Source organism: Pseudomonas sp. MIACH (assembly GCF_001269925.1).
In the GTDB taxonomy this organism is placed as follows: Bacteria; Pseudomonadota; Gammaproteobacteria; order Pseudomonadales; family Pseudomonadaceae; genus Aquipseudomonas.
The window spans coordinates 1-41482 of record NZ_LHVO01000025.1; the positions used below are offsets into that span (position 1 = coordinate 1).

Genomic DNA, 41482 nt, shown 5'->3' on the forward strand with positions numbered 1-41482 from the left:
TCTTTAGCGTAATCCTGACAGCCCCGCAAGGCGATCAATCCTTGGTCGCCGGCATCGGTGATGCCGATAATTCGTTGAGCATGCGCTGGGTCAAGTTGGGCTCGACGGGCTGCATGAACCACGCCGACGGTGCCGGGGGGGGTAGACACGTTGCAGCCACTGGCTGTGTCCGTGGTGTCGAGAAGGACTGACAGCCGCACATCAGCAGTAGCAAGGCGGTCACGCAATAGAGCCTGATTACGTCTGGCATCGGAAAGTTCTCGGGTGTGCTGTTGATCGGAAACGGCGAGTTGTTGCTCTGTGGCTAGGCGCTTGTCCTGTTCGGTCTGCTGCTGGCGGAGCGCGGCCTGGGTCAGATTGTTTAGATCGTCAGCCTGCAGCGCGGCCTGGCTCGCAAGCTTTCCAGCGTAACGCCACGCTTGCACCTGCCAGGCCGCGCCGAACGCAATGCTCATCGCGATCAGCAAGGCTGCCAGTTTCTGTGTTGTGGTCAGCATTACTCATCCTCCCAATCGGGTAGGTCGACGGTCTGCCCCGCCAGATGGTGAGTGCAGTCCTCAAGAAACTGAATGCGCCCACCAGTCACGAACGAATGGCAAACCCTCGGGCCATCCGACCAGGTGTATCGGACCAGAATGCTTGGCGTGAACGTCGGTGCCTCCAAGTTCCCATTCCACCCCCACCGTGGACCAACACCTGCGCCGTGCGAAATGCCATGAGCTAGGCCACAACCTGGACACTCAAAATAAAGACGATCCTCCTCGGCTTGGGCCAGGCATCGGGAAACTTTCCGTAATGCCGTCATGACAGTGCTCCACCCGCCAAGCGGTACTGCTGGATCAGATCATCAAGCCGGTGTTCACGTTGTCCATACCCTGCACCAGGCAGGCTTGCCCAAATATTCCGGCACTTTGCGATTGCGCTTTCGACCCGGCCCGCATGCACGTCCGGTAGCGCGCGGCATTCGCGGATGTGCTGCAGAGCCAACAGGTCCTGGCTGATCGGGCTGAAGTCAGGCAGGGCCAACAGCGTTCGGTAATACGGCCAATCCTTCAGCATCTGCTGGTATCGGCCCGAGGCATTAGATGTCAGGCCCTTGCTGTTGATGGCCTTCGAGCGGCGCCCCTTTGCGAAGGGGTGATCACTGAAATCTGTGAAGACCTCAGGCTTTCTGTCGATGCCCGTCACGATGACGTCGTAGCCATCCAGGGCAGTGGCCGGCGATGTGCTGGTCCCCTCGGACCAAGCGAGCATGTCGAGGAAGGCTAACGCATTGTGGCTACCTGCTTGTGTGATCGATAGTCGTGCCATAGCCTTTTCTCCAGACGAAAAAAACCCGCACAACGGCGGGTATTAGAGTTAATAGCCAACTCGGTAGGCTTAAGCGGATAAGTTGCTGCACTCAAACGAGTGAGGCAGACGCTCTCGGTGATTAGAAGTTCGGCCCCGTTATTATTTGACAGCCTTTGCAATGGGGCACATCGCTATCATCTGCGTCAAATTTCGCCACGAAGGAGCGCGTAAATGGTGCAAAGGCCCGCCAAAACTACCAATCGCCACGGATGGGTTTGGGTCTATAAAAGAATTAGACGCCTTGGATTCTCTCGATTTACTGCTTGTTACAGAGCGAGTCTTTACGCTCTCAGAGGAGACACCGGAACTTTCAGGTTCAAAAATGGCTGGGAAAAATTCCGCTTCCGCCGCAAACCATGAGTTGCGGCGGGCTTATAGGTTTACCTGGCCAGCTATGGGAAAGTCGACGGTGCCGTAAAGGTGTCACCAGCAAACCGGCCACCTGCCGCGAAAGCGGCATCCCATAGCGCCTTGTCGAGGGCGTCGACGTCAGCATAGTTTCGCCCCGACACCGTCAGATCCTCGCAGTAGCCGCGATAGAAGATGTCCGAGGGGCACTGATTGGTCAGCGCGGAACCAGATCCACCGTTACCGAAAATAATGCTCCCGGCCGCTGCCGCCACCGTATCACCGCTACCCGCAGACGCTCGCATCGAGGAGTACCGGTTAGCCACGGCGTTGGCCCCGCCGACGACGTTGTAAAGCCCGGAAGCCTTGCCGGTGTTACCGGCGCCACTCATGTACCCCAGGAAGTTGCCGCCGCTACCGATCTCCATGTACCGGTGACCGGTTGCCAGTGCTGCACGTGTCCGGTGAGCCCATACCGAGAAATAGAACAGGTGGGTCTTGTTCGCGATGATGTAGTCGCGGATCGCAGCTGCGACATTGATCTGTGAGCCATGACCGCTCACCGTGTTGTTGACCTGGCTGTAAATGGCGTGCAGGCCCTTCTTGGGCGTCCGCTCAAACAGCGCGTCAGCTGCGACCGCGTTGCTGCTGAATACCCCCGCCAAACTGCTCTCGGTACCCGCACCGAGCACCGCTGCCGCTTCGGCGTAAGCGATATTGGGGATAACAGCGCCCGCTGCCGGCACTCCGCTCACACCACCTAAGCTATGCCCCAAGTCGAACAGATACAGCGACCCCGCACTCAGCAACGCATCGGAACGCAGAATGGGCAACGTCGTATCGGTGAAGGTGATGCCATCCAGTACGGTTTTTTGTCCGGCCATTACCAGGACCTCCGGTTAATTTCATAGGCAATGCGACGAGCGATGTGCCCGTTGCTGATGGTGGTGTTGTGAATGATGTCCAGCCGCAGTGAACGCGGAACCACGCCCTTGGCCACATCGTCGAGATCGTCGGCGCTGCCGTCGTTGAACTGCATCAGCCACTCGCGGATCTTGATCACGCGATCGCCGTACTCGGCGGTGGCCCAATCTTCCAGCGCAACACAGTTGTTGTAGGTGGCGGTACCGATCCCCTCCCCCGTCGACGTGCCCGGTGTCGGGTTGCCGCCCAGCGGCGGCGTGATGATCAGGTAGTGCTTCTCAACAGTTTTCTGCACCCCCACCATCGCCCGGATGTCGGCCTTGATCTGCTCGATGTTGTCGAGATTGTTGCGGCCCATCCAGATGATCTCGGTGTAAAACCCGTTACCGGGAACGTCGGGCACAAACGGCGACTTGGGCGCGCTATATCGGGCGTCTCCGGCAGCATCCCGAGCAAACGTGTAAACGTCCGACGAGTCCCCAGTCTCACTGTGCGTGCACGTCAGCGTGCCGTGGATGCCACCCAACGTACCTGTCAACGCGAAGGTCCCCGAATTGGTCGCAGGCGTGGACAGCAGCAAGGTGCTCAGGGCTGTAACCGTCACCGAACCCGAGGCCGGGATCTGGTTGTCCGTGACGGTCAGCAGTGCGGTACCAGCGCCGAAACGTGCGGCGATCTGGCGAGACGTTTGGCCGCCAATGCCGCCATTCACAATGGTCCGCGCACTGATCAGTGGCGCAAGTTGCTCCCGCCAGGTGACTTGGCTGCTATTGGCTGTCAGAGAATCTCCTACACAAAGCAGATCGTGCACCGGCTTGAGGTATTCAATCCCTGTGACATCGGGGATATGAATATCAAAGTTACCCACCGTTTTGCCGGCGGTGGTGATGCCCAGGGCAATGCGGCCAACCGCATCGACGACAGCCCAGACATAGCCGGACTCTGGACTCAGTTGAACAGCAATGAAGCCCGACAGATCGACCCCTAGCGCTTTGCGAGGGACGGCACCGGTGCCGAGCAAGAACTTACCGGTAACGGTCCCGTCCACTCGAAGAGCCAGCCCAATCCGGCCCAGGGTATCGATCACCGCCCAGGCATATCCCGACTGGGGGTCCAACGCCTTGGCGATGAATCCGTCGAGGTCGAGTTTCAGCGTGTTGCGATCGACAGTGCCGTCGCGCAGCATGAACTTGCCCACGAGTGAACCATCTACCCGGCAACCCAGCGCCATGCGCCCAACCGAATCGACCAGCGCCCAGGTGTAACCGGACTCTACGGCCAATCGAACAAAGCGCAGCTCCAAGCCATTGAACGTGCCGCTTTCAACCGCAGAGGTGCGCACGTCTATCTCTGCGATGTAACCCACTGACGGATCATCGGAGACATGCCTGGCCTCCATGGCACTGACCCGCACATAAAGACTGCGCGATATGTCTGGCGAGGTGGGCTCGACATAAAACGACTGGCCGTCGACTGTCGCCAGAAGACCTGCCGCGACAGTGGCATGCACTTTCCCATCGACCATATCGCGGTTGAGGCGATCAATTTCCGCATTGATCATATCTACAGGATCACTGGTACCGATGCCCTGCAGCAGCGGCGCTCGGTACCCCGCATAGCCGATCTGAATATCGATGCGGGCCGCTGTGGTGTAGAAGAACACCCGCGCACTGGCATCGGCATGCATGGGGTTGGCCAGGACAACGGTCGCCGCCGCATCGGAAAACAGCGGCGCCAACGTCTCACTCCCGGAGACAAGCACCCTCACCGTTGCTCCAGGCAATAGCACGCCGTCTTCAGCCCTTGCGGCAAAGAATTGAATAGGTTGCATGATGAGTCTCTATCAGGTGTTGAAGGTGATCGCCGGGGCGAAGTTGAGTTGACTGCGCACACTGCTCCAGGTGTCGTACGCTGCAGCGCAGAGGTAATACGTGGTGTCAGCTGTCAGTCCCGTGACCTGCCCGGTGCGCGATACGCCTTGATAGCCGACCGTCCCTGCAGTTGCCGGATCAAAGTCCTCCTCTGTCGAATACACAAACACATAACCAGCCGCGTCTGCAGCTGCACTGGCCGCGCAACTGACATCCGCGGTGGTGGTGCCAGTGACCGTGGCGGCGGTTCCCGTAACGGACGCCGGCGCCGTATTGGTGACCAACAACGACACCAACTGTGCCTGGCCTGCAGCGTTGCGCTCGATGACCTCCACCCTATAGCTGCGAATGAGCGCGCCATCCACCAGCGCATCCTCACGCTGGTACGTGAATGCCGTGCTGGTGGTCGCCACCTCTCGCAGCAGGGCATTGCTGCCCGCGTGACGAACACGTACCAAGCGATCCTCAGCACGAGCTCCGGCCACCCAGCTTACGGTGAAGTACGGCGCCTCGAAGGCACCGACCAGAGCAAGGTTTTGCGCGGTATCAGGCGCGACCCGGGCGGGCGATAACGTGACGCTGTAGGCCGTGACATCCGCCAGATCCTCAAGCGCTCGACCGAACACGTTAAATGAGCGGAACTTGACCCAGACAGTCTTGCCGACCTGGTCAGACGTGTAGCTGTACTTCCAGACGGTGTCATCCAACCGCACAAACGGTGAACCGACCGAGTGACTGGAGATGGCCGTGCTCAGACGTCCGCGTCTGAGATAGCTCAGCTCATAGCCTCCGACGCCGGTGAGCACCGCGTCGCGGTAACTCAGCAGCTCGCCGGCCACCCAACACAGCGTGGCGCCACTGTCCGCCTCTGCAGTAGTGGCGGCTGCCAGTTCGGTCGCCGCTGCCAGTTGCACGGACATGATATTGACCGTGTCAGGATCGCTTCCAGCGGCCAGCGCCGTCGTCAGTTGTCCCATGCGCGCCCTGCCGTAAATCGTCTCCGCTAACCGGTAGCTGTCGCCATCAGCGCTGATCCAGATCTCACAACCGCCCCAGGCTTCACCCGCGCCGGCAACACCGCCCCAGATCTGCAATGTGCCGGCGGGCAGCAAGCTCTCGGGTGGATTGAACATGATGGGCGCCAGGACAGGTCCAGGCGCGACGTTTTGATTGCCCTGATAACCGCTTTTGCTCTGCACGGGATAGTTGGGTGCGCTGCCGACGCCCAGCAACGCATCCTCGGCCACGATCGCCAACTTACCCAGTTCGTCCTCCTCAACCGAAATCAGCCGGACCAGGCGCTGGTGCAGGTTCAACCCTGGCTCAGTGATCGTCACCAGGTCCATAGGCTCGAGGAGCACGTGCTGCCAGCCGAGGGAGAACTCATATTCATTGCGCACATACAGCTTGCGCTGCACCAACAGCTGCGCCGCATGGGCGCCGATGGCGATGTTGCAGATCTCGTACGCTTTGATGGTGTCCATCGGTTTGGAGCCAAACTGCTCAATGGCAGCCTGATCAGGCGCACGCACCACGTCGGTGTTGTACTCATGCTCGCGATCAAGGATTTCCAGCGACACTTCGTTGTAGCTGTCGGCCTGGCTCTTGATTTTGAGCGAGACCGGAGGCTCACCGTCCTCTGAAAGAAAGTCGTCATCGGTCAGATCCGCCACCGGCGTGATGTTCGGAAACCACGTCACGCCATTGCCAGTGACAGCCTGATCGCCGTAGGGAATTACCTTGAGTTGACCAGCAGACCACACCATCTCGCTGTTGGTCAGTTGCAACCAACGCGTAATAGCCTCATTCGCCGGCGCCTGCTCGTCGAGCACCGGACTCAAGAGTAAGTTTTCCGCCAAGCAATAGTTGCGGTAGTTCGACATATCCGCGACCCACGCCGGGGTAAAACCAATGCCGTCCAACGGATCGAGCAACAACCCGGGCAAGAAGTCACCCGGGTTGGCATCCGGCAGCCCGGGCACCTGATAACGTCCGTCCACCTCAAACGTATGATTCTGGACGCCGGCGTTGTCGTTGAGCAGGTACCTGCTGGAAAACACGTAGGCCGTGTCAGCGTAGGCAATCGCTTCGGCCGGGTGGCGAGTTTGAAGAAAACCCCACACGGTCTGATCATGAGTGCCATTGGCATAGTTCAAGCCAATCTGCGCCAGTGAGGAAAACACCTCTTTGTCACGAAATACGCGGTGAATCGCACCCAGTGGGCCACGCCCGACGGCCAAAATGATAGCCGCGTAGTAGGTGTAGGTCGTGTCTTTTTGGGTGGCTCCGCCGCCGCCTTTACCCCCCGACTTTTTCGTCGTGGTTTTGGCGACCGCTTCAAAGTCACTGTAATAAATGAGGTTAGGGCTGATGCGATTACGGCCGGCGATCCAGGCGATCGGCTTGCCACTGGCACTGCTCTGGATCTGTAGCGCGTTGATACGTGTCGCACTGTTGGAAATCGTACTACTGCTGCCCCCCATCGCTGACTCCATATCGGTTAAGTGTGTAATAACGCACGGTGTGGCTGGAGAGCCGCTCCTCGCGCATGTCTGCAAACTCGACGCCGATGTCCCGATAGGCGTGAATGATGCGGTGCTCATCGACCACCACCGCGCCGTGGCTGAAGGTCCGGCCGAATTTCCAGACCGCGACATCGCCACGCTGCGGGACATCGATCTGCCGGCCGTACAGCTCCAGCCAACCCAGGTAGCGTTCCTCGCTGCGGTGCAGGTGCCAGTCCTGGGCATACGCCCCGGGATCGATCCAGGGAATCAACCCGGCGGCGTGATACACCTCAATCAGCAACCAGGCACAATCGACGCCAAGGCCGAGCAGGTGCTGCCGGTGCTGGTACGGCGTGCGCAACCAGCGTTCGGCCTGGGCAACAACGGCATCACGCTGCAGCACTTCGAACGGGCTCATACCGATGTCTCCGCGACGGGAATGAACGGCATACCCCGGTACCGCGCTCGGTTGCCGAATTTGTTGGTGCAGGCATCCAGCGTCCGTGGGCAACCCGGGTAAATCAGAAACTGATCACCCGCCACTGGCACGCCTGGCAGCCCCAGGATCATCGTCACGGCACCATCTGCCGTGAATCGGCGCACGGTCCTTGTCACACCTGCATTGGCACCGTTCACAAACCGAATCACGCCCTGGTCGAACCAGCCCTGGGTGGCGGGCACATTGGAGTTCACGCGCAGGGCCGTGCTGCCACCCTGGACCACACCCACGGTTTCAAACAGGGCGCGATTCACCCCGCAATCGGCGCTGTACACCGTGCGCAGGCAGGAGGGCTGATAGACACCCCGGGGCACCTTGGTATCGAGCAGCTCGATCGGCGACTTTACTGTCACCGTCGCCTGCTCGCGGTCGGCAGGATCCACCTCGGCGACCCGCCCGATAAAACGTGTGACCGTGCCCACCACGGGCGATCGCCAGTCCGCCATGAACGCTCGAACAAGGTTCAGCGTGGCCCCGTCAAAACCGCCGCCGGCAATGAATGGCAGCAAGGGCTCGCCGAACACGGTGTCGTCCATGCCGGCGGTAAAGGTCACGTTCAACGTGTCGACCTCAATCCCGCGCACCGCCCGCACGCCGGTGCGCTTGATCAGGGGGCCGCTGGCCGAGTAGTTCTGGCCCGCATAGAAGACCTGCAAACCCGCATCGGTGTAACGCAGCACCTGGCCGCTGGCCAGGGCAATCGTGTACAGATCCGCCATGACGAAACGGCGCGCCGTGGCCAGAAAGGCTTTCAGTTCGGGTGTGGCATCGATCATGGTTTGATACTCGTGAACGCGATGTTTTTAAGTTCCCAGATCGCGCGATAAGGCTGAGCTCCGTCCAGCGAGTCCGCATCAAAAGCACAGCGAAAATAAAACGCCCCACTCCACACCAGCGCCGCATTGATGGGCGGGGCCACCGTAAAGGTGATGCGCCCCAGCTCATCCACAGTGAAGGCTGAAGTAGGAGCACCACTGACAGTGACGACGTCCACATTGACGACGCCGTACACCGGCTCGACCCAGTCGCCTATCTCCCGGGAAAGCTGAAATGTTCGCGTGGTGCCGTCCCCGGTGCCGAAACGCTGAAGCGTTACCAGGTGATCGCTACGATCAAAGAACAGGAACTCGCCAAATTGCCCTTTGCGCTGATTGAAGAACTCAATCAGCCTCGACCATTCATCCAACCCGGGGCGCTTGCGCACGGCGTTGTAGCTCAGTTGGAAAGACCACAGCGGCGCCGGGTAGTACGCCGTTGTCCGGCGTCGACCACTGGCAGCTTTCTGCACACCAGTACTCCACTCAGGCGCCTTTTTTGAAAGCAGGGTTTGCCCGGGCAAGCGCGGCAGAACGCCTTCAACCGCCGCGCCCATATCGGGGTAACTGGCGATCCAGCGCGCCGGCCAAAAAGGTCCTAACGACATCTCGCCCCCTAAGTTTTGATGGCGCCGTTGCGCCGCATTTTTTGCATTTCTTCGGCCAGCACCCGGGCGCCACGCCGAATATCCGCAGGTGACATCCGGCCGCTGCTGTCGTGGTAGTGATAGCTGTTACCGGCCCCTCCCAACTGCCCCTCTCCACTGGCTGCCTGGCGGATGACGTTGGCGTATTGCTTGGGCAGCACCATTTCCTGCTCGTGGAGTTGCGTCACGGGATTGGTACCGGCAGGGATGTCATAGCCGCCCTCGGCCGAGGCGACGTTTTTCACCAAGCCAAATACGAATGCGCCGGCAGCCACTGCAGCCGCCGCGCCGAGGATCGGTCCAATGATCGGAATGGCCGACATGGCTGCAAAGGCACCGGCCATGGCTTGCCAGGCGCTGGCAATGATGTTTTTGATTGTGGCTGCGCCCCAGATCGCTACGGACATAGCCGCACCGCCTGCCTCTGCAGCCGTTCGAACGCCAACACCCACAACCGTCGCACCGGTTTTAGCCGTCTCACCGAACATCCAGGCCATCAACGGCTTGGTGACCATGTTCTCAACGAACGCGGTGCCGATGCTGGTGAAGATCCCGCGCAACAGGCCCTGAGTGCTCATGGTGCCGCTGATGATTCCAGTAAGCCCGCTAGACCAACTGGTACGTAGACTGTCGACCATGCCCGTCCAGTTGCTCTGCGACTCGAAGGTTTGCTGCCTGCCAATCACTGCCATGCTGTTGCGATGGGTTTGTTCCAGCGCCAGGATCTGCTGCTGGACTTGCTGCAGGGCGACCGGGTTGCGGTCAGGATCCTGCTCCAGCAGCGCTTTACGCTCGGCCAATGCCTGAGCTTCGATCGCATACCGTTGCTTTTCGAACTCGGCCTGGGCCTGCAGCAGCTGGCCTTGGGTGATCAGGTTGGCTTGCAGATCCAGCTGGGCCATCTGTTCGGCATGGGCAACATCGGTAAGCCGCGCCTGTTGATCGGCAGCCAACTGCTGCTGTTTCATGTTGGTGATTTGCTGCTGCTTTTCGCGCTCGACGGCGACCACCTCTGCCGCAGCCTTGCGGTATTCCTGGCTGTCCTGACCATAGAGATGCCGGCTGCGCTCCAGGGTCTGCTGAGCGATCTGCAGACGCGCGTCCATGTTGTTGCGGTACTGCTGGGCCTGGGCTTGCAGGTCGGCAAAGGCTTGGCCTTCGTCCTGCCGGCGCAAGGCATTCAATGACGCCAGGTAATTGCGCTGAACGCTCAACCGTTCGGCCGCGCTCAAATCCGTACGTTTGAGAATGCCCTGCCAGTACTGCATTTCCTGCTGCTGGGAGAACTGCAGGAAGGTGCCCTGCTCAGCCTGCTGCTGGGCGTGAGCAACCTTCTGCGCGTCCAATACTTCTGCCCACTCACTGACCCGTGACTTGGTCTTCGCCGGCGCGCTCACCGGGTCATCCGCTTTTTTAGGAGGCGTCGTGGACTCAACCACTTTTTTCCGATGCTCGACCGCTGCAGCGTATGCCTGCTCCAGCTTGGTCAACCGGGCGACTTCAACGCCGTAAGCGGTCGGACTTGTCCTGCCCTGCTGTGGTGCTTTGGTCAGAGCTGTATTGCCGGTCGCGGCCATCTCGGCCACTTTGCGCCGCTGCTCTTCGATGCGAGCGGAACGGGATCGCATACCCGCGTCGACTTCTTCCAGCTTGTTGGACACCAACTGCATGTTTTCCAGCAGCAGGCGCTCTTCGACCAGCGTGGCTTCCAGCTGGGCCTTGCCACCCCCACCGCGCGGACCGGCGATGACGGTCCCTAACATCGCTTCGTATCGCGCGACGTTCGCCGCTACCTCATCAACGGTAAGACCTACGCCGGTCATGCCTTTCAGCAGATTGTTGAACCAACTGGCGGTTTCAGACAGACGCTTATTCAGGCTGATGAAGACAGGCTCAAGAATGGTACCGATGGTGACCTGCAGCTGGTTGCTTTTGGAGTCGAGCTCGGCCTGGCTCCCAGTCAATCCATCGGCCGCCTTGGCAGCATTACCGACCTGGGCCTCGGTCTCTTTCATGATGCCGTTGTATTCGGCCGTGATCTTTTGCGAGTCCGACAACTTGTCACGACTGGTGCCGATGCTCTTGGCATACTCGTCCCACATTTTGGCGACGTTTTTCGTAACACCGGCGTTATCCACCAGCACCGAGTTTTCGTTTTTCAAGCCCTCGGTGGCCGACACCACAGCTTCCGACATGCTGAGATTGGCCTGCCGGTTGAACGCTGCAGCGTCTTTTAGGCGGTTGATCACCGCCACCGCCTGGTCAACGTTGTAGCCACGGCTGAGCAGGTTTTGCAGTGCTTTGGCCGCGTCACCGACGCTGAGCAAGCCGTCAGAGGCGAGCTTGTTGGCCTCATCCATGGCCCGGCCAATACCGACACCGGCGTGATTGGCCACCGCTTCCAGACCACGGTAAGCAGCCTCCTGTTGGATCGCCGCGTCCTTGCTATCGCTAACTATCTGGCCCAGCTTGAAAGCACCCAGACCAAACACACCCGCAATGCCAGCCGCCACACCACCGAGGCCCGAGCGCATGATGGTGCTGACGCCGGAGAACGCCTCATTCACTGCCGGACCAAAACGAGCGAGCCGGGTTTGACTGCCGACCATCTCGGTACTGATCGCTCTCAGTTCGCGACTAAATGTCGTCCGTGCGTCTCGCATGTTGCGTTCGATACTTTCAACTGCGCGATCAAAACCTTGAGTACCGGCAGTGAATTGATAAGCAATATTCCTTTCCATACCGCTACCTCATTGAAACACCGAGGGCCAAAGAAACGGGAAACAAAACCAAATAATAAGCACTCTCAAAAAGAGTCAACATTCAGCAACATCGCCAAATGATTTTTTTTAAACTTCTAACAACCAGGCATGCCTAACTCACATGCAAGATGAAAATTTGCATATTTAAACGATACAGAGAGTTATCTCAGGAAATACTATGCCGGCATTTACAGACAAACTTAAACACATGCACAACCAAGACGTAAGGGCGCTTTTTGAATTCGCAGGCGACCTATTCTCCGGAAGAATAGCCGCAGTATCAGAAGACTACGTTCTAGTTGAGATTGAGCGTAACGGGAAGACTGTCCTGTTACACAAACATATTAGCGCCGTTAGCTTTATCACCGGTACTGAACTCGTAGGCTAACAATTATTACTCCTAGAAAAGTTGTCTAGAGCGCTCCGGAGATGTTCAGGTAATTCATCACGCAGATCTGCAGCAATACCTGTAATGGTTTCTGCAAGATAGGGCGCATCTGTGAGATCTCGATCAGGTTTGTAGCCCATATAGCCAGCGACTAAAACATGAACCGGCGGATGACTACGCCAGTAATCAGTCATATGCCCCACCATCACCATGTCCCAGTCACGCCGCAGCGTAACCGGGCTTTGGCCTGTACTTGCGATCAGGTGAGCGTAGAGTTGGCCCCAGTCGAAGGGGCCAGCGCTTCCCCCGGTTCGGGCTCAATGACCTCCAGGCCCGAAGCGCTCATGACCGCATCCAACGCGTCACGCATGTTGCGAAGATCCAGCAGCGCTGCCACCTCTGCGCGCTCGATGTCGGGGTAGTTACGACGCAATGCCGCGTGCGTGGCATCGATCACCGTCGCGATACTGTCCCGGTCCATGTTGCCGGCCATCACCGCGTTGATCCGCTCCAGCAGCTGCTCCAGATCCCCCAGCGCCAGGGGTGGGATGACGAGCGTTTTCCCTGGAAACGGGAACGAAACGCCGGGAATATTCACGACCGTCATTCGTTGGCACTCCAGTAGCACACCTCGCCGAACTCATCCGCGTAGCCGGTGAATTCAAAGTCCGGGATGGTGTAGTCGTCCTGTTTGGTGGCGATCCCGAGCTTGTTGCTGACAAAGTTCGGCACGCGCACGTATACAGTCTTGCCCTTGTATTTCAGGACCAGCTCGCCCTGGAACACCGGCATGTCACCCATGGGCAGGTTTTTCACCGACAGGCTTTTACCCGTCGTAACGGTGTAGCGGTAATCAATGAACACCGACTTGGCCACGTCTGCAGCGGCAAATGCATATTCCCCCGTGGCAGCATCAAAGGTGTACTGCCCCGCGATCGGCGCGCTCAGTACCCGTACGTAAGGGATCGCACCGGCGCCCCGTACCCCAAGATCACCCGAGAGCGTCCCGCCCGCCGGAGGCTCCACGGTGATGGTGGCCCCTGCAGGCACCGCTGTGGGCTCCGTGGAGTGATGGACTAACACCTGGCCGGTGGTCAGGGTCTGCCCGAACACCAGTTGATTCCACTGCAGCAGGCTGATCTGGGCGGACTTGGCCTTGCCCGTCAGCTTGCCCTGGCCCCGGGCCGCGTCGACTGCAAACTGCTCGCTGCCGAACAATTCCTTGGAATCAAACGACAGGTCTACCGATGCTTCTTGCATGATGCCCAGCAGGATGGGGGTCGGCGCGGAAATGGCATTGCCATAGGCGTCCATCAGCGGTGTGGCGTAAAACAACCCGCTGCCGAATGCGATTTGCATAATGTGTTCCTCAGTAAAAGGTAGGTCCGGCCGTCAGGTCGCCGGTGTTGCACAGGTAGGTGAAGCGGTAACGCACCATGCAGTTGCCGGCGGTGTTGTCGCCTTCGTCCTCGATCCAGTCGATATAGAAGCGCTGCACCCGATCCGCCTCCTCAAAGGCGCCCTCTGCCATCAGGACCGCATGCACGGCAACCTTGACCAAGTCAGCCACCTGATCCCAGGCAGCACCTGTGACCGTGTCCTCCCGGGCAATGATTTCCACCGTCAGCTCGAACTGGTTGCGATCCACTGCAGCGCTTTCACGCTCGCAGGTTTCAAGGTCAGGGCGCAGCACGATCGCGGGCGTCATGTCCCGTTTGATCGCCTCAGTACGACTGCGATACACCCGGTCTGCCGCCAACGTACCGGCGGCCAGAATCAGCGCCTGCGCCTTTGCGACAATGCGTTCTTGAATCGAGGGCATGAGGGTTAAACCTTGGTGAGGGAGGCCAGGCTAAAGGCGCCGTCATCAATCATCCGGCGGTCGCGGACGCGAAAATTCACACCGGCGACAGTGATCAGTTTGGGATTGTCGATGCCCAGGCGCTCGGCCTCGGCGGTGATGATCAGTATCTCGTAGCCGGTGGACTGGCTGTTGGTGCCACCCATGCCGTGGATCTCGTCCGGCATATCCCGCGCGGCCAGAAACGGCTGACCATCAACCATCCCGCCGACATCGAAGTCCTCAAGGAAGCCCCTGAGATCTTCGTCAAGCATCGGGGCTCACCTTGACGGGCTTGCGTCCGCCCTCACCTGCAGCGGAAGGTGCCGGTGCTGGCTCGACCACCAACACTTCCAACTGGTGGCGAAAGCGCTGGGCCACGTCATAAGGCAACTCGATCACGCCCCCCGCACCGGTCAGTTTGTCATCTGGCCCGCGAAACGAGCCGGATAGCACCGTGTAGGATTTATTCGGCATTACGCTCTCCTGCGACCTTCTCCAGTTTCGTCAACCGCTGCCCCAACGCCTTGTCCGGCTCGCCGGGGATCACAATCACTTCCCCGGCTTTGAACTGAACAGGCGACACAATGGTGTAGCGGCCCTTCTTGTTTGCGACCGGCTCCAGGTTGTGCGCACGCGCACTGGCCTGGGCCGCATTCAGGATCAGTTCCCCCCCATAAAGGGTGATCGTCTGCTCCACGCGGTATTTCGGCATATCAATGCCCTCAGTGAGGTGTCAGGCCGAAAGGCTTACGCAACCAGTTGGTTAAGAACGGCATACTGCCAGCGCCCAAAACCCACGTTGCGCCAAGTGTCGACGCCGTACTGATGAGCATCGTTGTCGAACTCGAACTCCGAGCCTTCGGCCTTGGCTTTCATGGCCACGTCGGTTTCCTGCTGGCGGATGAACGCTTTCAAACGACCGTCCGTGCGGAAGGTCACGAACTTGTCCTGCCAGGCGTTGAGGCGCACGTTGCCCACCACGCGAACCACCACGTTGTCCGGCATCACGATTTCGCTGATGTCTGTACCACGCGGGACACTGAGCGCCGACTGCGCAACGCTCAACAGGTTGAACGGCACCATCACCAAAAATTCGCGGGCTAGCTCGTTGATGGGTTCGCCCTGGTCATCTTTGAGTCTGGTCAACTGGGTGACCGATCGGGCAACCGCTTGTTGAAACTCCTCAACACTAGGGTGAGTGGGGGAACCATGAAGCTTTGCCGGCAGTTCGGAAAGCTTGGTGGTGATCTTGTTGGACTGAACGCCGCTCTGGCCTTCTTCGTGATCGGTATCGAAGAAGTATTGGCCGTCATAGCAGGTCTGGCTTTCGCCGTTGAGCAGCAGCACCGACAGCAGTCGCGCCCAATGCGCGTTAGTGCGGTCGGCCAGCTCGCCCAGGCGAATGCGCAACTGTCCGGTTTTATCGCGGCGCAGCTCGGTGACCAGCACTTCGAGGGTGGCCTCAAAATGCAGGTTTTCGATTTCAAGATCAGCGCTGATAAAGCCCTTGGCGTGGCGACCACCAATCCATTCACGCAAGGTCGGCACCATGCCGATCCATGGATAGGTTTCTTTGGCCTGGTCGGAGTCGAACAGGTTGGACACGGCGTCGATCCAGTTCGACCCCACATTCTGTTCGAGCAGTTCGTAAAACATGCCGATGATGGCACGGCTGGAAAGTACTTCAGCACCCATGGGTGATTCTCCTGAAGAAGGATACGGTCAGAGAAAAGTTTGAAAAACGGGTTGAGTGATGCGTCAGGCCGCTAAAGGGATGGCCTGGGCGGTGAACTTGACGATGCCGACGCCGGTGCGCACGAATCGGTGAACATGCCCGATCAGGCTGTTACCGGCGGCGGTGAGCAGAAACGTGCCGCTGTCGCTGGCATACACCGGCTTACCGATGTCGGTGATCGCCAGCGCGGTGACGGGCAGTTCAACTTTGCCGGCTTCGCGAAGACGCACCCGCGCTGCGGCAGCGGCGCCGATTCGATTATCAACGCCGCGATCGGCGAAGCCCACGAACAGATCCCCTGCCGCCAGGGGACGTGCGAGTCCATTAGCCGCAACAATGCCAACCGCCGAACCTTCAAAAATTTGCACGCCGGCAGCGACCGACAAATCGTTGATGTCCCCGATCTCATAAGCGCGGGGGGTGTCGAGTGTAAGAGGCATAGGATTCTCCAGAGCCATGGGTGGAAAGGGGTTACCCGGTACTTACTTTTTCAGAACCTTGACCAGGCCCCGCTCTGTGGCCTTGCGGTAGCCGTGATAAGCCTCGAAGGTGCCAAACTCGGCGCGCAGTTCCTTGTCACTGTCCCAGGTCGACTTGGCACGCTCCTCCAGCGGCGCCTCTGGATCCTCCTTTACAGCCTCAGGGGCTGCCGGTGGCGTCAGCACGTTGGGCACCGGCGCAGGCGCCTGGGTACGAATGTCGGCCAGAGCACCGGCGCGTTTGGTTTTTTCGGCGCCGATAACCTGCGCCGCCGCTTCGGCACCGCTGGTTTTGCCGTCGAACTTGAGCGTGGCAATCAGCTCTTCGTGTCCGGGCAGTGCGGCGGCTTCCACCGCCTGGATGCGTTCGCACTCGGCGCGGGCGCCGGCAGCTGCACCAGCGGCGTGCGCGTCATGTTCTAGGCTGGCCAGCAGCTCGGCATGATTCGCGGCCAGGTATTCGCGGTTGATAACGGGTTTGTCTGCAGTCGGCGCGGGGGCGTTACTGTTGGTGGTGGTGGACATAGGTTTTTCTCCAGAAGAACTGCTGTTGAACTCAGCGATGAGTTGTTCAAGGGTGGATTCACGGTCGGCCATGCCCAATGCCACGGCATCGGAGCCAATGCGCATATCGCCCTGGCCGAAGTCGGCCAAAACGGTTTCAACACTGAGGCCACGGTAATTGGCGACGTCCTCGACAAAGATGTCAGTCAGCCGGTCGACATGAGCCTGGGCCACAGCACGTCCTGATTCAGTGCTGAAGTCAGGGCGTTTTTTCGGGCTCTGGCTGCTGACGATCTCAAAACTGCCGTCGTCGTCGCTTTTACGCACCGTCAGCACCGTGCCGATGGAGCCCACGGCGCCGGTGCGGCTCATGACGATTTCATGGGCTGCTGCAGCTATCCAGTAGCCAGCGCTGGCCGCGTTACCGGACACATACGCAACCACCCGCTTGGGCGAGGCGCGGATCATCTGGCCAAATTCAGCGATGCCGCTGGCAATCCCACCCGGCGTGTCCATCACGAGGATGATGGTGTCGGTGCGCGGATCGTCGACGGCAGCGGTGAACTCCTTGGCCAGCACATCCAGCGACGTTGCCCCGGACAGCGCCGTAAATAAGTTGGCGTAGCGGAACACCGGGCCGGTAACGGGCAGCAACGCCACATTGCCGCGCTGGGTCACCGCACGGCTGTTCTGCAAGGGTTTGCCCTGCCTGGCCTCCAAGGCTTCCGGGCCTTCATGCTCCCGGCGGGCGATGGCGGTGATGGTCTGCAGCATGTCCGGGGTGATGGCCCAGGGCTCGCGTGATACCAGGTCGAACGCCGTCACCCGGTGCACGGGAGGTGCATCGGTTGGGTTGTCGCTCATAGTTAGGTCCGTTCAGGAAGATCAGGATTGGCCGCAGGCTCATCCTCGGGGCGAGCCGTTGGTGACACGGATAGGCCGTCATCGCGCCTACGCTTCACTTCAAGCGCACGCTGTTCGTGGTTCTCTTCCCAGTCGCTGCCGTCGTAAAGCATGGATTCCTTGGCGAGCGTGCTGACACCAATATCGATGCGCTTTTCGGCGGCATTGATGTCTTTGAGCGGATCAACGGTGCCAGGACCATCACCCACCCATAACGACCCGCTGTACGCATAGCGCAGCAACGGGTGGTCGAAAAACCCGGGAGCCTCAATGTCTCCCTGCGCCACGGCCTCTTCAAGCCAATGCTCGTACACGGGCTGGCAGAAATGTTGGCCCAGGAAATCACGGCAACCGCGAACGAACTGCCAAGCCTCCATCACCGCAGCACGTGCGGCGGTGTAACTGGCGGTAAAGTGCTTGATCAGCACCTCGTAAGGCAGCTCCAGGGCCATGCCGATCTGTCGAAGCATGGCGAGTACGAACGGATCGAATGCCATGTTCGGGCGACCAGGTGATGCGGTATCGATCGACGCACCGTCGTCCAGCTCGGCGACGATGCCGCCACTGAGTGAGCCATCCCAACCGCCCTGATCCCGCCCGGCGGGTTTATCGCCACCCACCGGGGTGTTGCCGGTAACGGCCGATGCCAGAGGGCTCAGATTGCCGCTCTGCCCTGGTTTGATGAACACCGCGAAGAACGCAGACACCACCGCCGCTTCCAGCTCGGCATCGGTGTAGCGATCCAATTGCTTGAGCTTCTCGATCACCGGCGCCAAGTAAGGCACACCGCGTGGTTGGCCCACCCGACGACGCCGGTACACATGCAACAGCACCCGACCGCCGCGCTCGTTGAAGAACGGGCGATCATCCCAGACGCGCTCTTTGACGCCCAGTGCCCCCGGGTGACTGCGCAGAATGTGAGCCTTGATCGGCGCCCCATCAGCGTCACGTTCAATGCCAGCGGTGAGGGCTTCCGTGTCGGCCTTGTTGCTAGGGTTACAAACCCGGTCGGCCTCAATCAGCTGGATGCACGCCGAGTAATGCTGGCCGGGTTGTTCCTTGTGCGTAAGCAACGTAAAGACGTCACCGCTGCTCAGCACCGACCGCCAGGTTAGATCCTGCAGACCATAGAAATTCTGCTCGCGGGTGATGTCGCAGCTGGTGGTTTCCGCCCAGGACTTGAACAGCGATTCCGTTTTGCGCTGCCACTCCCTGGCCTGGTCTTCGTCCCAGCCCAAAATCGAGCGATTGACCACCGACTTAAGCGCCAGGCCGGTGCCGACCGTCTTCGTCGTCACCGTATTGATCGCACCGCCGCCGATGGGGTTGTTGCGTTCTAGATCTCGGCAGCGTTCGCGAAGCGTGGGCAAGTCGGGCAGCAGATCTGCTGCCGCACTGCCTGCCGTCGGGGTCCAGGCGCTCAGCGAACGCTTGGCCTTCGACGCGCCGCTGTAACCGCCCAAGGCAGTCATGGTCAACCGGGCGTGCATGCGCTTGGCGCCGCGTTCGGGGCTGAGCCAGGTGATGGCCTTATCCAGCAGCGTCGGCTCTGGCACTTTCGGCGCGCGGCTCATCGCGGCGTAATCCCACGCAGGACGATCCCCCGAGGGCGACCGCTTTCAAGGCGATCAACTTGCTGTTGCCAGTAGTCGATCGTCTTGGTGATTTCGGCAAGGTCGGCGTATTCCAATTGCCGGGTGCCGATGCGGTAGCTCTGCTTTTGGCTGACCTGCATGCTCGCATCGAGCCAGGCTTGCAGCTGGCCCTGCGCTTGTTCCAGGGTGATAGCCATTGATTAATTCCTGCGTTGGGAGAGCACGCGCATTGCACTACGGCGCCCAGAAACAACTCTCCCGCCAGAGGGCGGGAGATTGGGTGGTTCGACTGGTGGTGTAGGTTCTGGACCGGTCCCGTCCGTTTCGGGATCGGGTTCAGCCTCGGATTGATCCGGCTCGGGTGGGTCAAACAACGCACCCTGACGGATCTGTGCATCGAGCCCTGCCCAGTCTTGCTCCCGCATCAAATGCGTTTTCAGGGAACGTGCCGCGTGCAACGCATACGTCTCGCAGTCGGTACCTTCGTTCGGTTGGCCGGACTTTTTCTGCCAGACCTTGCGGTAGTGGTGTAGCCGGCTCGGCGCCTTCACTTCGGCGGTGATCTGCCGAAAATAATCCGGGCGCACTGTTTTGTAAAAGTGCATCCGACCGGGACCGTTCCCCGTCAACGGCAGCCGCCCCTCAATCCACAGGTCCTTGGCCCGAGACGTACCAACCATGTAGGGGCGTAGGCCGTATTTTGAGGCCTTTTGCTCTTTGTCCGTATCTACACCTTGCCGAGGCGCACTGAAGATCTCCATTCGTTCATCGGCACGGGTATTGCCGCGCTCACTCGCCCCCTTGATCGCCATCACTCCCCTGCGCTGATGCTTACGGCAAAACGCATACGCAGCATCTTGGGTGATAGTGCCGTCCGAGGTATCAAGCGAAACTGCCATCACTCTAAGCTTGGCGCCGCAGGCGTGTGGAATCGGCGCAAACAGCAACTTTTCCAGATCAAGCCACACACCCTGGTCGGGCAGTACTACCTCGCCGTAAATCTCGCCCCAGTAGATCAGCCAGGATTCCTCGCCTCGGCCCCAGGCCCGCATCACCACCGCCAACCGGTCGTGTTGAACGTCGACACCGGCGGTGATCACAAGCCCCCCCATGGGCACAAACATTTCCGGGTAGTCCTCCGCTCGCTCAGCCAGTTTATCGGCCTCAGGCAGATCGGATTTGTACTCGTAGGCACGGCCTTGTTTCTGGTTGACGAACTTGATCAACACCGATAAGTCGCCCAGCGATGCGCGGTGTTCTGCGTTGAGTTTTTCGCGAACAATTTCGGCCAGATGGGTACCGGGTAAACATGCGTAGAGTTCGTTGAGTTCAATGAATCCAGCGCGCCCGAAAAAAGGTTTGGTCGGCACCCAACCGCAGTAAGGATCGCCCGCGTCAATCGCATTGAAAACCGTGTTGCGGATGTTTTCTTTTCGTTGGTAATCGTCCCAAATATCGCCACAGTGCGGGCAGGCGTAGCCAGCTGTTTCCGGATCCGCACGCCCGTAAATCTCGTGGGGCTGTGCCTCCTCTGCAATATCGAGCCACCGAATGTGGGCAAAGTCCAATACGTGAGCCTGGCCGCAGGCATGGCAGATGATCGGCAGTACCCGGCAGTCGGTAAGCGCCAATCGAGCCTCGGTCTTGCTCGCGCCCTTGATAGCAGGCGTCCCGCCCACCAACATTTTTGAACCGGGATAACGCTTACCGCGCTCCTCCAGCAGGGCGACCGCATCCCCCTGCCCCTTAACGTCATCGCTGGTGTCGTCCGGTTCTTCCACCACCGACAAGCCAACCGATGACGTAGATTTGACGTTACCGGGAGAGTTCGATGCCACCAATTTAAGAAACCCGCCGGGGAAGTTCTTGTGGTCCCAGCGGTTGCCCGCAGTGCGGCTGGTGTTGACCGGCATCAACTTCGCCACTTTTTTATTGACGTTGACGCCGAAGAAGATCTTTTCGTCATGAAAGTTTTTGCCATCTTTTTCCCTGGGAAACAGGATCAAGATAGGACGCGGCAGGTGCTGAATCATTTTGAAAAGAAAGCCTATCAGGAACCAAGTCCAGCCAATCTGTGCGGCTTTCATCAGGTCCACTTCACGGACTTTTGGATCGTCCAGAGCAGCGGCAACGCCAAGGAAGTAAGGTGTGTATTGGAAATCATAGAGGCCGCGCAACACAGCACCCTCAGCAGGTAAGTGAAATTCGGTACTCAGATACTGCGCCGTCGGGATGTCACGCGGCGGGCTGAACTTCGTCGCTGCTGCCAACAAGCTGCGCGCCAAGGTTTTGCGCATAGCCTGCAATTCGCTCGAGTGTAGGTCCGACAATTTTGTTTACCCCTGCTCGATCTACCGTGACTTTCAGCACGTTGTCGATGTCCTGTATGAGTCGCTCAATACAGCCCAGATATTCTAGGTTGGCGTAACTGGTCCAGTCGGATAGGACCTGCTCAGCGTCATCTGCCGGGATCAATACGCGCAACTTTTCGTGATACACCAACCGCCCGTTTGCCGCCTTCTGCTCAAGGTCATCAATGCGAGCTTTGTTAAGCCGTTCAAGTTGGCTGCCCCCGCGCCCAGCGGCTTTTTCGCGCAAATCGCGGATATAGGCGGTACGAATATCGGCAAGGCTTACGGCCTGCCAGTCCAGGTTCAACCGCTTGAGTACATCGCGCGCAGCACGCTCACTCATATCCAGGTGCTCGGCGATTTCAAGTTGGGTTGGCATGGTCTGGTCCTGTTACAGAAGGGGAAGCGGAACCCCCTATGTCGGGTTGAATCTGCAAAAAAGTCGGGGTTCGAATTACCCCGATAGCCCCGCTGCCTGGAAGGACCCATTGATTTTGGGTCGCAAGTCGACCTGTCAAGCCAAAACCCCGACAAATCATTGAAAAATCGCCATTTTTTGAGGAGAAATGCAAGAAGCCGACAAGAGATCAGCCTCGCTCCATCTCCCGTGCCAGGGCGCGCCGGAACAGCGGCTCGAACTCGGCCTCGGCGACGCGATTGGCTACCCCGTAGAAGTCAAAGCGCCGCCGATACGTCGGGCGCTTGACGAAGATCAGGATGGGCCGTGTCCCGTTGCCGATCCGCTGCCAGATACCCAAAGGGCCGGTGCCGTTGCCAGGTCGACCCACGAAATAGTCCGGTGCGTTGCGGTTACGGCGCCGGCTGCGCTGAGTGCGGTTGGCCATGAAGCCCGACACCCACTCAGCTGCTCCGAGTGCGGACAAGATCTGCACGATCTGGCCGCGACTGATATTGCCGTTGCCATCCATCCTGGCGCGCCGACCAGGGACGGCGTACATGTCAGCTGGCATCAAGCCGTAGTGGATCAGCGCTTTCTCAAATCGCTTGTGTGGTCGGTTGCCACCGTCAATATGCACCGGCAGGTACTTGGACGCGGGCACACCTGAGCTGGCTTCGTCCTTGACCCACACCCGGGCAAACAGGCGGCTGGTCGTGGCACTGCGCTTGAAGACCGAGTTAAGCGTCCACCGTGTGGGCCTATCGAAGACTCGCTCAAGCTCGGCCTTCTCAGCTGCCTGGACGCGTTCGGCGGTGAAGGTCAGCGCTTTGGCAGCGGCTATCGGCACCTTCGACTTGCTGAGCCCACGCATCTCTCTGACGATCTTGTCGATGTTGTCACGCATCTCAAGTCGCATCATGGTCATTGCCCCTGGATGTTTAAGGTCCGGCCTCACCCTTGGCTTCTGCTTCCTGCAGGCCCAGGCGCTTGGCAGTCCAGCGCTCGTAAAGCCCGATGGCAACGTCTGCCCCTGCCATTGCGGTGAGGCATCCCAGTGCGCCGGATGTCCAGATCGACATGCCCGCTGCGTACAGCAGCATGATCGCCGATACCCCGCACACCACGCAGGCGCCGGAACGAAGGGCCAGCCGCCGTATCAATGCCCAACCCCGGGCACCCTCCTTGTCCGCTCGCCACATCTCGCCCGACACGCCGCCCACCAGGGCCAGGACGATCACTAACCAGATCGGCATTTCTGCCAGCGCTTGCTGTTCGTTCGTCATTGGCCTACTCCGTAAACGAAAAAGCCCTGCGCTAGGCAGGGCTCAAAAACGTTGTTGTCTAGTGGATGGGGAGTTCACTGCTACGCGAACTCAACCTTCTGCTTCTGTCGAGATAGTTATATCCCGCATTGGTGACGCGCTGGATACGTATATCCGGAGCTTCCCCTTCAACATTGATACAACCCAAATCTACAAGCAGCTCGATATGGCCATCCACGACTACACCGGACCAATGGACACACTCGGCGCTGGAGAATTTGCTGCGAATATCCTTGCCCGATAAATCGAGCTTCCAGTCATCGGAGTCCTTGATGCAGACGTCTAAGATTTTCACCAACAGCTTCTGATCTCGTTCCATTTCTCAGTTCCAAAGGAAAAATTATCTGTACGAAGTAGTACGTCTGAGGAGAAATGAAAAAAACCGGCGCAAAGGCCGGGTTTTTGGTGAGATCGCTGTTTGCGTACCTCTTTGAACATGACTGATTTATACCCCTCCAGTCCGGTGGCAGCAAGAGCTCGGCGCTGCCACCCTGCAATCAACGGCAATCAGCGGCAATACACCGGCAATCAACGGACATATAACGTAACTGGCTCTAGCGCCGCAGGCATGGACCCTCTTGTCCCACTGATCACAAGACAGGCGCGACGTCTGAAACACCGATAAATCAAAGCGGTGCCCCTCCGTCCTACTATTTATTACTTTCTCCATGTAAAGGGAGAATTAATAAACGCTGCGCGTACGCGCGCGCGTATGTGGGTGTATGCGTCACATGGGGGAAAGATGCAAAAAAGGTGGGACGGTGGGCCATCATCAATTAACACGCGGCGCGCAGATGGCCCACTTGCCAAAACACTAGCAGGCCGTACAGGGACGCGCCGCGCCATCAGGCTACGCGCTCAAGCAGCATGCCTGCGATCTCCAGGTGTGCCGAGTGCAAGCGCGCATAGAACTGCGTCCGACCACACCCGCAGTGCGCCCATTTCTGGCGTTCCACGCTTTCACGGTTCAGGTAATGCTCCTGCACCACTTGGGCCAGATGCCAGGACAGATGTTTGTTTACGATCACCTCAATGTCTGCACTCCATGGCAACAGCATTTTTGAACCGCCGCGTGAGCCACGAATCAATTCCCCCCGGCAATCGATCAATTGACCCAACATACTGTTGGCAGATCCCTCAGGGCCACCGCCGCCGTGCATGTCGAGCGCCCACAATTTCAACATCTCATCCATTTCCGGGATCAAAATGCGGTCTCCTGCCTGGGCACCGCCGAACCTCGCTTCCACTCCGGCGGTTTCACATACTCATAGCTGCGCACACCACGCACACAGTTTCCCTTGCGCCGCCGGGGCCAATTCATCCGATGCATAATCTTGCCGATGCGCATTTGCTCGGGTCTACCCCAGTGGCTTGGATCGATGTTAAGCGCATGCTCAAGCAAGTGCGCGCCTGTCACCGTATCGCCAATATGCTTGTCGGCCAGATAGCCGACCACCAGGTCTTCCCACATATCTGCCTGATAACGCTGATCCTGCTCAGCTGCGAAAACATCAGCCTCATCGCGCTCCACCCACCATATATCACCTGCGCGAAAACAGGCTAACGCTTCGGCCCAGAGTTGATCACGGTCGGCTCGCAGGCCCTCAAGATCAACTTTTGTACACATCACCGGCCAGTAACGGCGGTTGCCCGTGTCGTCCTTCAGGTACTCATCCTGGTTGGTCGTGCCGATAAAAACGCTCTGCCGGGGAACATCCAGCATCCGCCGCCCATAGCTCTCGCGGTAGGTATCGATGGGCGATGAGACGAACTGCTTGGCTTTGGTCGACTCTGCTTTGTTCAGTGAGTCCAGTTCGGCCATCTCCACAATCCACTTGCCCCGGATCGCCTGATAGGCGTCTTTGCTGCTCAGGTCAAATGACGTATCCATGAACCACTCGCCACCCAATACCCGCGCAGCCGTGGATTTCCCCTCGCCCTGCAAGCCTTCCAAAATCAACATTGAGTCAGCCTTGCAGCCAGGTCGACACACGCGAGCCACCGCAGAAATCATCCAGCGCTTGCCCACCTTGCGGGTGTACGAACTATCCTTAACACCCAGCCGATCCTGCAACCAACGTTCAAGGCGTGGCAGGCCATCCCACTCAAGGCTTTCTAGATACTCGCGCACCGGGTGGTAAGCGTTGTCATTCGCCACCGCACTTACAGCCTCAACCACGTGGGCAGTCTTCACCCGCAGCCCGTAAACATCAGCAAGCCACAGCGCCACCCTAATATCGTCCAGATCACTCCAGTCGCCCTTGCCCCCACCATATGGAGGCGTACGTAACTTGCGGGTCTTTGAACTGAACGAATCCCAGGCGATTACCCCGGACCAGCGTTTATCATTACCCAGAATCAATGCCACATTGAACGGATGTACGATCAACCCGCCTTTTTCGGAATACTGCAGCTTCTCGCGCCATCCCTCATCAGCAGACGGACGCACCACCGCTAGTACCTGACGGCGCACCGTATCCAGGCCCTCAGCGCAGTGAAGATCGTTGAAATCGGTCCAGCCGTCTTCCCGGTTGTTGTCGAATACCGGTATAACCACTTGGCCACCAATCACCACCGCCGCATTGCCAGCCTTGATTACCCCCGCGTTATACGGGTGCCCATTCACCACAGTCTTCCAATCATCATCTGCGCAAAACACCAGCTGCCGGCCGGGATACTTTGTGCGCATGGCTTGTGCCACCGGCAGCAGGTTGCCGGCGTCAAAGCAAATACATACCGTCAGCGACGTCGCCATGTGCAGGCTGGCGCCGGTCGCGTATCCCTCAGCAATCAAAATCACATCGCCCGGCTCGGGCTCTGGGCCGATCAGGTGAAATGCGCCTTCCTTCGCCAAACCGTACGGCCAGTAGGTTTTGTTCCTGCCCGTAGCTGCTTGCTTTTCGGGATACAGCACCTGCAGGCCGACAATATCGCCTTTCACATTGCGCATCGGCACAAAAGCCGTACCGCTTTTCGCCTTGTAACGCATACCGATGCCGACTACCCGCTTGGCATCCAAATAACGCGAACCGCCCTTTTCAGATAGGTGCTTCCACATACCAGCAGCGCGCCGGGCGGCAGTGCGATGCTTTCGATCCTCGGCCAAGGCGGCCTTACGCTGCCCCTCCTCGGCCCTGGCGCGCATCACCGCTCGATCTTCAGCGCTCAGCCGCCCGCCCTTAGGCTTGATCTTCTGCCAACTGCCTTTTTCACCCTGACGCCAGTCGCCAAACGCGCCGCAATACAGTGTTTTGCCGTCACCAGTCAGATGGTCATAGATCACATACCAGCCCGTTTTCTCCGGGGCCTTATCACCGTCGCACTCGCAACGCGTTCGCTTACCAATCACCAGTGGCGTTTCTGGTTTAAGTCCGTAGCCCTGCAACTGGGCCAACACATCATCAAGTAGTTCGTGATTAGTCATGCCCGTACCCCACGCCGATCTACCAGGTCCTGGCAGTCAGTGCAGCGCGTACAGCCGCGATCAAGCATTGCCAACCGCCGAGCCTCTAGGATGACATCCCCGCAGTCCACGCACTCGAGCGTACATTGGCCTGGATTGGCAGTGGGCCGGGCGGCCATGGCCACTGCGAGATTAAGAGCAATGACGTTATCTGCCACATCTGCGTTGTCAGACATAGTGCAGATCCTCCGCATGCATCTTGCGGAGCACCGCGCGCAACTTGAACACCGCCTGCACCATGCGCTCGGCCAGCAGTTCAAACTCAGCCAGTTCGTCATCGTCCAGTTTGTCATCGGACAATGAGGTCGATACATGCGTGGCTAACTCCCCCTCACGAGAAAGCAACTCGCCAATACCTGCCATTAGCGACTGCGCCGTGTCGGTGTCGCTCAACTCGGAAACGTCGATTCCCACCCAACCGATGGGATGCAGCAACGCGTCTACGATGCGCGGATCGCGCGTGGCATCCAGCACCAATTCAAGATCGCCAATGTTAGGCGTGTGGCTGGTGTTGGTCAGGCTCAGCTTATGATTGAGGGTGGTGGCGTTGCCGCCGTCGATAGCGGCAATGGCAGTGGCTCCGCCCGGATAATCACGTGCGGCGTGAAGCAAAGCTTGCGGTAGAGTCAACAGCGAACGCCGTGCGCGCTCAATGGAATTGAACTGTTTACGGTTCATGGCAAAACTCCAAAAACTCTGCCAGTGACCGCTGCATGCCTGTTTGGTACAGTTGTGCTGTGGTCACTCACAGGTGGTCGCATGCAGCCGGTTGCTCTGTGGTAGAAAACCCGGCTGCACCCCGATGGCAAGGCACACGCTCCGCATGTGCCCTTCCGTTGCAGCCTGCAGACCGTGGTGGGTTAGCAGGCAACCCAGGGCATCCGTGCCTTGGGGGGCGGTGGAACGGCGCGCTGTATTGGTTTGCTCCGCGCCGCTCTGCCTTTTACTTCGTCAAGCGGCCTGCTGGCTTGACGCTTTATCTGTCGCCCTGAGCTTTCCATCTGTAAGCACTTGAACCTGGTACTGGCGTGACTGCGGCGGCTCAGAGCCCCATTGCGATACTGCAGCGGGGGAGACTTTCAGAGCCGCAGCCACTTTAGATTTCCCTCCGAAGAAGGCGATCACTTCTGTCGTGAGCATGGTGCTCTCCTGTTTGCCTGCCCAATACAGTAAGTACACTTAACTTATTTGGCAAGCAAATGAAGGACTCCAAACAAAGTAAGCCTTAAGCTAGCTTAATGAATACTCCAGCAGAAAGAATCGCATACGCCATTTCCAAGTGCGGAAAGAAAGCCAGCCTCTTGGCCATAGAGTCCAACCTGAGTGCTGCCAGAATTAGCCAGTTAGCCCAGGGAGACGGGAGCCTCAAGGCTGAAAATCTTTTCCTATTCGCACGCGCTACCGGGTTCTCAGCACAGTGGCTTGCCGAAGGCATAGGGGACAAATATGACGCCGGTGCCCTTGAGGAGGGCCATGTGCTGATTCCCCAATTCACCGCCAAGGCGGGTGCAGGCCCGGGTCACACAAACCACCACATAGAAGACCTCGGCGGCCTAATGTTTAGGCGAGACTGGCTTACCCGAATGGGCTTGAAAGAAAAGAACCTCAAGGTCATCTACAGCACAGGAATGAGCATGTTCCCGACCATTGCTGATGATGATGTGCTGCTGATTGACGAAGGCCAGCGGGAGCCGTTGAACGGCAGAATCTATGCAATTCAGCGCCCAGACGGAGACATCAGCATCAAGCGCTTAGTCCACACGCTCACCAACGGCTGGATAATTCGCAGCGACAACGAGGACAAACGCGCTTATCCCGATGAGAACGCTACCGATACAAGCATTGGTCATCTACTCATCATCGGGCGGGCCGTATGGCACGCTGGAGCCCTCTAGCTGTAGGTCTCTTAACAAAAAACGTAAGCAAGCTTGACTTGAAAAATTAAGAGAACTTTAATTGCCTCACTCTTCCACCACAGAGCGAGGCAATTCCCATGCAAACCGCAACCTTGCACGTACTACCAACGTGCCCACCCAGCCGCATTTTCGAGGTGCGCCGCTTAGCCGTAATCCACGGCTGTACCTTCGCTCCCACCAAACGCAAAACTGCCTCCAGCCAAATGCCAGCCCCCTTCAATCCAGATGATGGAGGGCGCGCAGCATGAGCAGACTGTCTCTCAATGCCAGCGCGTATATACGCCTGCAGGCCCAGGTAACCCTTAGCGGCACCTTCAATCACACCCTGCACTCGCGTGATAGCGGGCGATCCGTAGCGGCTCAGGTCGAGATCGAGCAGTGCACTGCCGGCATCACGGTAATGGTGCGCATCTGCGGGACGCGCAATACATCCGTCACCCTTGATAAGCACCGCAAAAACAACGCCACGCGCGTTGCGAGCTTTATTGAAGGTATCGCCAATGGCCGCAGCCCTACCGGTGTGCCCGACGTAGATGAGCATGAAGCTGTCAGCGATATAGAGGCCACCCTACGTCTGGCTATCCGACGTGGGCGCGGCATCTACCACCTTATAGCCGACGAACTAGAGCCGTCACTTCAGATCCAGCGCAACCCACGTCGCGGTTATATCGCCACGCTCGAACTCGACGACGCCGGCTACTTGTTCACCCTGCCCGCCGACAACCAGCGTGCCCACGCAATCCTGGCTGATTACCTCAACCAATTCCTGCAGGGCTACCGCAATAGCCTCGCAGCCGCTGCATGAGGTACCGCCATGAGCCTATCCCTCAAACGCGTAGCCGAACGCCTGGGCCTGGGGCACCGCGAGTTGATGAAACGCATGCGCGACAAAGGCCTGCTGGATCAACGCAACCTTCCAACCAACCCTGCCCTGACCAAAGACTTTTTGGTCACCCGTGAAAGTCGCTGGTTTCACGAGAAGCATGGCATGCAATACAAGCGCACTACGCGCGTGACCGATATTGGCATTTCCTGGCTGGCCAGGCAGATCGGTATTGAGCGCCCAGCCCCACCCGCCGTGCCTGATCCGCGAGAAGTCGCGTAATGAGACAGCCCGAAGCATGGCCGCGCCAGTACGCCCGCCAGATCACGGCGATGCGAACCCGCGAGGAACGCGTCGCCGCGCTGGCAGAAGTACCGGAGCACCTACGCGCTCTGGTACGTACCCACGTTGAGATCGCCTGGAACCACCCCCGAGGGAACACACATGGACCGCAAACTGATTGACACCCTACTGATCGAACTACTGAGCCTGCCTGAAGAACGTCGTACGGCTGAGAAAATTCTTGCCAACCTCACCCTAGCCGCAACTGCCGCCGACGTTTCCCTCACCATCACCGGCGCACCGCTGCAAATCGAGCACCTTCAACTGGCGGCCGCTCTCGACCAACTCGTGATCGATCTCGGCCCCAACTACCGTGCTCGCGCCATACTGCGCCTTGGCAATGGCATTGAAGGCGTTGAACTGGGTGCCGTTCTCGAACCGCTAGACAGTACCTCACCACTACCGCGTTTCGTAGCGTTTGCCAGCACGGCACGTACAGCACTGGCAGCCATCAACCGAGACATTCGAGCGAGCCACCAACCCCGCACTAAAGAACCGACGCAACGTAAATCTGGAAAGCTGACGCTCGGCACGCTCAAGGCGCAAGTAGATAAGGCGAATGCAGCATGACGGTCTCCGTACAGCGCGAACTGCGCCTGCCGATAGCGCCCAGAAGTCAGACTGTTGACCTGTTGTACCGAACGCTCGGGGATCTGCTCGTACCCGTCGAACAGGTACGTGAACGCTACTTCAGCAATCTCAACCAGGACAACTTCACTCGTGCACTGACAAGCGGCCGTGTAGCGCTACCCATCACCACTCTGGATACCAGCGCCAAGCGCCCCCGCTTTATCGACATCCGCCATCTGGCCATCTTCATTGATACACAGGCAGATGCTGCGGACGAGGAGCTGACAAACACTCAACCCCAGCCAGACGAGCGATGACTTTTTGACCGACACACGTCGATAACAGTTGCACCACCGCAACCGCTGCACCACCAGCCAAGCGGTATACAACCCAAGGAGCAAACCAAATGACAGCATTTGAAATTTTCGCCCTGATCAGCTTCGTAATCGCCCTCGCCATTCTGTACTGGGTCGGGTATCGAGGCGGACTGAAGGATGGCTGGAGCGAAGGTTACGACGATGGCCACACTAATGGCTACATCGAGGGCATTGAAGAGGGCGAGTCGTCGAGTGCTACCGCTCTTGAAAAGGCCACGCGCCGATGCGAACGCTTGGAACTGATTTTGATCAGGGAACCCCAGGACCGTCAGATCCTGACGGCCATCGCGGGAAAACTCAAACTCGCCGCCGATTTCTTTCAAGCGATCAAATCGGAAGGCCATGCAACTCAAGCACTCATTCTGCGCGACCACGCTTTGAGCATGGCCGCCGAGTTGGATTCCTTCTATCAGGAGGATGCAGCATGAGTCGCGCTATCCCAATGCTGCGTCTGACGCCCCAGGCCGCTGGAACACTGCAACAGCAGTACTCCAAGGCTATGAAGGAACTGAACGCAATGACTCGCTATAACAAAGAGTTCGACCGGCAGTTGAAAGCGCTGATCGGTTACGACGCACTCCGCGAATTGCATAAGGCAGCTGACAACGCCCTGTTGCTGGCCGATCTCGTGCAGGAGGCCGCATGAACTGGATCCTCACCCACACCGGCAAACGTTTTGATCTGTTCGAGCCTGACGCTGACATGATCGATCCCCGGGACATCTCCCATTCACTGGCACACCTCTGCCGCTTCAACGGGCACACCCGCGAGTTCTACAGCGTGGCGCAACACAGCTGCATCGTCGCCGAGCTGGTGCCGGAAGAACACAAGCTCGCGGCCTTACTTCACGACGCGCCAGAGGCGTACCTGGGCGACATGACCAAGCCACTTAAACAGTGGATACATGCATACCAGGACTTTGAAGACTGGGTATGGCAACGCGTGTGCCAGCGCTTCGACATTGCTGCAGAACTTCCCGCATGCGTTCACCAGGCCGACTTGATTGCGCTGGCCACCGAACGCCGCGACCTCATGCCAACCGATCCGGCTATCTGGGATTGTTTGGTCGGCATACAACCTATGACCGAAATCATCCGTCCATGGCCTGCCGCAGAAGCCCGACTCACCTACCACCAGCGCCTGATGGACCAACTCGCTGTCGAACATCGGAGGAAAGCGGCATGAAGAACCAACAGGAAAACCCCAGCGCCCTGCCCGCTTTGCTCCGCAGCACCAGTGGTGTCGACACGTCAGAAACAAACAGTCTCTGCTGCGCAGCAGCAGGCATTATTGCTCCTTCCAGCGCCACTGCCGAGGCACGTATACCCCACGAAAAGCTGCGCGGGGCAGCGGTCAGTGATGCAACGCTTACCGCTTCGGGCCGCCCGCCTGCGCAGCCTGTCGTGGGGTATATGAACGTTTCGGGGAATTGCTGCTTTGCCGCGCGGGAGGCCTCCCATGCTTAAGCGCACCCTCACCCACTTCCATCTTTGCTGCGGCCTCGGCAGCGGCGCTGCTGGTTTCAGTGACTCCAAACCGGTCCTGGGTCCTGTGCAAGCTGAATGGCGCTGCCTCGGCGGCGTCGACGTCGACCCCGCCGGGCTACGCGATTTCCAAATGATGACCGGCGTACCTGGCACGCTGATGGACCTGTTCACACGCGAGCAATTCACGGCGTTCCACGGCCAGCAGCCTCCCGCCGGTTGGAAAGAAGCCACCGCCGAGGATCTGCGCCGCGCTGCCGGCAACGAAGATCCAGATGCAGTGTTCATCAGCAGTCCCTGCAAAGGTGCCTCGGGCCTTTTGTCCGAGACTATGAGCCAGACACCCAAATACCGGGCGCTCAATGAGCTGACGTTGCGTTGCGTATGGCTGATGTGCGAAGCCTGGAAGCACAACCCGGTGTCGCTGATCGTGTTCGAAAACGTACCGCGCCTGGCTACCCGTGGCCGGTACTTGCTGGACCAGATCACCAAGCTGCTAAGGCACTACGGCTACGCGGTGGCTGAAACCACCCACGACTGTGGCGAAATTGGCGGATTGGCCCAGAGCCGAAAACGCTTCTTGCTAGTGGCCAGGCACGTAGAGAAGGTCCCGGCGTTCCTGTACGAACCAGAGAAACGCAGCCTGCGTGCCGTCGGTGACGTGCTGAGCCGCATGCCGCTGGCAGGCGATATAGATCAGGCAGGGCCGATGCACCGTGTGCCGGCGTTGCAGTGGAAAACATGGGTACGCCTAGCCCTGGTCGAGGCCGGGAAGGATTGGCGCAGCCTGAGCCGGTTTGCGATCGAGGACGGACACCTACGCGACTTTGTGATCGTGCCTGACTACCACAACGGCGTTCTCGGGGTTGTCGATTGGGACGATACAGCCGGGGTGGTTGCAGGTGCTAGCCGCCCAATGAACGGCAAATTTTCCGTGGCAGATCCACGACCCACCAACAAATTCGAGTACACCCAATTCGGCGTACTGCCCTATGACCGCCACTGCGGTGTCGTAACCGGTCAGCGCAGCCCGGGGCAAGGGACGTTCAGCGTTGCTGACCCGCGCATGACCGGCGAGCGCCACAATAATGTGTTCCGCGTGGTACGCAATGACCAAACCGCCGGCACTGTCACTGCAGGATACGGGCCGAGCTCTGGCGGGCAGGCCGTGGCCGACCCTCGGCAACCGTCCAAGGGTTTCGGCAAGTACCTGGTCACCGACTACAGCAAGCCGGCCGGCACCGTCATCGCCGGCAGCACCACCGGGCAAGGCGCTTTCGCCGTGGCAGATCCCGCCTATAAAACATGGCACCCGAATGCCAGCACGCAAAAGTTGCGGATCACACCCTGGTGCGAGAGCGCCAAGACCGTGACTGGCTCGCAACAGGTTGCCAGCGGCGCGTTATCGATCGCAGATCCTCGCCCAGGAATGTCGCGCAGCAAGGGCGATGCGTACCTGACTGGCGGGCATTACGGCGTGGTCGAATACAGCGCACCGGCCGGCGCCGTATCTGCCAGTGCTTGCCACGATAACGGCCGCTGGTCAGTTGCCGATCAGCGCATGCCGGCGCACAACGATCGACTGACCTGCATGATCACCAGCCTCGACGGGACCTGGCACCGGCCGTTCACCACTCTGGAGTTGGCCGCGCTGCAATCACTGTTCGACCCAGAAGATCACTGGTCAGCAGATCCACAGACCGCCCATGAGATCGAGCGCATGCAGCGCGTTCGCAAGATTGAACAGGCGGGAGTCTTCCGTCTGGACGGAATCAACGACGGCCAGCACCGGGAGCGGATTGGCAACGCCGTACCACGCGCAGCGGCACGGGCAATGGCGGATGTGTTCGGCATGACGCTGCTGCTTTCCGAGGCTGGGGAGACGTTCATGCTCAGCAACGTGTCGATTTGGGTGCAGCCGGTGGCGATTGCGTTGAGCGTGGCTCAACTGGAGCAGCAGCCATGATCAAGACAATCCTTGACCCATGCTGCGGGAGCCGGATGTTTTGGTTCGATAAGAAGCACCCAGCGGTCATCTTCGGTGACATCAGAACTGAGCAAAAATCCCTGTGCGATGGACGAACCCTGACTGTCAGCCCCGATGTCACCCTTGATTTTCGTGACCTTCCCTATGCAGACGGCGCCTTCAAGCTGGTTTCTTTTGACCCACCGCACCTGGTACGTGCCGGGGCTGAAAGTTGGATGAAGGCTAAGTACGGGGTGCTCAACCCGAATACATGGCAGGAAGACCTGCGGCGTGGCTTTTCTGAGTGTTTTCGAGTGTTGGCCACAGACGGCGTACTGGTTTTCAAGTGGAACGAAACGCAGATCCGCACCAGCCAAATTCTATCGCTTACCGACCAGCAGCCCCTGTTCGGGCACCCAAGCGGCAAGAAAGGTGGCACGCACTGGATTGTTTTCATGAAGGCAGAGGCATCGCTGCCTCCTATCGTTTCGGAGGCTGTATGACTGTTTTCCTACTGCTGTACCTGTGCGCGGACGCAACCCGCACAGACTGCCAGGTGGTGAAGACTGATAGCTGGAAGGGACCTCACGCCTACGAGCGATGCATTGACGTTCTGCCTGATCTGACCAAGGCGCTGACTGCGCCCAACCGGAAACGACACAGATTCGTGTGTGAGATCCAATCCGACGGCGCACAACCCGCAGAGCAGAAGCTACTGCCGTCGCGTGCTCATCAATCGTTTCGGATGTAACAGGGAGATGGTCATGAACACATCATCTGGTAACGATGGAGGTTGTATGAGCGATTTCAAAACCGAAGATCGTTACATCGTCATCAAACGCAGCGATCTGGTCAATCACCGCGCCAAGGATCGGGAAATGCTCGGGCGTGCCCTCACAGCAATCGGTCAATCACCGCGCCAATACGTGGTTATCGAAAGCGATTGGCCAGAGTACCACCTGGTCTGGGCAATGCTTAGGCACCGAATGGCCGGTAAACCGGTACCAGACTTCGATCTTTGGCGCCGCGCGGATGAACTGCAACAGCGCCTGACCGCTGCGGATGAGCAGCTGGATCTGCTGGTGGCCGAAAACACAGGCATGCGCACAGACGTCGAACGTTATCGGTGGCTGCGCGATCGCCCCCTTAACACCATTCACTTGGGCGGTGTGTTCGCAGGGAAAACACCTCAGAACGTTGTATTGAACGGAGAGGATCTAGACCAATCGATCGACGCCGCGATCCAGTCAGAGGTGGGTTGCCATGGCCTGTAAACATGAAGATTTGAAGGCAACTGTGGGCGTTACTCGCATCGAAAACAAAGGTCGGTTTATGGCAGAGATCAGCATCGTATGTATGCAATGCGGCGTTCCGATGCAGTTCATGGGCCTTGAGCCAGGACTCAACTATGACGGCGCCACTGTCAGCCTTGATGGTCTCGAGGCGCGCATTGGCATTCATCCTCGCGGCGAACGACCGAATCCCCTGCAGAAGCTGGCGGGCTATTCGATCCGCAATCACAACTGAGGCCCTGACCATGACCATCAAGCAAACGATAGACGGCATGCCGAAACGATACCGGGTAAGCATTGGCGAATGGGGTGTTTCTCGGCGTGAATCGGTATACCTGTGTTCTGACATTGATCAGATTAACGAAGGCTTCTGTAAACCGGTTACGCAAACCGATTGCCGAACTGATGTCGGCGTTACAGTTGGGCTAATTGATTCGATTATCACGACGGCGAGAGTTTTGTCTGGCCGCATCCTTGATTCCGTGGAGGTTCAGGAGGCCTTACGGGATTTCAGGGCGGATGAGGATGTGCGCGCCCTGCTAGTTGTGCCTGACAAACCCGTCACTACCACCAAAACCGTAGCAACCATCATCCGCGACATCTGCGAGCATGAGCCGGATGACAATCCAGATTCTGTTCATATCAGCGTCAAAGCCCTTGAGCTGATCCTAATGCAGAACCTTGAGGGGCTGCACGCCTTACTGGATGCGCCTGCTGATGGTGATGCTTCGGGAGACCATCAATGACTACGCACAACATCATCAGCGTCAGCGGCGGTAAAGACAGCACGGCGACGCTACTGGTCGCCATTGCCTTAGAGGCACCCAACCTGCAGGCCGTCTTCGCGGACACCGGCAACGAGCATCAACAGACCCACGAATACCTGGATTACCTGGAACAAGCCACACGCACGAAAATAACCCGCGTGCGCGCTGACTTCACCCAGCGCATTGAAGGCAAGCGCCGATTCATCGAATCGAAGTGGCGGGCGCAAGGCATAGCAGAGGAGGTAGTGCTTGCAGCGTTGGACGTGCTGCAGCCAACCGGTAACCCATTCCTAGACCTGTGCATCTGGAAAGGCCGGTTCCCTAGCCGCAAGGCCCAATTCTGCACCATGGAGCTGAAACGCGACCCTATGCTTGAACAAGTAGTCATGCCTTTGATGGATGCCGGCGACATGATCCTGAGCTGGCAAGGTGTACGCGCAGACGAATCGCTAAACAGACGATACCTGCCGGAGTGCGACGAAGTTGGTGGCGGCCTGTTCAATTACCGCCCGATCTTAAAGTGGGATGTCCCGGCGGTGTTCGAGGCTCACCGCTACATGGGCATCAAACCGAATCCGCTCTATTCACAAGGCATGGGACGCGTAGGCTGCATGCCTTGCATCAACTGCCGCAAAGATGAATTACGCGAAATTGCCCTTCGGTTCCCTGAAGCGATTGACCGTATCGATCGCTGGGAGCGAACTGTCCAGCAGGCCAGCAAGCGCGGTGCTGCCACGTTCTTTGCCGGATCAAATGCCAAGCATCCGAAAGGCTCAATCGCGGACATGACTGCCATTGAAGTCATGGAGATCGCTAGCATTCGCCAGGCAGTTGAATGGTCCAAGACAGCCCGAGGCGGTATCCAATACGACCTACTGATTGCTACTGATGCCTCCGCCTGCTCCAGCGCCTACGGGCTGTGCGAGTCGGCCTGGGAGCCAATAACCGTGGAGGCAGCATGAGCGCAGCCCGTGTACTAGAGTTTGAAGACTTACAACGCGTAACCGGATATAGCCGCCGGGCTGACGTTGAAAAAGCGTTGCGCTCCCAAGGCATTCGAATTTTCAGTGGGCGAAGGGGGCCCTGGACCACGGTGGATTTGATCAACCAGGCGGGCGGGCTAAAACCCGTGGATACCGACAGCTACAGCGCGGACATCGTATGAAACGTGGTCGAAAGCGCCAACACAATCCAAACATCCCTGGGCACATTGACCAGACGGCTTTGCCGCGTTCGGTGTATTTCGACCATAGGGGCGCTGGGTGCTGGTACATCCTGTATTTCAATGAGGCCGGGCGGCGACAAAGGCAGAACCTTTGCGCGGGCAACGTGACGCTTTCAGAGCTTCACCGCCTCATTGAGGAGCGCAACGGCGTAGACCGCGACAGCCTGCAATACCTCTGTGATGAGTTCCACAAGAGCGACCAGTACAAGGTCCTCAGCGATAAAACCCACGACGACTATGTCTACTCCCGCGACGTGCTTCTAGCGTTTCCGACGAAGCTTGGCAAACCGCTGGGCGAACTGGCGGTGCTCAAATTCACGCCGGCGCTGGTCCAGCGCATCATCGACAAGATAGCCCAGGATGGCACCCCCTCCAAAGCCGCCCACTCACTGCGTTACCTGCGCCGCGTGATGCAGTGGGGCCGTAACCGTGGTTTTGTGAAGGACAACCCGGCCAAAGGCATTGAATCGCCGAAAGAGCGCAAGCAGCGCCGACTGCCCGAAGATACGGTCATGGTTAACCTGATCAGGTTCGCGAAGCAGCAAGGCCAGCTCAAGAGCGGCCAGCCTGGAGCCTGCTCGCCCTACCTGTGGTATGTGATGGAGATTGGATACCTATGCCGTCTGCGCGGGATCGAGACGATCACACTCACCGACGAGAACGAACTCAACGAAGGGGTGCTCACCAATCGCCGTAAAGGTAGCCGGGACAATATCGTCCGGTGGACTCCTCGGCTGCGTGCCGCCTGGGACGCGGCCAAGGCCGTCAGGTCAGAAACGTGGGAACGAAAGCGAGTGCCGGTGCCGATCCGAGCAGACCAGCGCTTCCTTATTATTGCCGCTACCGGCAGGCAATTGTCGAAGTCAGGGCTTGATACAGCCTTCCAGCGACTGATAGTGCAAGCAATTGAGAAGAAGGTGCTCACTGAAGAGCAGAGGTTTGGGATGCACGACTTTAAGCGTAAGGGCATCACCGATACGGTGGGCACCCGGGCAGACAAGCAACAAGCGTCAGGCCATAAAGACGAATCAATGATGGACGTTTACGATCTCAGTGTGCCGACAGTTAATCCATCTTCGGAGTGAAAAGTTTTATAACATCAACCATGTAACTGTTGAGACATTCAGTACAGTGCTGTACGTCTCGGCCTTCGCCAAACGCAGAACGAAGAACTTTATCGTACTTCTTCTCACTTACTTGCTTTCGAGCAACTGACACGCGCTCATTGACATATTCATATCCGGCATAGTCAATGAGTCTTAACATTGAAGACTCCAGACAATCGACATTTCCAGGGAGGAAAGAAAAGACGGTATCAAAATGCTCGTACGAACAGATCGCGGAGAGCGCCCTTTTATCGCCTGTCAGTATCTTGAACTCTTCGCCCCAGCCGTGACGATCGCTTGCATGTAGAAACAATGCAAACTCTCCGGGGTCAACTTCATCGATCTGTTGCATGTGATCGATCAAATCAAAATCAACTTTAGCGTCATTGAGCACGCTGCATTGCTCAAGAAACCCACAAATTCGCTCGTAAGCCTGCGAGCTTCCGACGTATTTTTCGATGGATTTATCTGGATCTTTCAAGCGCAGGCTGTAGGGGAGACTAGAAAGGACGAAGCAGTCTTTGGCGCCTGCATTTAGGCTGCCGAGGGTGTCTTGCAGTAGATCACATTGTGCAAGCTTGATCACCAAGTCGTTATCGGACAGTAGGATCATTCAGGGTCAACTAGAGCCCTTAGCAAGTCGAGACTATCTTCTTTAATCTCTTCCGCAAGATTTGAAAACAAATAACTAGACACTAAAGCTTTATCGCTCACACCTTGAGCTAGAAGTTTAAGCGTTTTAGTACACAACGGCCAAAAATTACCATTGTGAGCACAGTTCAATAAAACATGAGTTGGATCAATACGATTCGCAGAACCATAGTTATTTACAACTCTAGCAAGATCTGGAGCCGGCATAAAACGACCTAGCCGCAGCTTAGCTGATGCTTTTCCCGCCAGAAGCTCAAGTGCAAACTCATCTGCCGCGACTTCATCATCATCACGACCGTCATCGTTTTTTGCAATTTCCGTATCAACTATGGCGCCATTAGCATCCACATGCCCTAAAGCGATATGTCCAAGCTCGTGAGCTAGGTGAAAAAGCAAATAGCCGCACTCTTTCTTCGACGAAAGAACAATCGACGGGCGATTATTTGTAGACATGGCAATACCATCCATCTTTTTCTTCATAATTGAAGAAGCAAGATGAATCACGGGAATTCCACATTCCCAGCAATAGTCCAGTAGGTCACTCAGGCCAACCCAAGGCTTGCCAGAAGCCAATATCTGACTCCGAATCTCAGCGGCCGAGACGGGGCGCACATAAGGGCGCTCGATATTGGACAGTACGATTTTGGAAGCACTGCGAGCCAGAGCTACCGCAAGCTCAACGTCGTCCGCAGTCGTCCCCTTTATGAGCTTGAAACGGCGCTGCTCAGGCAAATCAAACTCGATACGCGCAGGCGTCTCGGCAATTGAACGCAGCTTCAGATTCAAGGCACGCGCCAAGATGAACTTAGCCTGCTGGAGGCCGCTAGGCGTCTCAGCTATCTCGTCATCCCACCAAGCAGGTAGAAACGCCTGCACCTGCCGCTTAGGCAGGCCATGGGCTCTGAACGCACTGTAAAGGCTTTGCATAGATTCAGTCATATCAAAGCCTCCATTCAGACGTTAATGACATAAGGATTAGTCAAAGGTGAGCTCTTCTGCATGCCGGTTAGACATCGGCCCGCCCCTGAAAAGTCACGAGGATACTAAATCTTTTTTGCATTTCACGCAAGTTATCCACAGCTTTACACACAGGTCTCAGTTAAGGGAAAAGAGGTGATAGCAGGCGCGTACATTGCCAACCGCCATAGCAGGAAAATCAAGCCCGAGGCCTTGTTGTTCACGTACAAAAAAAAGGCGCCAGCCCTTGATTCTGTTGAGTAGCTGACCTGACTTGTAATCAGTAGGTCCCGGGTTCGACTCCTGGTGCCGGCACCATATAAGACGAAGCCCCTGCAGAAATGCAGGGGCTTTGTTGTTTCTGAAACGTCCATCTTTCGTCCGCGCCCTGAAAACCTGTGGGAGCGAGCTTGATCGCGATGAGGCTGTCAAACCCAATAACAATCTTTCGGCCAAGACAACGGACAGCCTTTCTTAGAACACCACGACCGAAGCAACCTCAACCAAACAGCATCTTTTGCCAGTGATCCTCACCAACAATGGCAATTGAAGCACCTGCCTCCCGCAGCTCCACCGCCTTCATGATCTTCGTTCCGTGGGTACTGTGGCGCCACTGCTCATTACCCACGCTGCCGACCACCAGGTAATGCACCTTCTTACTCACCCCGCACCCAATCAAACCGCCACGCTCCTCGACTAATGCCTGACAATCTTTGCGTGGCCCAAAGGCCATGACGCCTGTAAATACAAACATCGGCCGTCCCACACCAAATTAGGGGCCGGCAGATTGAAGGGAAGGTCCGTAGGAGCGGCCGCAACGGCACCACCGACTTTCGGCCTTTCAATATCCACCCCAGAAAAACCACGCAAGATGTTAAACAGCTCCAATGACTCGTCTTTATCAAGAGCGCTGTCCTGAAGCATGCACGCCAACCGCGAATACAGCAGATTGATCACCGGATCGTTTAGATGCGCGAGATTGCTCTCTAACCACTGCTTTAGAAAAACCGCCTGTCTGGCATTCACAATACCGTCCGCCGTAATCCCCGCAGCCAACCCCACCAAGGCATCGGCGGCGCGGCGGTCAATGCGAGCTCGATGGAAGAATTTGCTGCTCTCGAACTCGTTGTGTAGGTCCATTGTGGGTTTTCCTTGAGATGAGTGTTGGCTCGATAGATAGGAAATGTCGTATTCAAACGTAGCACCAATACGCGGGCAGCCATTCTTTTGATCAAGAGAATAAATCCGTCACCTCTTCACATTTATCCCTCTGCCCTATTGCACAAGAAGCGCCAGT

50 protein-coding genes and 1 pseudogene are annotated in these 41482 nt (G+C 58.0%); 17 read left to right on the forward strand and 34 right to left on the reverse strand.

Annotated elements, in window-relative coordinates; all coding sequences use genetic code 11:
* The 31 genes from AD670_RS09075 to AD670_RS09220 all read right to left on the reverse strand — a co-directional run.
* On the reverse strand, positions 1–494 hold a 494-nt coding region (locus AD670_RS09075; RefSeq protein WP_053130759.1), incomplete at its 3' end, for a lysis system i-spanin subunit Rz.
* A 2-nt stretch (positions 495–496) separates the two neighbouring features.
* A complete protein-coding gene (locus tag AD670_RS31925) occupies positions 497–805 on the reverse strand; it encodes a DUF6527 family protein (protein WP_082340936.1) in 309 nt (102 codons plus the stop codon).
* Complete coding sequence (locus AD670_RS09080) at positions 802–1311, reverse strand: glycoside hydrolase family 104 protein (RefSeq protein ID WP_053130762.1); 510 nt, start codon at positions 1309–1311, stop codon at positions 802–804. Before AD670_RS09080 ends, AD670_RS31925 begins: the two co-directional genes overlap by 4 nt.
* A 434-nt stretch (positions 1312–1745) precedes the next feature.
* Positions 1746–2585 (reverse strand): hypothetical protein, encoded by an 840-nt coding sequence (locus AD670_RS09085; protein ID WP_053130764.1) that lies wholly within the window; start codon positions 2583–2585, stop codon positions 1746–1748.
* A complete protein-coding gene (locus AD670_RS09090) occupies positions 2585–4456 on the reverse strand; it encodes a hypothetical protein (protein ID WP_156338175.1) in 1872 nt (623 codons plus the stop codon). Before AD670_RS09090 ends, AD670_RS09085 begins: the two co-directional genes overlap by 1 nt.
* A gap of 12 nt (positions 4457–4468) precedes the next feature.
* Entirely contained in the window at positions 4469–6979 is a 2511-nt protein-coding gene (locus AD670_RS09095; RefSeq protein WP_053130769.1) for a phage tail protein, read from the reverse strand.
* Positions 6963–7421, reverse strand: a complete 459-nt coding sequence (locus AD670_RS31645) for an NlpC/P60 family protein (protein WP_053130771.1) — start codon at positions 7419–7421, stop codon at positions 6963–6965. Before AD670_RS31645 ends, AD670_RS09095 begins: the two co-directional genes overlap by 17 nt.
* On the reverse strand, positions 7418–8278 hold the full coding sequence (locus tag AD670_RS09105; protein WP_053130773.1) for a DUF2163 domain-containing protein: 861 nt from the start codon (positions 8276–8278) through the stop codon (positions 7418–7420). The genes AD670_RS31645 and AD670_RS09105 overlap by 4 nt, the downstream gene beginning before the upstream one ends.
* The gene (locus tag AD670_RS09110; protein ID WP_082340939.1) at positions 8275–8925 is read right to left on the reverse strand and encodes a DUF2460 domain-containing protein; all 651 of its coding nucleotides are present in this window, start codon (positions 8923–8925) and stop codon (positions 8275–8277) included. The genes AD670_RS09105 and AD670_RS09110 overlap by 4 nt, the downstream gene beginning before the upstream one ends.
* An 8-nt stretch (positions 8926–8933) precedes the next feature.
* Positions 8934–11705, reverse strand: a complete 2772-nt coding sequence (locus tag AD670_RS09115; RefSeq protein WP_053130777.1) for a hypothetical protein — start codon at positions 11703–11705, stop codon at positions 8934–8936.
* A 405-nt stretch (positions 11706–12110) separates the two neighbouring features.
* On the reverse strand, positions 12111–12308 hold the full coding sequence (locus AD670_RS31425) for a hypothetical protein (protein WP_156338178.1): 198 nt from the start codon (positions 12306–12308) through the stop codon (positions 12111–12113).
* A gap of 65 nt (positions 12309–12373) precedes the next feature.
* Entirely contained in the window at positions 12374–12721 is a 348-nt protein-coding gene (locus AD670_RS09125; protein WP_053130782.1) for a hypothetical protein, read from the reverse strand.
* Positions 12718–13473 (reverse strand): hypothetical protein, encoded by a 756-nt coding sequence (locus AD670_RS09130; RefSeq protein WP_053130784.1) that lies wholly within the window; start codon positions 13471–13473, stop codon positions 12718–12720. The genes AD670_RS09125 and AD670_RS09130 overlap by 4 nt, the downstream gene beginning before the upstream one ends.
* 10 nt (positions 13474–13483) lie before the next feature.
* Positions 13484–13936 carry a hypothetical protein gene (locus AD670_RS09135; protein ID WP_053130787.1) on the reverse strand — a complete coding sequence of 151 codons (453 nt, stop codon included), beginning with the start codon at positions 13934–13936 and terminating at the stop codon, positions 13484–13486.
* A 5-nt stretch (positions 13937–13941) separates the two neighbouring features.
* On the reverse strand, positions 13942–14229 hold the full coding sequence (locus AD670_RS09140; protein WP_053130790.1) for a hypothetical protein: 288 nt from the start codon (positions 14227–14229) through the stop codon (positions 13942–13944).
* Positions 14222–14431 (reverse strand): hypothetical protein, encoded by a 210-nt coding sequence (locus tag AD670_RS09145; RefSeq protein WP_053130793.1) that lies wholly within the window; start codon positions 14429–14431, stop codon positions 14222–14224. The genes AD670_RS09140 and AD670_RS09145 overlap by 8 nt, the downstream gene beginning before the upstream one ends.
* Positions 14421–14669, reverse strand: coding sequence for a hypothetical protein (locus tag AD670_RS09150; RefSeq protein WP_053130797.1), 249 nt, complete (start codon positions 14667–14669; stop codon positions 14421–14423). Before AD670_RS09150 ends, AD670_RS09145 begins: the two co-directional genes overlap by 11 nt.
* Positions 14670–14704: 35 nt before the next feature.
* A complete protein-coding gene (locus AD670_RS09155; protein WP_053130799.1) occupies positions 14705–15652 on the reverse strand; it encodes a Mu-like prophage major head subunit gpT family protein in 948 nt (315 codons plus the stop codon).
* A gap of 63 nt (positions 15653–15715) precedes the next feature.
* On the reverse strand, positions 15716–16132 hold the full coding sequence (locus tag AD670_RS09160) for a hypothetical protein (RefSeq protein ID WP_053130802.1): 417 nt from the start codon (positions 16130–16132) through the stop codon (positions 15716–15718).
* 42 nt (positions 16133–16174) lie between these two features.
* Positions 16175–17539 (reverse strand): S49 family peptidase, encoded by a 1365-nt coding sequence (locus AD670_RS09165; RefSeq protein ID WP_053130805.1) that lies wholly within the window; start codon positions 17537–17539, stop codon positions 16175–16177.
* A gap of 2 nt (positions 17540–17541) precedes the next feature.
* On the reverse strand, positions 17542–19152 hold the full coding sequence (locus AD670_RS09170; RefSeq protein ID WP_053130808.1) for a phage portal protein: 1611 nt from the start codon (positions 19150–19152) through the stop codon (positions 17542–17544).
* A complete protein-coding gene (locus tag AD670_RS09175) occupies positions 19149–19370 on the reverse strand; it encodes a DUF6148 family protein (protein WP_053130811.1) in 222 nt (73 codons plus the stop codon). The genes AD670_RS09170 and AD670_RS09175 overlap by 4 nt, the downstream gene beginning before the upstream one ends.
* Positions 19371–19373: 3 nt before the next feature.
* Positions 19374–21470, reverse strand: a complete 2097-nt coding sequence (locus AD670_RS09180; RefSeq protein ID WP_082340941.1) for a phage terminase large subunit family protein — start codon at positions 21468–21470, stop codon at positions 19374–19376.
* Positions 21409–21903, reverse strand: coding sequence for a hypothetical protein (locus tag AD670_RS09185; RefSeq protein WP_053130817.1), 495 nt, complete (start codon positions 21901–21903; stop codon positions 21409–21411). Before AD670_RS09185 ends, AD670_RS09180 begins: the two co-directional genes overlap by 62 nt.
* Before the next feature lie 208 nt (positions 21904–22111).
* A complete protein-coding gene (locus tag AD670_RS09190) occupies positions 22112–22843 on the reverse strand; it encodes a hypothetical protein (RefSeq protein WP_156338181.1) in 732 nt (243 codons plus the stop codon).
* A gap of 19 nt (positions 22844–22862) precedes the next feature.
* Positions 22863–23207 (reverse strand): phage holin family protein, encoded by a 345-nt coding sequence (locus tag AD670_RS09195; RefSeq protein ID WP_053130823.1) that lies wholly within the window; start codon positions 23205–23207, stop codon positions 22863–22865.
* Positions 23208–23265: 58 nt separating this feature from the next.
* A complete protein-coding gene (locus AD670_RS09200) occupies positions 23266–23565 on the reverse strand; it encodes a hypothetical protein (protein WP_053130826.1) in 300 nt (99 codons plus the stop codon).
* 526 nt (positions 23566–24091) lie between these two features.
* Entirely contained in the window at positions 24092–24451 is a 360-nt protein-coding gene (locus AD670_RS09205) for a hypothetical protein (protein WP_053130829.1), read from the reverse strand.
* Positions 24448–26670: a VapE domain-containing protein gene (locus AD670_RS09210; protein ID WP_053130832.1), complete on the reverse strand. Its 2223-nt coding sequence runs from the start codon at positions 26668–26670 to the stop codon at positions 24448–24450. The genes AD670_RS09205 and AD670_RS09210 overlap by 4 nt, the downstream gene beginning before the upstream one ends.
* Before the next feature lie 207 nt (positions 26671–26877).
* Complete coding sequence (locus tag AD670_RS09215; RefSeq protein WP_053130835.1) at positions 26878–27387, reverse strand: phage regulatory CII family protein; 510 nt, start codon at positions 27385–27387, stop codon at positions 26878–26880.
* A gap of 273 nt (positions 27388–27660) precedes the next feature.
* Entirely contained in the window at positions 27661–27849 is a 189-nt protein-coding gene (locus AD670_RS09220; RefSeq protein WP_053130838.1) for a Cro/CI family transcriptional regulator, read from the reverse strand.
* A 98-nt stretch (positions 27850–27947) separates the two neighbouring features.
* Between AD670_RS09220 and AD670_RS09225 the strand changes: the two genes are divergently transcribed.
* From AD670_RS09225 to xerC, 17 genes are all read left to right on the forward strand, one after another.
* Positions 27948–28604 carry a LexA family transcriptional regulator gene (locus AD670_RS09225; protein ID WP_053130841.1) on the forward strand — a complete coding sequence of 219 codons (657 nt, stop codon included), beginning with the start codon at positions 27948–27950 and terminating at the stop codon, positions 28602–28604.
* Positions 28605–28869: 265 nt separating this feature from the next.
* Positions 28870–29430, forward strand: coding sequence for a hypothetical protein (locus tag AD670_RS09230; RefSeq protein WP_053130844.1), 561 nt, complete (start codon positions 28870–28872; stop codon positions 29428–29430).
* 9 nt (positions 29431–29439) lie between these two features.
* Positions 29440–29730, forward strand: a complete 291-nt coding sequence (locus tag AD670_RS09235) for a phage antirepressor KilAC domain-containing protein (RefSeq protein ID WP_053130847.1) — start codon at positions 29440–29442, stop codon at positions 29728–29730.
* A gap of 162 nt (positions 29731–29892) precedes the next feature.
* Complete coding sequence (locus AD670_RS09240) at positions 29893–30360, forward strand: hypothetical protein (RefSeq protein ID WP_053130850.1); 468 nt, start codon at positions 29893–29895, stop codon at positions 30358–30360.
* Positions 30357–30677, forward strand: a complete 321-nt coding sequence (locus tag AD670_RS09245) for a pyocin activator PrtN family protein (RefSeq protein WP_053130854.1) — start codon at positions 30357–30359, stop codon at positions 30675–30677. The genes AD670_RS09240 and AD670_RS09245 overlap by 4 nt, the downstream gene beginning before the upstream one ends.
* A gap of 89 nt (positions 30678–30766) precedes the next feature.
* A complete protein-coding gene (locus tag AD670_RS09250; protein ID WP_053130858.1) occupies positions 30767–31165 on the forward strand; it encodes a hypothetical protein in 399 nt (132 codons plus the stop codon).
* On the forward strand, positions 31162–31383 hold the full coding sequence (locus AD670_RS09255) for a hypothetical protein (RefSeq protein ID WP_053130861.1): 222 nt from the start codon (positions 31162–31164) through the stop codon (positions 31381–31383). Before AD670_RS09250 ends, AD670_RS09255 begins: the two co-directional genes overlap by 4 nt.
* Positions 31380–31922 (forward strand): phosphohydrolase, encoded by a 543-nt coding sequence (locus AD670_RS09260; RefSeq protein WP_053130864.1) that lies wholly within the window; start codon positions 31380–31382, stop codon positions 31920–31922. Before AD670_RS09255 ends, AD670_RS09260 begins: the two co-directional genes overlap by 4 nt.
* Positions 31919–32203 (forward strand): hypothetical protein, encoded by a 285-nt coding sequence (locus AD670_RS30785; RefSeq protein WP_082340943.1) that lies wholly within the window; start codon positions 31919–31921, stop codon positions 32201–32203. The genes AD670_RS09260 and AD670_RS30785 overlap by 4 nt, the downstream gene beginning before the upstream one ends.
* Positions 32196–34187 carry a DNA cytosine methyltransferase gene (locus AD670_RS09265; protein WP_053130866.1) on the forward strand — a complete coding sequence of 664 codons (1992 nt, stop codon included), beginning with the start codon at positions 32196–32198 and terminating at the stop codon, positions 34185–34187. Before AD670_RS30785 ends, AD670_RS09265 begins: the two co-directional genes overlap by 8 nt.
* Positions 34184–34690, forward strand: a complete 507-nt coding sequence (locus AD670_RS09270; protein ID WP_053130869.1) for a methyltransferase — start codon at positions 34184–34186, stop codon at positions 34688–34690. The genes AD670_RS09265 and AD670_RS09270 overlap by 4 nt, the downstream gene beginning before the upstream one ends.
* A gap of 294 nt (positions 34691–34984) precedes the next feature.
* Positions 34985–35461: a hypothetical protein gene (locus tag AD670_RS09280; RefSeq protein ID WP_053130875.1), complete on the forward strand. Its 477-nt coding sequence runs from the start codon at positions 34985–34987 to the stop codon at positions 35459–35461.
* Positions 35451–35714 (forward strand): hypothetical protein, encoded by a 264-nt coding sequence (locus AD670_RS09285; protein ID WP_053130878.1) that lies wholly within the window; start codon positions 35451–35453, stop codon positions 35712–35714. The genes AD670_RS09280 and AD670_RS09285 overlap by 11 nt, the downstream gene beginning before the upstream one ends.
* 10 nt (positions 35715–35724) lie before the next feature.
* Positions 35725–36225 carry a hypothetical protein gene (locus AD670_RS09290; RefSeq protein ID WP_053130881.1) on the forward strand — a complete coding sequence of 167 codons (501 nt, stop codon included), beginning with the start codon at positions 35725–35727 and terminating at the stop codon, positions 36223–36225.
* Positions 36222–37208: a phosphoadenosine phosphosulfate reductase family protein gene (locus AD670_RS09295; RefSeq protein ID WP_053130885.1), complete on the forward strand. Its 987-nt coding sequence runs from the start codon at positions 36222–36224 to the stop codon at positions 37206–37208. Before AD670_RS09290 ends, AD670_RS09295 begins: the two co-directional genes overlap by 4 nt.
* Positions 37205–37411, forward strand: coding sequence for a DUF4224 domain-containing protein (locus AD670_RS09300; RefSeq protein ID WP_053130888.1), 207 nt, complete (start codon positions 37205–37207; stop codon positions 37409–37411). The genes AD670_RS09295 and AD670_RS09300 overlap by 4 nt, the downstream gene beginning before the upstream one ends.
* Complete coding sequence (xerC, locus tag AD670_RS09305) at positions 37408–38556, forward strand: tyrosine recombinase XerC (protein ID WP_053130890.1); 1149 nt, start codon at positions 37408–37410, stop codon at positions 38554–38556. The genes AD670_RS09300 and xerC overlap by 4 nt, the downstream gene beginning before the upstream one ends.
* Here xerC and AD670_RS09310 read toward each other — a convergent pair.
* From AD670_RS09310 to AD670_RS09320, 3 genes and pseudogenes are all read right to left on the reverse strand, one after another.
* Positions 38537–39190, reverse strand: coding sequence for a hypothetical protein (locus tag AD670_RS09310; RefSeq protein WP_053130893.1), 654 nt, complete (start codon positions 39188–39190; stop codon positions 38537–38539). The two genes, xerC and AD670_RS09310, sit on opposite strands and share 20 nt — an antisense overlap.
* Positions 39187–40167: an ImmA/IrrE family metallo-endopeptidase gene (locus AD670_RS09315; RefSeq protein WP_053130896.1), complete on the reverse strand. Its 981-nt coding sequence runs from the start codon at positions 40165–40167 to the stop codon at positions 39187–39189. Before AD670_RS09315 ends, AD670_RS09310 begins: the two co-directional genes overlap by 4 nt.
* A 517-nt stretch (positions 40168–40684) precedes the next feature.
* Positions 40685–41325: pseudogene (locus AD670_RS09320) on the reverse strand (BRCT domain-containing protein).
* Positions 41326–41482 lie beyond the last annotated feature (157 nt).

What these genes read in the sequence shown, in the direction of transcription:
- AD670_RS31925 (WP_082340936.1), bottom strand. Translation starts at nt 805, where the DNA reads ATGACGGCATTACGGAAAGTTTCCCGATGCCTGGCCCAAGCCGAGGAG.
- AD670_RS09080 (WP_053130762.1), bottom strand. Translation starts at nt 1,311, where the DNA reads ATGGCACGACTATCGATCACACAAGCAGGTAGCCACAATGCGTTAGCC.
- AD670_RS09085 (WP_053130764.1), bottom strand. Translation starts at nt 2,585, where the DNA reads ATGGCCGGACAAAAAACCGTACTGGATGGCATCACCTTCACCGATACG.
- AD670_RS09090 (WP_156338175.1), bottom strand. Translation starts at nt 4,456, where the DNA reads ATGCAACCTATTCAATTCTTTGCCGCAAGGGCTGAAGACGGCGTGCTA.
- AD670_RS09095 (WP_053130769.1), bottom strand. Translation starts at nt 6,979, where the DNA reads ATGGGGGGCAGCAGTAGTACGATTTCCAACAGTGCGACACGTATCAAC.
- AD670_RS31645 (WP_053130771.1), bottom strand. Translation starts at nt 7,421, where the DNA reads ATGAGCCCGTTCGAAGTGCTGCAGCGTGATGCCGTTGTTGCCCAGGCC.
- AD670_RS09105 (WP_053130773.1), bottom strand. Translation starts at nt 8,278, where the DNA reads ATGATCGATGCCACACCCGAACTGAAAGCCTTTCTGGCCACGGCGCGC.
- AD670_RS09110 (WP_082340939.1), bottom strand. Translation starts at nt 8,925, where the DNA reads ATGTCGTTAGGACCTTTTTGGCCGGCGCGCTGGATCGCCAGTTACCCC.
- AD670_RS09115 (WP_053130777.1), bottom strand. Translation starts at nt 11,705, where the DNA reads ATGGAAAGGAATATTGCTTATCAATTCACTGCCGGTACTCAAGGTTTT.
- AD670_RS31425 (WP_156338178.1), bottom strand. Translation starts at nt 12,308, where the DNA reads ATGACTGATTACTGGCGTAGTCATCCGCCGGTTCATGTTTTAGTCGCT.
- AD670_RS09125 (WP_053130782.1), bottom strand. Translation starts at nt 12,721, where the DNA reads ATGACGGTCGTGAATATTCCCGGCGTTTCGTTCCCGTTTCCAGGGAAA.
- AD670_RS09130 (WP_053130784.1), bottom strand. Translation starts at nt 13,473, where the DNA reads ATGCAAATCGCATTCGGCAGCGGGTTGTTTTACGCCACACCGCTGATG.
- AD670_RS09135 (WP_053130787.1), bottom strand. Translation starts at nt 13,936, where the DNA reads ATGCCCTCGATTCAAGAACGCATTGTCGCAAAGGCGCAGGCGCTGATT.
- AD670_RS09140 (WP_053130790.1), bottom strand. Translation starts at nt 14,229, where the DNA reads ATGCTTGACGAAGATCTCAGGGGCTTCCTTGAGGACTTCGATGTCGGC.
- AD670_RS09145 (WP_053130793.1), bottom strand. Translation starts at nt 14,431, where the DNA reads ATGCCGAATAAATCCTACACGGTGCTATCCGGCTCGTTTCGCGGGCCA.
- AD670_RS09150 (WP_053130797.1), bottom strand. Translation starts at nt 14,669, where the DNA reads ATGCCGAAATACCGCGTGGAGCAGACGATCACCCTTTATGGGGGGGAA.
- AD670_RS09155 (WP_053130799.1), bottom strand. Translation starts at nt 15,652, where the DNA reads ATGGGTGCTGAAGTACTTTCCAGCCGTGCCATCATCGGCATGTTTTAC.
- AD670_RS09160 (WP_053130802.1), bottom strand. Translation starts at nt 16,132, where the DNA reads ATGCCTCTTACACTCGACACCCCCCGCGCTTATGAGATCGGGGACATC.
- AD670_RS09165 (WP_053130805.1), bottom strand. Translation starts at nt 17,539, where the DNA reads ATGAGCGACAACCCAACCGATGCACCTCCCGTGCACCGGGTGACGGCG.
- AD670_RS09170 (WP_053130808.1), bottom strand. Translation starts at nt 19,152, where the DNA reads ATGAGCCGCGCGCCGAAAGTGCCAGAGCCGACGCTGCTGGATAAGGCC.
- AD670_RS09175 (WP_053130811.1), bottom strand. Translation starts at nt 19,370, where the DNA reads ATGGCTATCACCCTGGAACAAGCGCAGGGCCAGCTGCAAGCCTGGCTC.
- AD670_RS09180 (WP_082340941.1), bottom strand. Translation starts at nt 21,470, where the DNA reads ATGCGCAAAACCTTGGCGCGCAGCTTGTTGGCAGCAGCGACGAAGTTC.
- AD670_RS09185 (WP_053130817.1), bottom strand. Translation starts at nt 21,903, where the DNA reads ATGCCAACCCAACTTGAAATCGCCGAGCACCTGGATATGAGTGAGCGT.
- AD670_RS09190 (WP_156338181.1), bottom strand. Translation starts at nt 22,843, where the DNA reads ATGATGCGACTTGAGATGCGTGACAACATCGACAAGATCGTCAGAGAG.
- AD670_RS09195 (WP_053130823.1), bottom strand. Translation starts at nt 23,207, where the DNA reads ATGACGAACGAACAGCAAGCGCTGGCAGAAATGCCGATCTGGTTAGTG.
- AD670_RS09200 (WP_053130826.1), bottom strand. Translation starts at nt 23,565, where the DNA reads ATGGAACGAGATCAGAAGCTGTTGGTGAAAATCTTAGACGTCTGCATC.
- AD670_RS09210 (WP_053130832.1), bottom strand. Translation starts at nt 26,670, where the DNA reads ATGACTAATCACGAACTACTTGATGATGTGTTGGCCCAGTTGCAGGGC.
- AD670_RS09215 (WP_053130835.1), bottom strand. Translation starts at nt 27,387, where the DNA reads ATGAACCGTAAACAGTTCAATTCCATTGAGCGCGCACGGCGTTCGCTG.
- AD670_RS09220 (WP_053130838.1), bottom strand. Translation starts at nt 27,849, where the DNA reads ATGCTCACGACAGAAGTGATCGCCTTCTTCGGAGGGAAATCTAAAGTG.
- AD670_RS09225 (WP_053130841.1), top strand. Translation starts at nt 27,948, where the DNA reads ATGAATACTCCAGCAGAAAGAATCGCATACGCCATTTCCAAGTGCGGA.
- AD670_RS09230 (WP_053130844.1), top strand. Translation starts at nt 28,870, where the DNA reads ATGAGCAGACTGTCTCTCAATGCCAGCGCGTATATACGCCTGCAGGCC.
- AD670_RS09235 (WP_053130847.1), top strand. Translation starts at nt 29,440, where the DNA reads ATGAGCCTATCCCTCAAACGCGTAGCCGAACGCCTGGGCCTGGGGCAC.
- AD670_RS09240 (WP_053130850.1), top strand. Translation starts at nt 29,893, where the DNA reads ATGGACCGCAAACTGATTGACACCCTACTGATCGAACTACTGAGCCTG.
- AD670_RS09245 (WP_053130854.1), top strand. Translation starts at nt 30,357, where the DNA reads ATGACGGTCTCCGTACAGCGCGAACTGCGCCTGCCGATAGCGCCCAGA.
- AD670_RS09250 (WP_053130858.1), top strand. Translation starts at nt 30,767, where the DNA reads ATGACAGCATTTGAAATTTTCGCCCTGATCAGCTTCGTAATCGCCCTC.
- AD670_RS09255 (WP_053130861.1), top strand. Translation starts at nt 31,162, where the DNA reads ATGAGTCGCGCTATCCCAATGCTGCGTCTGACGCCCCAGGCCGCTGGA.
- AD670_RS09260 (WP_053130864.1), top strand. Translation starts at nt 31,380, where the DNA reads ATGAACTGGATCCTCACCCACACCGGCAAACGTTTTGATCTGTTCGAG.
- AD670_RS30785 (WP_082340943.1), top strand. Translation starts at nt 31,919, where the DNA reads ATGAAGAACCAACAGGAAAACCCCAGCGCCCTGCCCGCTTTGCTCCGC.
- AD670_RS09265 (WP_053130866.1), top strand. Translation starts at nt 32,196, where the DNA reads ATGCTTAAGCGCACCCTCACCCACTTCCATCTTTGCTGCGGCCTCGGC.
- AD670_RS09270 (WP_053130869.1), top strand. Translation starts at nt 34,184, where the DNA reads ATGATCAAGACAATCCTTGACCCATGCTGCGGGAGCCGGATGTTTTGG.
- AD670_RS09280 (WP_053130875.1), top strand. Translation starts at nt 34,985, where the DNA reads ATGAGCGATTTCAAAACCGAAGATCGTTACATCGTCATCAAACGCAGC.
- AD670_RS09285 (WP_053130878.1), top strand. Translation starts at nt 35,451, where the DNA reads ATGGCCTGTAAACATGAAGATTTGAAGGCAACTGTGGGCGTTACTCGC.
- AD670_RS09290 (WP_053130881.1), top strand. Translation starts at nt 35,725, where the DNA reads ATGACCATCAAGCAAACGATAGACGGCATGCCGAAACGATACCGGGTA.
- AD670_RS09295 (WP_053130885.1), top strand. Translation starts at nt 36,222, where the DNA reads ATGACTACGCACAACATCATCAGCGTCAGCGGCGGTAAAGACAGCACG.
- AD670_RS09300 (WP_053130888.1), top strand. Translation starts at nt 37,205, where the DNA reads ATGAGCGCAGCCCGTGTACTAGAGTTTGAAGACTTACAACGCGTAACC.
- xerC (WP_053130890.1), top strand. Translation starts at nt 37,408, where the DNA reads ATGAAACGTGGTCGAAAGCGCCAACACAATCCAAACATCCCTGGGCAC.
- AD670_RS09310 (WP_053130893.1), bottom strand. Translation starts at nt 39,190, where the DNA reads ATGATCCTACTGTCCGATAACGACTTGGTGATCAAGCTTGCACAATGT.
- AD670_RS09315 (WP_053130896.1), bottom strand. Translation starts at nt 40,167, where the DNA reads ATGACTGAATCTATGCAAAGCCTTTACAGTGCGTTCAGAGCCCATGGC.